Annotated in this window: 57 protein-coding genes and 1 tRNA gene (2 of these 58 cut by a window edge); 27 read left to right on the forward strand and 31 right to left on the reverse strand. The window is 69.1% G+C overall.

Annotated features, from left to right (window positions below):
- On the forward strand, window positions 1–575 hold the 3' end of the coding sequence (locus tag ABIB15_RS09210; protein WP_354477292.1) for a heavy metal translocating P-type ATPase. The gene continues 1,321 nt to the left of window position 1, outside the view; 575 of the gene's 1,896 nt are visible here — the last part of the coding sequence; its start codon lies beyond the left edge, outside the window; its stop codon occupies window positions 573–575.
- On the opposite strand, the gene ABIB15_RS09215 is transcribed toward ABIB15_RS09210, so the two are convergent.
- The 4 genes from ABIB15_RS09215 to ABIB15_RS09230 all read right to left on the reverse strand — a co-directional run bounded on the left by ABIB15_RS09215 (window position 529) and on the right by ABIB15_RS09230 (window position 3,545).
- Window positions 529–894, reverse strand: a complete 366-nt coding sequence (locus ABIB15_RS09215; protein ID WP_354477295.1) for a pyridoxamine 5'-phosphate oxidase family protein — start codon at window positions 892–894, stop codon at window positions 529–531. The two genes, ABIB15_RS09210 and ABIB15_RS09215, sit on opposite strands and share 47 nt — an antisense overlap.
- 139 nt (window positions 895–1,033) lie before the next feature.
- Window positions 1,034–2,659: a monocarboxylic acid transporter gene (locus tag ABIB15_RS09220; protein WP_502908934.1), complete on the reverse strand. Its 1,626-nt coding sequence runs from the start codon at window positions 2,657–2,659 to the stop codon at window positions 1,034–1,036.
- Window positions 2,656–3,003, reverse strand: coding sequence for a DUF485 domain-containing protein (locus ABIB15_RS09225; RefSeq protein WP_354477298.1), 348 nt, complete (start codon window positions 3,001–3,003; stop codon window positions 2,656–2,658). Before ABIB15_RS09225 ends, ABIB15_RS09220 begins: the two co-directional genes overlap by 4 nt.
- Window positions 3,004–3,188: 185 nt before the next feature.
- Window positions 3,189–3,545: a hypothetical protein gene (locus ABIB15_RS09230; protein WP_354477301.1), complete on the reverse strand. Its 357-nt coding sequence runs from the start codon at window positions 3,543–3,545 to the stop codon at window positions 3,189–3,191.
- A 115-nt stretch (window positions 3,546–3,660) separates the two neighbouring features.
- Here ABIB15_RS09230 and ABIB15_RS09235 point away from each other — a divergent pair, with 115 nt between their 5' ends.
- From ABIB15_RS09235 to ABIB15_RS09255, 5 genes are all read left to right on the forward strand, one after another.
- Window positions 3,661–4,686 carry a 6-phosphofructokinase gene (locus ABIB15_RS09235; RefSeq protein WP_354477304.1) on the forward strand — a complete coding sequence of 342 codons (1,026 nt, stop codon included), beginning with the start codon at window positions 3,661–3,663 and terminating at the stop codon, window positions 4,684–4,686.
- A 55-nt stretch (window positions 4,687–4,741) separates the two neighbouring features.
- Window positions 4,742–5,728, forward strand: coding sequence for an acrylyl-CoA reductase (NADPH) (gene acuI / locus ABIB15_RS09240; RefSeq protein WP_354477306.1), 987 nt, complete (start codon window positions 4,742–4,744; stop codon window positions 5,726–5,728).
- A 295-nt stretch (window positions 5,729–6,023) separates the two neighbouring features.
- Window positions 6,024–6,422: a DUF1304 domain-containing protein gene (locus ABIB15_RS09245; RefSeq protein WP_354477309.1), complete on the forward strand. Its 399-nt coding sequence runs from the start codon at window positions 6,024–6,026 to the stop codon at window positions 6,420–6,422.
- Window positions 6,423–6,468: 46 nt separating this feature from the next.
- A complete protein-coding gene (locus ABIB15_RS09250; protein WP_354477312.1) occupies window positions 6,469–7,347 on the forward strand; it encodes an ABC transporter ATP-binding protein in 879 nt (292 codons plus the stop codon).
- Window positions 7,344–8,207, forward strand: a complete 864-nt coding sequence (locus tag ABIB15_RS09255) for an ABC transporter permease (RefSeq protein WP_354477314.1) — start codon at window positions 7,344–7,346, stop codon at window positions 8,205–8,207. Before ABIB15_RS09250 ends, ABIB15_RS09255 begins: the two co-directional genes overlap by 4 nt.
- 31 nt (window positions 8,208–8,238) lie before the next feature.
- On the opposite strand, the gene hemL is transcribed toward ABIB15_RS09255, so the two are convergent.
- The 11 genes from hemL to hemE form a co-directional block, all read right to left on the reverse strand.
- On the reverse strand, window positions 8,239–9,591 hold the full coding sequence (gene hemL, locus ABIB15_RS09260; RefSeq protein ID WP_354477490.1) for a glutamate-1-semialdehyde 2,1-aminomutase: 1,353 nt from the start codon (window positions 9,589–9,591) through the stop codon (window positions 8,239–8,241).
- 29 nt (window positions 9,592–9,620) lie between these two features.
- Window positions 9,621–10,610 carry a porphobilinogen synthase gene (hemB, locus tag ABIB15_RS09265; RefSeq protein ID WP_354477317.1) on the reverse strand — a complete coding sequence of 330 codons (990 nt, stop codon included), beginning with the start codon at window positions 10,608–10,610 and terminating at the stop codon, window positions 9,621–9,623.
- The gene (locus ABIB15_RS09270) at window positions 10,603–11,394 is read right to left on the reverse strand and encodes a uroporphyrinogen-III synthase (protein WP_354477320.1); all 792 of its coding nucleotides are present in this window, start codon (window positions 11,392–11,394) and stop codon (window positions 10,603–10,605) included. The genes hemB and ABIB15_RS09270 overlap by 8 nt, the downstream gene beginning before the upstream one ends.
- Window positions 11,391–12,329, reverse strand: coding sequence for a hydroxymethylbilane synthase (hemC, locus tag ABIB15_RS09275; protein WP_502908935.1), 939 nt, complete (start codon window positions 12,327–12,329; stop codon window positions 11,391–11,393). Before hemC ends, ABIB15_RS09270 begins: the two co-directional genes overlap by 4 nt.
- A complete protein-coding gene (locus ABIB15_RS09280) occupies window positions 12,326–13,522 on the reverse strand; it encodes a ferrochelatase (protein ID WP_354477325.1) in 1,197 nt (398 codons plus the stop codon). The genes hemC and ABIB15_RS09280 overlap by 4 nt, the downstream gene beginning before the upstream one ends.
- Window positions 13,519–14,223, reverse strand: coding sequence for a hydrogen peroxide-dependent heme synthase (gene hemQ, locus ABIB15_RS09285; RefSeq protein WP_354477328.1), 705 nt, complete (start codon window positions 14,221–14,223; stop codon window positions 13,519–13,521). The genes ABIB15_RS09280 and hemQ overlap by 4 nt, the downstream gene beginning before the upstream one ends.
- Before the next feature lie 78 nt (window positions 14,224–14,301).
- Window positions 14,302–14,541 (reverse strand): DUF3618 domain-containing protein, encoded by a 240-nt coding sequence (locus tag ABIB15_RS09290; RefSeq protein ID WP_354477331.1) that lies wholly within the window; start codon window positions 14,539–14,541, stop codon window positions 14,302–14,304.
- Window positions 14,538–14,948, reverse strand: coding sequence for a phage holin family protein (locus tag ABIB15_RS09295; protein WP_354477334.1), 411 nt, complete (start codon window positions 14,946–14,948; stop codon window positions 14,538–14,540). The genes ABIB15_RS09290 and ABIB15_RS09295 overlap by 4 nt, the downstream gene beginning before the upstream one ends.
- A 26-nt stretch (window positions 14,949–14,974) precedes the next feature.
- Window positions 14,975–15,274 (reverse strand): hypothetical protein, encoded by a 300-nt coding sequence (locus tag ABIB15_RS09300; protein ID WP_354477337.1) that lies wholly within the window; start codon window positions 15,272–15,274, stop codon window positions 14,975–14,977.
- Window positions 15,275–15,320: 46 nt separating this feature from the next.
- A complete protein-coding gene (locus tag ABIB15_RS09305) occupies window positions 15,321–16,610 on the reverse strand; it encodes a protoporphyrinogen/coproporphyrinogen oxidase (RefSeq protein WP_354477338.1) in 1,290 nt (429 codons plus the stop codon).
- 276 nt (window positions 16,611–16,886) lie between these two features.
- Window positions 16,887–17,945: a uroporphyrinogen decarboxylase gene (gene hemE, locus ABIB15_RS09310; protein ID WP_354477341.1), complete on the reverse strand. Its 1,059-nt coding sequence runs from the start codon at window positions 17,943–17,945 to the stop codon at window positions 16,887–16,889.
- A 62-nt stretch (window positions 17,946–18,007) separates the two neighbouring features.
- Here hemE and ABIB15_RS09315 point away from each other — a divergent pair, with 62 nt between their 5' ends.
- From ABIB15_RS09315 to ABIB15_RS09325, 3 genes are read left to right on the forward strand one after another with little or no spacing between them, the layout of a single operon-like run.
- Window positions 18,008–19,288, forward strand: a complete 1,281-nt coding sequence (locus ABIB15_RS09315; protein WP_354477344.1) for a glutamyl-tRNA reductase — start codon at window positions 18,008–18,010, stop codon at window positions 19,286–19,288.
- Window positions 19,285–19,875, forward strand: coding sequence for a GNAT family N-acetyltransferase (locus tag ABIB15_RS09320; RefSeq protein ID WP_354477346.1), 591 nt, complete (start codon window positions 19,285–19,287; stop codon window positions 19,873–19,875). Before ABIB15_RS09315 ends, ABIB15_RS09320 begins: the two co-directional genes overlap by 4 nt.
- Before the next feature lie 10 nt (window positions 19,876–19,885).
- Window positions 19,886–20,254, forward strand: coding sequence for a TraR/DksA family transcriptional regulator (locus ABIB15_RS09325; RefSeq protein ID WP_354477349.1), 369 nt, complete (start codon window positions 19,886–19,888; stop codon window positions 20,252–20,254).
- A gap of 19 nt (window positions 20,255–20,273) precedes the next feature.
- On the opposite strand, the gene ABIB15_RS09330 is transcribed toward ABIB15_RS09325, so the two are convergent.
- From ABIB15_RS09330 to ABIB15_RS09340, 3 genes are read right to left on the reverse strand one after another with little or no spacing between them, the layout of a single operon-like run.
- Window positions 20,274–21,170 carry a serine hydrolase gene (locus tag ABIB15_RS09330; RefSeq protein ID WP_354477352.1) on the reverse strand — a complete coding sequence of 299 codons (897 nt, stop codon included), beginning with the start codon at window positions 21,168–21,170 and terminating at the stop codon, window positions 20,274–20,276.
- Window positions 21,170–23,155, reverse strand: a complete 1,986-nt coding sequence (locus ABIB15_RS09335; RefSeq protein WP_354477355.1) for a M13 family metallopeptidase — start codon at window positions 23,153–23,155, stop codon at window positions 21,170–21,172. Before ABIB15_RS09335 ends, ABIB15_RS09330 begins: the two co-directional genes overlap by 1 nt.
- Window positions 23,156–23,166: 11 nt before the next feature.
- Window positions 23,167–23,715: a hypothetical protein gene (locus tag ABIB15_RS09340; RefSeq protein WP_354477358.1), complete on the reverse strand. Its 549-nt coding sequence runs from the start codon at window positions 23,713–23,715 to the stop codon at window positions 23,167–23,169.
- Window positions 23,716–23,887: 172 nt separating this feature from the next.
- On the opposite strand from ABIB15_RS09340, the gene ABIB15_RS09345 reads away from it, so the two are divergent.
- The 5 genes from ABIB15_RS09345 to ABIB15_RS09365 all read left to right on the forward strand — a co-directional run bounded on the left by ABIB15_RS09345 (window position 23,888) and on the right by ABIB15_RS09365 (window position 30,080).
- Window positions 23,888–25,597, forward strand: a complete 1,710-nt coding sequence (locus ABIB15_RS09345; RefSeq protein ID WP_354477361.1) for an NAD(P)/FAD-dependent oxidoreductase — start codon at window positions 23,888–23,890, stop codon at window positions 25,595–25,597.
- A 152-nt stretch (window positions 25,598–25,749) separates the two neighbouring features.
- Complete coding sequence (locus ABIB15_RS09350; protein WP_354477364.1) at window positions 25,750–27,066, forward strand: MATE family efflux transporter; 1,317 nt, start codon at window positions 25,750–25,752, stop codon at window positions 27,064–27,066.
- Between the two features lie 193 nt (window positions 27,067–27,259).
- Window positions 27,260–28,486: an MFS transporter gene (locus tag ABIB15_RS09355; protein WP_354477367.1), complete on the forward strand. Its 1,227-nt coding sequence runs from the start codon at window positions 27,260–27,262 to the stop codon at window positions 28,484–28,486.
- Window positions 28,487–28,514: 28 nt separating this feature from the next.
- Window positions 28,515–29,210 carry an endonuclease NucS gene (gene nucS, locus ABIB15_RS09360; protein WP_354477370.1) on the forward strand — a complete coding sequence of 232 codons (696 nt, stop codon included), beginning with the start codon at window positions 28,515–28,517 and terminating at the stop codon, window positions 29,208–29,210.
- A gap of 186 nt (window positions 29,211–29,396) precedes the next feature.
- A complete protein-coding gene (locus tag ABIB15_RS09365; RefSeq protein ID WP_354477372.1) occupies window positions 29,397–30,080 on the forward strand; it encodes an HAD hydrolase-like protein in 684 nt (227 codons plus the stop codon).
- A gap of 236 nt (window positions 30,081–30,316) precedes the next feature.
- Here ABIB15_RS09365 and ABIB15_RS09370 read toward each other — a convergent pair whose 3' ends face one another.
- The 3 genes from ABIB15_RS09370 to ABIB15_RS09380 are packed head-to-tail and all read right to left on the reverse strand — an operon-like array spanning window position 30,317 to window position 32,984.
- Window positions 30,317–31,384, reverse strand: a complete 1,068-nt coding sequence (locus ABIB15_RS09370; protein WP_354477375.1) for an NAD(P)/FAD-dependent oxidoreductase — start codon at window positions 31,382–31,384, stop codon at window positions 30,317–30,319.
- Window positions 31,381–31,920, reverse strand: a complete 540-nt coding sequence (locus tag ABIB15_RS09375) for an isoprenylcysteine carboxyl methyltransferase family protein (protein WP_354477378.1) — start codon at window positions 31,918–31,920, stop codon at window positions 31,381–31,383. The genes ABIB15_RS09370 and ABIB15_RS09375 overlap by 4 nt, the downstream gene beginning before the upstream one ends.
- A complete protein-coding gene (locus tag ABIB15_RS09380; RefSeq protein ID WP_354477381.1) occupies window positions 31,917–32,984 on the reverse strand; it encodes a type III polyketide synthase in 1,068 nt (355 codons plus the stop codon). The genes ABIB15_RS09375 and ABIB15_RS09380 overlap by 4 nt, the downstream gene beginning before the upstream one ends.
- Before the next feature lie 467 nt (window positions 32,985–33,451).
- Between ABIB15_RS09380 and ABIB15_RS09385 the strand changes: the two genes are divergently transcribed.
- Window positions 33,452–34,525, forward strand: coding sequence for an alkene reductase (locus ABIB15_RS09385; protein WP_354477384.1), 1,074 nt, complete (start codon window positions 33,452–33,454; stop codon window positions 34,523–34,525).
- Window positions 34,526–34,688: 163 nt separating this feature from the next.
- Here ABIB15_RS09385 and ABIB15_RS09390 read toward each other — a convergent pair whose 3' ends face one another.
- Both ABIB15_RS09390 and ABIB15_RS09395 read right to left on the reverse strand, forming a co-directional pair.
- Window positions 34,689–35,960, reverse strand: coding sequence for a DUF4389 domain-containing protein (locus ABIB15_RS09390; RefSeq protein WP_354477387.1), 1,272 nt, complete (start codon window positions 35,958–35,960; stop codon window positions 34,689–34,691).
- Window positions 35,961–36,029: 69 nt separating this feature from the next.
- The gene (locus tag ABIB15_RS09395; RefSeq protein WP_354477390.1) at window positions 36,030–36,152 is read right to left on the reverse strand and encodes a hypothetical protein; all 123 of its coding nucleotides are present in this window, start codon (window positions 36,150–36,152) and stop codon (window positions 36,030–36,032) included.
- Between the two features lie 872 nt (window positions 36,153–37,024).
- Here ABIB15_RS09395 and ABIB15_RS09400 point away from each other — a divergent pair.
- The 3 genes from ABIB15_RS09400 (at window position 37,025) to ABIB15_RS09410 (ending at window position 39,055) form a co-directional block, all read left to right on the forward strand.
- A complete protein-coding gene (locus ABIB15_RS09400) occupies window positions 37,025–37,810 on the forward strand; it encodes a DUF222 domain-containing protein (protein ID WP_354477393.1) in 786 nt (261 codons plus the stop codon).
- Window positions 37,807–38,544, forward strand: a complete 738-nt coding sequence (locus tag ABIB15_RS09405; protein WP_354477396.1) for an HNH endonuclease signature motif containing protein — start codon at window positions 37,807–37,809, stop codon at window positions 38,542–38,544. Before ABIB15_RS09400 ends, ABIB15_RS09405 begins: the two co-directional genes overlap by 4 nt.
- A 148-nt stretch (window positions 38,545–38,692) precedes the next feature.
- Window positions 38,693–39,055 carry a hypothetical protein gene (locus ABIB15_RS09410; protein WP_354477399.1) on the forward strand — a complete coding sequence of 121 codons (363 nt, stop codon included), beginning with the start codon at window positions 38,693–38,695 and terminating at the stop codon, window positions 39,053–39,055.
- 34 nt (window positions 39,056–39,089) lie between these two features.
- Here the strand turns inward: ABIB15_RS09410 and ABIB15_RS09415 are convergent, their stop codons facing one another.
- Both ABIB15_RS09415 and ABIB15_RS09420 read right to left on the reverse strand, forming a co-directional pair.
- A complete protein-coding gene (locus ABIB15_RS09415; RefSeq protein ID WP_354477403.1) occupies window positions 39,090–39,902 on the reverse strand; it encodes an alpha/beta fold hydrolase in 813 nt (270 codons plus the stop codon).
- A gap of 196 nt (window positions 39,903–40,098) precedes the next feature.
- Window positions 40,099–40,797 carry an HAD-IA family hydrolase gene (locus tag ABIB15_RS09420; RefSeq protein ID WP_354477406.1) on the reverse strand — a complete coding sequence of 233 codons (699 nt, stop codon included), beginning with the start codon at window positions 40,795–40,797 and terminating at the stop codon, window positions 40,099–40,101.
- Window positions 40,798–40,936: 139 nt separating this feature from the next.
- On the opposite strand from ABIB15_RS09420, the gene ABIB15_RS09425 reads away from it, so the two are divergent.
- Both ABIB15_RS09425 and ABIB15_RS09430 read left to right on the forward strand, forming a co-directional pair.
- Window positions 40,937–41,509 (forward strand): hypothetical protein, encoded by a 573-nt coding sequence (locus ABIB15_RS09425; protein ID WP_354477409.1) that lies wholly within the window; start codon window positions 40,937–40,939, stop codon window positions 41,507–41,509.
- Between the two features lie 270 nt (window positions 41,510–41,779).
- Window positions 41,780–42,154, forward strand: coding sequence for a UBP-type zinc finger domain-containing protein (locus ABIB15_RS09430; RefSeq protein WP_354477412.1), 375 nt, complete (start codon window positions 41,780–41,782; stop codon window positions 42,152–42,154).
- Between the two features lie 9 nt (window positions 42,155–42,163).
- Here the strand turns inward: ABIB15_RS09430 and ABIB15_RS09435 are convergent, their stop codons facing one another.
- The 6 genes from ABIB15_RS09435 to ABIB15_RS09460 form a co-directional block, all read right to left on the reverse strand.
- Window positions 42,164–44,122: an APC family permease gene (locus ABIB15_RS09435; RefSeq protein ID WP_502908937.1), complete on the reverse strand. Its 1,959-nt coding sequence runs from the start codon at window positions 44,120–44,122 to the stop codon at window positions 42,164–42,166.
- Between the two features lie 63 nt (window positions 44,123–44,185).
- Window positions 44,186–44,821, reverse strand: a complete 636-nt coding sequence (locus ABIB15_RS09440) for a WD40/YVTN/BNR-like repeat-containing protein (RefSeq protein ID WP_354477417.1) — start codon at window positions 44,819–44,821, stop codon at window positions 44,186–44,188.
- Window positions 44,822–45,025: 204 nt separating this feature from the next.
- The gene (locus ABIB15_RS09445; protein ID WP_354477420.1) at window positions 45,026–45,178 is read right to left on the reverse strand and encodes a hypothetical protein; all 153 of its coding nucleotides are present in this window, start codon (window positions 45,176–45,178) and stop codon (window positions 45,026–45,028) included.
- 56 nt (window positions 45,179–45,234) lie between these two features.
- On the reverse strand, window positions 45,235–46,185 hold the full coding sequence (locus ABIB15_RS09450; RefSeq protein ID WP_354477423.1) for an NAD(P)-dependent alcohol dehydrogenase: 951 nt from the start codon (window positions 46,183–46,185) through the stop codon (window positions 45,235–45,237).
- Between the two features lie 133 nt (window positions 46,186–46,318).
- The gene (locus ABIB15_RS09455) at window positions 46,319–46,924 is read right to left on the reverse strand and encodes a hypothetical protein (protein ID WP_354477426.1); all 606 of its coding nucleotides are present in this window, start codon (window positions 46,922–46,924) and stop codon (window positions 46,319–46,321) included.
- Window positions 46,925–47,058: 134 nt separating this feature from the next.
- Window positions 47,059–47,145, reverse strand: a tRNA-Leu gene (locus ABIB15_RS09460).
- Between the two features lie 149 nt (window positions 47,146–47,294).
- Here ABIB15_RS09460 and ABIB15_RS09465 point away from each other — a divergent pair.
- The 7 genes in view from ABIB15_RS09465 to pknB are tightly spaced (at most 4 nt apart) and all read left to right on the forward strand, a layout consistent with a single transcriptional unit that may run on beyond the window.
- A complete protein-coding gene (locus ABIB15_RS09465; protein ID WP_354477429.1) occupies window positions 47,295–48,005 on the forward strand; it encodes an FHA domain-containing protein in 711 nt (236 codons plus the stop codon).
- Window positions 48,002–48,532, forward strand: coding sequence for an FHA domain-containing protein FhaB/FipA (locus tag ABIB15_RS09470; RefSeq protein WP_354477432.1), 531 nt, complete (start codon window positions 48,002–48,004; stop codon window positions 48,530–48,532). Before ABIB15_RS09465 ends, ABIB15_RS09470 begins: the two co-directional genes overlap by 4 nt.
- Window positions 48,533–48,536: 4 nt before the next feature.
- Entirely contained in the window at window positions 48,537–49,778 is a 1,242-nt protein-coding gene (locus ABIB15_RS09475) for a Stp1/IreP family PP2C-type Ser/Thr phosphatase (protein WP_354477435.1), read from the forward strand.
- A complete protein-coding gene (locus ABIB15_RS09480) occupies window positions 49,765–51,210 on the forward strand; it encodes an FtsW/RodA/SpoVE family cell cycle protein (protein WP_354477438.1) in 1,446 nt (481 codons plus the stop codon). The genes ABIB15_RS09475 and ABIB15_RS09480 overlap by 14 nt, the downstream gene beginning before the upstream one ends.
- Window positions 51,207–52,643: a peptidoglycan D,D-transpeptidase FtsI family protein gene (locus tag ABIB15_RS09485; RefSeq protein ID WP_354477441.1), complete on the forward strand. Its 1,437-nt coding sequence runs from the start codon at window positions 51,207–51,209 to the stop codon at window positions 52,641–52,643. The genes ABIB15_RS09480 and ABIB15_RS09485 overlap by 4 nt, the downstream gene beginning before the upstream one ends.
- Window positions 52,640–54,334 (forward strand): protein kinase domain-containing protein, encoded by a 1,695-nt coding sequence (locus ABIB15_RS09490; RefSeq protein WP_354477444.1) that lies wholly within the window; start codon window positions 52,640–52,642, stop codon window positions 54,332–54,334. Before ABIB15_RS09485 ends, ABIB15_RS09490 begins: the two co-directional genes overlap by 4 nt.
- Window positions 54,335–54,336: 2 nt before the next feature.
- Window positions 54,337–56,056, forward strand: the 5' portion of a protein-coding gene (gene pknB, locus ABIB15_RS09495) for a Stk1 family PASTA domain-containing Ser/Thr kinase (protein WP_354477447.1). Its footprint extends 38 nt past the window's final position; the window shows 1,720 of its 1,758 coding nt (coding positions 1–1,720); its start codon is at window positions 54,337–54,339; its stop codon lies beyond the right edge, outside the window.

Consider the following 56,056-nt stretch of genomic DNA (forward strand, 5'->3'; position numbering starts at 1 on the left):
CGACCCTCGACCAGCTCGAGGGGCTGGGCGTGCGGCACACCATCATGCTCACCGGCGATCTCGAGGCGACGGCGCGACACATCGCCGCCGACCTGGGCATCACCGAAGTGCGAGCGCAGTGCCTGCCGGAGGGCAAGGTGGATGCCGTCAAGGCCGTCACCGACCGGCCGGTGATGATGGTCGGCGACGGGGTCAACGACGCCCCGGTGCTCGCCGTCGCCGACATCGGCGTCGCGATGGGCGCGAAGGGATCGACGTCTGCAAGCGAATCGGCCGATGTCGTGATCATGCTCGACGACTTCTCCCGCATCCTGCGGGCCATCACGATCGGGCGGCAAACAACGACCGTGGCCCTGCAGGCGATCTGGCTGGGAATCGCGCTGAGCGTCGGCCTGATGATCGTTGCAACCTTCGGGCTGCTCCCCGCGATCGTCGGGGCCGCCCTGCAGGAGGTGGTCGACCTGTTCACGATCCTCTACGCGCTTCGGGCTCTCACCGAGAGACGGGGGCGTCGCGGCGGACCGAGCGTCAGTAGCGTTCCGGCTCCGGGGCACGCTCGAACCGTCGCCCGCTGATCCTCGTCGGGGCGATCCGCACGTAGATGTACTTGAGGGTCGGGATCCACGGCACGAGCGGTGCCTCGTCGGCCTCGTCGATCTCGGCCTGCCGCTCGATTCGGTGGGCGACTCCCTTCACGACGACGCTCCACGCCTCCTCGTCGGTGAACCCGTCGATCTCGACCGCGACTCGTGAGTTCACGGTGAGCTCGAGCAGCTTGGTGCCCGGCGCGGTCCGCAGCAGCAGGGTCTCACCGTCGGCGTAGTAGTTGACGGGGAAGATATCGATTTCACCCGACGCGCTGAGCGCCAGACGACCGAGCGAACTCTGGCGCAACAGCTGCCAGTTCTCATCCTCGCCGAGTTCGACGACGGATCCTTCGCCTTCCTACATGCTGTCCCCTTCCGCTCGCGGCCCGGCGCCGCATCCCCATCCGATCAGGGGCGGGGATGCGGCGCCAGAGACGAACGTCCCTTTAGTGCTCCGATGCCTTCTCAGCACCGTGCCCGGTGAGCGAGCGCACCTTCATCTCGGCGGCGATGCGCGGGTCTTCCTTGCGCGTCGACGTGATCGATCCGAGCCAGCCGAGCAGGAAGCCGGCCGGGATCGAGACGATGCCCGGGTTGTTCAGCGGGAACCAGGCGAAGTCGACCGCTTCACCGAACACCGAGGTCGGCGTGCCGGAGAAGACGGGCGAGAAGACGATCAGCAGCACGGTGAGGCCGAGGCCGCCGTACATGCTCCAGACCGCACCGCGGGTGGTGAATCCCTTCCAGTAAAGCGAGTACAGGATCGTCGGCAGGTTCGAGCTCGCCGCGACGGCGAACGCGAGCGCCACCAGGAAGGCGATGTTCTGCCCCTGCACGCCAATCCCGCCGGCGATCGCGAGGATGCCGATCACGATGACCGTGCGCCGGGCGACCTTGACCTCGGCGTCGGGGTTGACCTTGCCCTTCTTGATCACGTTCGCGTAGATGTCGTGGGCAAAGGACGCCGCCGCGGTGATGGTGAGGCCGGCGACGACCGCGAGGATCGTCGCAAACGCCACTGCCGAGATGATGCCCATGAGCACCGGTCCGCCGAGCGAGAGGGCCAGCAGCGGAGCCGCGGAGTTGACGCCGCCCGGGGCGGACTTGATTGTGTCCGGTCCGACGAGCGCCGCGGCGCCGTAGCCGAGGATGAGCGTGAACAGGTAGAAGACGCCGATGAGCCAGATCGCCCAGACGACCGAGCGACGCGCCTCGCGGGCCGTCGGCACCGTGTAGAAGCGCATGAGCACGTGAGGGAGCCCCGCGGTGCCGAGCACTAGGGCGATCGCGAGCGAGATGAAGTCGAGCGGGTTGCCACCGTACTGGAGCCCCGGGCTGAGGATCGCGTCGGCCGGGATGCTCGTCGACGCGGCGACCGCGGTGTCGAGCAGCTTCGACAGGTTGAACCCGTTGAGCACGAGAACCCAGATCGTCATGATCCCCGCACCCGTCATCAGCAGGAACGCCTTGACGATCTGCACCCAGGTGGTGCCCTTCATGCCGCCGACGAGCACGTAGACGATCATCAGCACGCCGACGACGGCGACGACGATCGACTGGCCGAGCTTGTCCTCGATTCCCAGCAGCAGCGCGACGAGCCCGCCGGCCCCAGCCATCTGCGCGAGCAGGTAGAAGAGGCAGACCGCGAGGGTCGTGGTCGCCGCGGCCATCCGCACCGGGCCCTGCTTGAGGCGGAACGACAGCACGTCGGCCATCGTGAACTTGCCCGTATTGCGCATGAGCTCGGCGACGAGCAGCAGCGCCACGAGCCAGGCGACGAGGAACCCGATGGAGTAGAGGAAACCGTCGTATCCGTTCACGGCAATCGCTCCGACGATCCCGAGGAAGGATGCCGCGGACAGGTAGTCCCCGGCGATCGCGAAGCCGTTCTGCGGCCCGGTGAAGGAGCGACCGCCGGCGTAGTAGTCATTGGCCGACTTGCTGTTGCGGCCCGACCGGATGACGATGATCATCGTGAGGACGACGAAGGCCAGGAAGATCGACATGTTGAGGAGGGGGTTGTTCCCCTCGAGCGCCACACTGGGCGCTGCGGCGACACTCAGCGTGTTCACTTGTTCTCCGCCCCTTCAAGCTGCTCGCGCAGTTCTGCACCGAGCGGGTCGAGGCGGCGGTTCGCGAACGAGACGTACCACATCGTGATTCCGAACGTCGTGACGAACTGCGACAGCCCGAGCACGATCCCCAGGTTGACGTTCCCGACGACCGGGGTCGACATGAACTCGGGGGCGAGCGCCGCGACGAGCACGAACGCGAAATACCAGATCATGAAGGCCGCCGCGATCGGCAGCACGAAGTTGTGGTGGCTGTGCTTGAGCTTGAGGAACTGCGGCGACTCCGCAATCGCCTCGTAGTCGATCGTGGACACCATCGGTGGACCAGGCTGGTCGGGGCTCATGAGGCTTCCTTGTCTCGGTTCGCGGGTGCGATGCGACTTCCTCGTCGAAGCCATCCCATCGCCTTCTGTATGCACAGAACGCGCCCAGCATGTCATAGGGAGTCGTTTAATCCTAAGAAATCACCGATATGTATACAGAATCGGTGCACAGCCTGTTCTACCTCACGGCGCCGGAGCCACGGAAACTACCGCCAGAACACCGCGATCACGGTGTTCACGAGGGCGAGTGCGCCGATCGCCGGCACGACCCAGGCCGCAGGTCGATCCTTCTTGCGGTTCAGGAACCCGACGACGACGATGACCACGACGACGACGAGCTTGACGGCGACCTTGGCGTTGTTCGACTCGTGGAGGTCGGCCATCTCGATCACCCCGACGAGCGCGATGCCCGTCACGAGCTGCGTCCACGCCCCGTGCATGATGGCGGGGAGCACCACCGCGCGGCCGGTCTTGAACGACCGGATCTGCACGAGCACGCCCCCGAGCAGTGAGGCCAGTCCGACGAAATGCAGCACGACGAGGACGTTCTTGAGGATCTCCACGGCGCCACCCTAGCAAGGGGTGACGGCCCCCAGCAGGCGGCGAACGGGTGTCGGCCGCATCCGCCGAGCGCCCGCGATTAGCACGCAGGGGCCGCCGACCACAAAGATAGGTGTCATGAGCATCGGCATCCTTACCAGCGGCGGCGATTGCCCCGGACTCAACGCGGTCATTCGCGGCGCGGTTCTGAAGGGCACCCAGATCTACAACCAGGAATTCGTCGGGTTCCGCGGCGGCTGGCGCGGCGTCGTCGAGGGTGACGTCATGCCCCTCGAGCGCAAGGACATTCAGGGCATCTCGAAGCAGGGCGGCACGATTCTCGGCACGTCGCGCACCAACCCGTTCGAGGGCGACGGCGGCGCTGACCGGGTGCGCGACAACATGGCCCGGCTCGGTGTCGACTCGCTCATCGCGATCGGCGGCGAGGGCACGCTCGCCGCCGCCAAGCGGCTCACGGATGCCGGCATCAAGATCGTCGGTGTTCCCAAGACCGTCGACAATGACCTCTCCGCGACGGACTACACCTTCGGCTTCGACACCGCGGTGCAGATCGCGACGGACGCGATGGACCGGCTGCGCACGACCGGCGACTCGCACGGGCGATGCATGGTCGCCGAGGTCATGGGCCGGCACGTCGGCTGGATCGCCCTGCACTCGGGCATGGCGGCCGGCGCCCACGTCATCCTGATCCCGGAGCAGAAGACGAGCCTGGACCAGATCTGCGCGTGGGTGCAGTCGGTCAAGGACCGCGGGCGCGCGCCGCTCGTCGTCGTCGCCGAGGGATTCCACCTCGACTCGATGGACGACCCGCACTCCGAACGCGGGCTCGACGCCTTCGGCCGCCCCCGCCTCGGCGGCATTGGCGAAATCCTCGCGCCGATCATCGAGGAGCGCACCGGCCTCGAGACGCGCGCCACCACGCTCGGCCACATCCAGCGCGGCGGAACCCCGAGCTCCTACGACCGGGTGCTCGCCACGCGCTACGGCATGGCGGCCGTCGACTCGGTCATGCACCAGCGGTGGGGACGGATGGTGTCGCTCAGCGGCACGACCATCACCCACGTCGCCTTCGAGGACGCCCTCGGCAAGCTCAACACTGTGCCGCAGGCCCGCTACGACGAGGCCGCGATCCTCTTCGGATAGCGAGGCTGGCGGCATCCGCCATTTCGGCGATCCGACGCCGGGGTAGCGTTGACGGATGTTCCGCGCCCTCAGAGTAGAGAAGTCCAACGGCGACCCCGCCGCCATCACCGCGAGCCTGGTCGAGCTCGACGACGCCGATTTGATGCCGGGCGACGTCACGGTGGACGTCGAGTACTCGAGCATCAACTTCAAGGACGGTCTGGCCCTCTGCGGGCGTCCCGGCGTGATCAAGAACTATCCGCTCGTTGCCGGGATCGATCTCGTGGGCGTCGTCGCGGCATCCGACAACGCGGAATGGATGCCGGGCGACCGGGTCATCCTCAACGGGTGGGGCATCGGCGAGAAGCATCATGGCGGGCTCGCGGAGCGCGCCCGGGTCAGTGGGGACTGGCTCGTGCGCCTGCCCGACGGCCTCGACCCGCACGACGCTGCGGCGATCGGCACGGCCGGGTACACCTCGATGCTCGCCGTGCTCGCGCTCGAGCGGCACGGGATCGGCGATGGCGACGTGCTCGTGACGGGCGCTGCTGGCGGCGTCGGATCGATCGCGATCGCCCTGCTCGCCGGACTCGGACACCGCGTGGTCGCGTCGACCGGGCGGCTCGACGAGAAGGAGTATCTTGCGAAGCTCGGGGCAAGCGAAGTCATCGACCGTGCGCTCCTCGGTCTGCCGGGTAAGCCGCTGCAGTCGCAGCGCTGGGCGGCCGCGGTGGACTCGGCCGGCAGTCACACCCTCGCCAACGTGCTCGCACAGACGAACTACGGCGGCATCGTCGCCAGCTGCGGGCTCGCCCAGGGCGCCGACCTCCCGATGACCGTGATGCCGTTCATCCTGCGGGCGGTCACGCTCGCCGGCATCAACTCGGTGCAGGCGCCTCGCGCTCTGCGGGAGGAGGCGTGGGGCCGCCTCGCGCGAGACCTCGACCGCGACCTGCTCGACTCGCTCAGCACGACGGTCGGGCTCGGCGAGGCCCCGGGCACCGCCGAGGACATCCTCGCGGGACGCATCCGTGGGCGCACGGTGGTCGACGTGCGCGCGTAGGCGCTTTCATTATTCAGGAGTTGCGGCCTCCGGCCCCTGTCATCATTCAGGAGATCGGGCACTCGGTCGCTTTCATTATTCAGGAGTTGCGGGTGGCGGTATCCGTAGGCCGGCAGTGTTCAGCCGCATTTGCGGCCATTTCGAGGCCGGATCACCGATTCTGAGCATCCGGCCCCTCAGCCACTCCTGAATGATGAAAGTCGCCCTGCCCGCCCACTCCTGAATGATGAAAGTCGACCTGCCCAGCCACTCCTGAATAATGAAAGTTCAGCAGCGGCGTGGGAGCATTGCGGCCATGGGCAGCTTCCTTCTCGTGACCGGCGCCGTGCTCGCTGCCGCCGCCGCCGCGCTGCACGTCTACATCTTCGTTCTCGAGAGCGTGCTCTGGACGCGCCCGTCGACCTGGCGGGTGTTCGGACTGCGAAGCCAGGCGGATGCCGAGACGACCCGGCCGCTCGCCTACAACCAGGGCTTCTACAACCTGTTCCTTGCGATCGGCGTCGTTGTCGGCATCGCGCTGCTCCCCGTGAATTCGTCCGCGGGCGTCACCCTCCTGCTGGCGTCGACTCTCAGCATGGTGCTCGCCGCCCTCGTTCTCGTCACGAGCAATCGGCCGATGCTGCGTGCCGCTGCCATGCAGGGGGTACTGCCGCTGCTCGCGGCGCTCAGCGTCGCCCTCTCCTTCGCATTCTGAAGTTTGGGGCTCCCACGCAGGGCGGTAGATAGACCAGCATGGACCCATGAAAAAATCCGACGTCGCCATCGTCGTGCGCGACCTGCGCAAGGCCTACGGATCGGTGACCGCGCTCGATGGGGTGAGCTTCGAGATCGAACACGGCGAGACGTTCGCGCTGCTCGGCCCGAATGGCGCAGGCAAGTCGACGACAATCGAGATTCTCGAGGGCTACCGCGACCGCACGAGCGGCACCGCGAGCGTGCTCGGGGTCGACCCGCAGCGGGGCGGTATCGCGTGGAAAGCCAGACTCGGCATCGTGCTGCAGAGCGCCGGCGAGAGCGGCAACGTGAGCGTGCGGGAGCAGCTCAGTCATTTCGCCGGCTACTACGACAATCCCCGCCCGATCGACGAGGTGATCGAGGCGGTCGGGCTCGCCGAGAAGCGGGCCACGCTCATCCGAAAGCTCTCCGGTGGCCAGCGCCGACGCGTGGACGTCGCCCTCGGCATCATCGGTCGTCCGGAGGTACTCTTCCTCGACGAGCCCACGACCGGGTTCGACCCGGAGGCGCGGCGCAGCTTCTGGGAGCTGATCCGCCTCCTCAAGAGCGAGGGAACCACGATCCTGCTCACCACGCATTACCTCGACGAGGCGGCTCAGCTCGGCGATCGCGCCGGGGTCATCGCGGGTGGGCGCCTCGTCGACATCGGCCGAATTGATGAGATCGGAGGCGCTCAGGCACGGGTGCCGATCGTGCGGTGGCGGGATGCCGACGGTGCCCACGAGCAGCGTACGTCCGAGCCCGGCACGGTCGTCGCCGAACTCGTCCGGCGCACCGGCCGCGAACCCGCCGGGCTCGAGATCGTACGTCCGAGCCTCGAAGACGTGTACCTGGACCTTGTCCACGCGCGAACGCCGGCAGTGCCCGTCGGAGCCGGCGAATGAGCAACCTGGCCGGCACACGCGCGGAAGCACTTGCCGCGCGCCGTCGCGGTGGCCCCCGCACCCTGCGCCTGGGCGCAAGCCGCATCGGATACGAGGTGCGCACCTACTTCCGCCAGGGCGACTCGGTGTTCTTCACGTTCCTGTTCCCGCTCGTGATGCTCACGATTTTCTCGGTCGCGTTCAGCGAAGGCACCTTCGGCACGCCCGGTGGCAAGGACGAAATCTCCGCCGCCGCGTTCTACCGGCCGGGGATGCTCGCGGCAGGCCTGCTGCTGAGTGGCCTGCAGAACATGTCTATCGACATTGCCACAGAGAAGGGCGACGGCACCCTCAAGCGCCTCGCGGGATCGCCGCTACCCGTGTTGAGCTATTTCATCGGCAAGATCGGCCAGGTCTTCGTGACCGGGGCGATGCAAGCCGCGCTGCTGCTGCTCGTGGCGGGCGTCGTTTTCCGTGTCGAGCTTCCCATCGATGCCGCCAGCTGGGTCACCTTTGCCTGGGTCTTCGTGCTCGGCGTCACGACCTGCGCGGTGCTCGGCATCGCGCTGAGCGGACTCCCTCGCAGCGGCAAGAGCGCAACCGCGGTGATCATCCCGATCACCCTCGTGCTGCAGTTCATCTCGGGGGTGTACCTGGGTTTCTCGATGCTGCCGGAGTGGCTGCAGAATGTTGCAAGCGTCTTCCCGCTCAAGTGGATGGCGCAGGGCATGCGGTCGGTGTTCCTGCCCGACAGCTTCGCCGCGCTCGAGAAGACCGGGGAGTGGGAGCTCGGGCTGGTTGCGATCGTCACCCTCACCTGGCTGGTGCTGGGCCTCATTGCGACCCGCCTCACCTTCCGCTGGATCCGCAAGGACAGCTGATCTCCACGACGTGCCGCCAGCGCGCTCGCCGTCAGGCCAAGGGCACCGCCGCGGCGGCCGCGCGCGCGGCAGCCGGCAGCGCCTCGAGGATGCGCCCGATGGCGGCCTCGTCGTGCGCGGCCGACACGAACCACGACTCGAACACCGACGGCGGCAGCGAGACGCCCGCGGAGAGCATCGCGTGGAAGAACGGCGGGTACCGGAAAGCCTGCTGCGTCTTGACCGCGGCATAGTCCCTCGGCGCCTCCGGGCTGAATACGAACGAGAACAGGTTGCCCGCGCGCTGCACCGAGTGCTCGACGCCCTCGGCGGCCAGCGCCGAGGAGACAGCCGCTGACAGGGTGTCGGCCACGGCGTCCAGTCGCGCGTAGACGGCGGGCTCGGCGAGCCGCAGCGTCGCGATGCCCGCGGCGACGGCCACCGGGTTTCCGCTGAGGGTGCCGGCCTGGTAGACCGGCCCGAGCGGGGCGAGGAAATCCATGACGTCGGCGCGACCGCCGAGGCCCGCGAGCGGCATGCCGCCGCCGATGACCTTGCCGAAGGCGATGAGGTCGGGCGTCCAGTCGGCGCCGTCCGGGACCACGCCCGCGGCCTCGAGCCCCCACCAGCCGGCGGGGCCGACCCGGAAGCCGGTGAGCACCTCGTCGAGGATGAGCAGCGCGCCGTGCTCGCGGGCGATGGCCGACAGGGCGCGGTTGAAGCCGCGATCGGGCGGCACGACCCCCATGTTCGCGGATGCTGCCTCGACGATCACGGCGGCGATGCGCGGCCCGTGCTCGGCGAACACCGCGTGCACGGCGTCGAGGTCGTTGTAGGGCAGCACCAGCGTCTGCGCGGCGGTCGCGGCCGTGACGCCGGCCGAACCGGGCATCGACAGTGTCGCAAGCCCGGATCCGGCCTCGGCGAGCAGCGCGTCGGAGTGACCGTGGTAGTGTCCGGCGAACTTCACGAGCAGCTCACGGCCGGTGAATCCGCGGGCGAGGCGGATGGCCGTCATCGTCGCCTCGGTGCCGGTCGAGACCAGGCGCAGCTTCTCGATCGGGGCGGCTGAGGAGCCGACGGCGTCGGTCACCGAGACGCGCTCGCGCACCAGCTCGGCGAGCTCGGTCTCGGCGGGCGTCGACGCGCCGAACGAGAGCCCGCGGGCCGCGGCGGCCTGCACCGCCTCGATGACCTGCGGATGCGCGTGGCCGAGGATCGCCGGACCCCAGGAGCAGACGAGGTCGACGTACTCGCGGCCCTCGGCATCCGTGATGTAGGGGCCCGTCGCCGAGACCATGAAGCGTGGCGTGCCCCCGACCGACCCGAAGGCGCGCACCGGCGAGTTGACCCCGCCGGGGATCGAGTTCTTGGCGCGCGTGAAGTAGAGCTCGTTGGTCTGCATTGCACCGGTTTCGTTTGTCGTGGTGGTCGTCATCGCTCGTCCAGCCAGTGCGCGAGCTCGACGGCCCAGTAGGTGAGCACGGCGTCCGCCCCGGCGCGGCGGATGCCGACGACCGACTCCTCGATCGCCCGTCGGCGGTCGATCCAGCCGTTCGCAGCGGCGGCCTCGATCATCGCGTACTCGCCGGACACCTGGTATGCCCAGACGGGAATATCACTGTGCGCGGCGGTGTCGGCGAGCACGTCGAGGTAGCTCATGGCCGGCTTCACCATGACGATGTCGGCCCCCTCCGCGGCATCGAGGATCGTCTCCCGCAGCCCCTCGCGCGCGTTGCCCGGGTCGAGCTGGTAGCTGCGGCGGTCGCCCGTCAGGGTCGACTGAACCGCCTCACGGAACGGCCCGTAGAACGCGGAGGCGTACTTCGCCGAGTAGGAGAGGATCGCCGTGTCGGTGTGCCCCTCGTCGTCGAGGATGTCCCGCACGGCGGCGACCTGCCCGTCCATCATCCCCGAGAGACCGAGCAGTTGTGATCCCGACTCCGCCTGCGCGATCGCCATGTCGCGATACCGCACGAGGGTCGCGTCGTTGTCGACTCTTCCGCGGTCGTCGACGACGCCGCAGTGGCCGTGGTCGGTGAACTCGTCGAGGCACAGGTCGGTCTGCACGACGAGCGCGTCGCCGATCTCGGCGACGGCGGCGCGGGTCGCGACGTTGAGGATGCCGTTGGGGTCGGTCGCTCCCGAGCCGGAGGCGTCGCGCTGCTCGGGCACGCCGAAGAGCATGACTCCCCCGATGCCCGCAGCCGCGGCATCCACCAGCGCACGCCGGAACGAGTCGAGCGAGTGCTGCTGCACGCCGGGCATCGACGAGATGGCGACGGCGTCGGATGCCCCCTCGCGCACGAACATCGGCAGTACGAGCTCCGCGGGGTGCAGCCGGGTCTCGGCGACGAGGCGGCGCATGGCGGGAGTGGCCCGCAGGCGCCGCGGCCGGTCACGCGGGGAGAAGTGGTCAGTCATTCGGGCCCTCCGGCTCGCCGCACAGCTCGAGCGCGTACTCAACGAGCGACTCGATAAGCGATTCTGCCGAGCGGTTCTCGGCGATGAGGTGCACGGCGAGACCGGCGGCGCGGGCGTCGAACGCGGTTCGAGGGCCGATGCAGGCGATCGTGGTCCCCTCCGGGATCGGTGCCAGCTGCTGCGACACCTGTCGCGCGATGCTGCCGGATGTGACCAGGATCGCGCGGATGCTGCCGGATGCCACGTCGGCCGCGATCCGCTCGCTGACGGGAACCCCGACGGTGCGGTAGGCGGCGACGAACTTGGTGTCGAAGCCGAGGCTGGTGAGGCCGGCGACAAGGGTCGGCTCGGCAATCTCGGACTGCGGGACGAGCACGCGCCCGCGTACCGAGGTGCGCGGCCACTCCTTGACGAGGCCCCTGGCGGAGTTGTCGCCCTCGGGAATGAAGTCGACCCGGTAGCCGGCGAGGGTCAGGGCAGCGGCGGTCGTCTCGCCGACGGCCGCGATCTTCGTCGACGCGGGAACCTTGGTGCGCTGGCTCATGAGAACGTCGACGGTCGTCGCGCTCGTGACGACGAGCCACTCGAATTCGCCGCCCTCGAGTTCCTCCAGCGCGCTCGCGAGCGCACGCGGGTCCTCCGTGCTCGCGAAGTTGATGAGCGGCGCGATGACGGGGATGCCCGCGTGGGCGCGCAGGGCCGCCGCGACGCTGTCGCCCCAGGCACCGCCGCGCGGCACGAGCACCCGCCAGCCCGCGAGCGCGGTTCCTCGCCGGGACGTCACGAGATCGACCCGGCCGGGACGAGCTCTGCGGCGCCCAGCGAGAGCAGCTCCCTCGCGACGTTCGCGGCGACCGTCTCGGCGGGCCGGGGGTCGTCGTCGAGGTAGAGGGCGTGCGCGCTCGTGATGTGCTCGGCTCCGTCGGGACTGTAGACGCGCGCCGAGAGGAAGATCAGGCCGTCGTCGATGAGGGCGTGCGCTCCGATCGGGGCGGCGCAGCCAGCCTCGAGGATGCGCAGCACCTCCCGCTCCGCGGTCACCGTGAGCCGGGTGGGCCGGTGCTCGATCGAGGCGACGGCGGAGCGCACGACACGGTCGGGCTTCGCCACCGTCTCAACGGCGAGCGCGCCCTGGCCCGGCGCGGTCGGCCAGCCGTCGAGGGTGCAGAACTCGGTGACGGCCTCAAGCCGGCCGAGCCTGGCGAGTCCCGCCGCGGCGAGCATCACGGCGTCGAGGTCGCCCGCTGCGACCTTGCCAAGGCGGGTGTCGACATTGCCGCGGATGTCCACGACTTCGAGGTCGGGGCGGCGCCGGCGCAGCTGCGCCGCTCGGCGCGGCGACCCGGTTCCGATCCTCGCCCCGGGCGGGAGGGTGTCGAGGGTCATGCCGTCCCTCGCGCACACGGCGTCGCGCGGGTCGGCGCGCTTCGGGATCGCGGCGATGATGAGACCCTCGGCTGGGGCCGTCGGGAGGTCCTTCAGCGAATGCACGACGACATCGCAGCGGCCGTCACGCAGTGCCTCACGCAGGCCGACCGCGAAGACGCCCGTACCGCCGAGGGTCGACAGCGACTGCTTCGAGCGGTCGCCCTCGGTCGTGATCGGGACGAGTTCGACGGGCAGGCCGGATGCCTTCGCGAGCGAGTCGGCCACGGTCTGGCTCTGCGCCATCGCGAGCGCACTCGCGCGGGTGCCGAGCCGGATGAGCTCGACCGTCACGGCTGCAGCCCCGCGACGGTTGGTTTGAAGCCGAGTCGCACGTTCTCGCAGCATCCGGGACGGCACACGTCGTACCACGGCCCGAGGGCGGTGACCGAGGGGCGCTGCGCGACGGGCAGCGCGTCGCGCCGCTCGATCACGAGGTCGATGAGGCCACTCACGTACGCCGCGTGCACGCCGGGCGTCGGCACGCGCACCGCCAGGATGCCGTGCTTCGCCGACGTCTCCATGGCCTCGGTGTCGAGGTCCCACTTCACCTCCATGTGGTCGCTCACGAAGCCCAGCGGCACGATGACGACGGCGCGGATGCCGGCGGCCGCGAGGTCGTCGATCGCGTCGTTGATGTCGGGCTCGAGCCACGGCTGGGTGGGCGGGCCGGAGCGGGACTGGTAGACGAGCGACCAGTTCAGGGGCGCCTCCGCCTCCTGGGCGGTGATGACGACCTCGGCGACCGCGAGGTGCTGGGCCGCATAGGCCCCGCCCTCACCGAAGCCGCGACTGGCCGGGCCGCTCTTCGCGGCATCCGTCGACGGGATCGAGTGGGTCGTGAACAGCACGTGCGTCTGCTCGCGCGGGATGCCGGCGGCGTCGACCTTGGCGAGTCCGCCGGCGAGCGCCTCGATGAACGGGGTGACGAAGCCGGGGTGGTCGAAGAACTGGCGCACCTTGTCGATCTGGATGACCCCGTCGAGCCCGGTGTCGGCGAGCGCCTGCGCGTAGTCCTCGCGGTACTGCCGGCAGCTCGAGTAGGAGCTGTAGGCGCTCGTGCCGATCGCGATGAGCTTGGTGAAGCCGCGCTCATGCGCCTCGACGAGAGCCTCGCGCAGGTAGGGGTCCCAGTTGCGGTTGCCCCAGAGCACGGGAAGGTCGATGCCGCGGCGCTCGAGCTCGGCCTCGAGGGCGGCCTTGAGCTCCCGGTTCTGGTCGTTGATCGGGCTGACCCCGCCGAAATGGCGGTAGTGGTGGGCGACCTCTTCGAGACGCTCGTCCGGGATGCCGCGACCGCGTGTGACGTTGCGCAGGAACGGGATCACGTCGTCCTGGCCCTCCGGACCGCCGAAGCTCGCAAGCAGGATCGCGTCGTACGCGGTGGGCTCGGTGACGTGCTCGGGGCCGGATGCTGCGGCGGGGGTCGCGGCGCGAACGAACTGTTCGGCCTGCTCGGCGGGCCCGGTCTGCTCGGCCACGCTCATGCGAGCACCTCCGGAAGTGCGCTGGTCGGAATGCGGCGGCCCGTGTAGAACGGGACCTCCTCGCGCACGTGCATCCGGGCCTCCGTCTGGCGGAGGTGGCGCATGAGGTCGACGAGGTCGACGAGCTCCGGCGCCTCGAGGGCGAGGATCCATTCGTAGTCGCCGAGGGCGAAGGAGGCGACGGTGTTCGCGAGCACCTGCGGGTACTGGCTGCCCTTGCGGCCGTGGTCGCCGAGCATCGCCCGACGCTCGTCCTCCGGGAGCAGGTACCACTCGTAGGAGCGCACGAACGGGTACACGGTGAGCCAGGTCTCCGGCTCCTTGCCCTTCATGAAAGCGGGAAGGTGGCTGGCGGTGAACTCCGCGTCGCGGTGCACGCCCATCGCGTTCCAGACCGGGCGCAGGTGGTAGAGAAGCGAGGTGCGGCGGAGGATGCGCAGCGCGGCCTGGATGTCTTCGGGGGTCGGACCGTGCAGCCAGATCATCAAGTCGGCGTCGGCGCGGATCGACGACACATCGTAGAAGCCCCGAACGGTGACGCCGGTCGCCTCGACCTTGGCCACGGCGGTGTCGAGCTTGCCGACGAGGGCGTCCTCGTCCGCCTCCGGGAGCCTCGTCGCCGTATCGGCGCGGCGAAACACCGCCCAGAGGGTGTAACCGAGAGTGGTGTCTGGTTGGGGCGCATCAGCGCTGCTTGTCATGACTCCATTGTCCCCCGCCGACCTGCATGCTCAAAAACGGGCTGGGAATCAGCCGAGCGCGCACAGGAGAGTCGCGAATCAGTCGCGCGATAGCACCGCCCAGGCGACGAGCCCGCCGACGATCGCGACGGCCGCGGTCACTCCCGCGACCCACGGCACCGGGTTGTCCTCGTAGCTGGCCTGAGCCTTGTGCGCGAAGATCCCGACCTGCTTGGGAACGTTGAGCTTGTCCTCGATCTCGTCGAGTGTGCTCTCGAGCTGGGCGCGGGTCTGAGCGACCTTGCTCTGGATGTCGGCGGTGCTCCTGGAATCTGTCACTTTGCCATCCCCTTGATGGTCTCGATGTCGCGCTTGACGCTCTCGATGGTTGCGGTGGGCTGCGGCGGCAGGCCCTCCTTGAGCTTGCGGTAGCCGACCAGCGCGAAGATCGCCGCGATCACGAGCAGCACGAAGGCGACGACGAGGGCGGCGAGCCAGCCGGGCATCAGGTAGGACAGCCCCAGCACGGCGGCAGTCAGCAGCACGCCGAGCATGTACAGCACAAAGACAAGGGCCACGGCGATGAGTGCGCCGCCGATTCCCCACGCCTTGAACTTGCCGATCATCTCGGCCTTGAGCTGCTGGATCTCGCCCGTGACGAGCTCGCGGACGAGCGTCGGCACGTCGGCGATCAACTCGAACAGCGACCGCTTCTTCTTCGTTTCCTGGCCGATGGGAACACTCATGACCTGTCCTCTCCGCGCACGAATGGTTAGTTTGTCGCCGACTGGGGCGAGACGCCGTTTGACGGAGCCCGGCGCGACCGCGCCGCACGCTTCTTGGCCTGCGACTTGCGCATCGCCCGCTTGACGTTGTCGCTCACGAAGTCGACGACATCCGGCGCCTTGTCCCTGGCCAGGTCGCCGGCCTGGTGCATCTGACGCTGCACGGGGCGGGAGTGCCAGAAGCTGTCCGCGGCCCTGGCGATCTGGTTATACCGCTCGCGGCCAGCCCGGCTGCCGAGCACGTACCCAACGGCCAGTCCCGAAACGAGCATCAGCTTTCCGCGCATGTTGACTCCACTTCCGTCGTTGCCCGTTTTCGAGGCTGTCAAATATTCAGTGATCGATCAACCCTAGCCCGGGTTCCCGGGCGAGGTCGGAGAGAAGATCGGCTGCGGCTTGTCGCGCCTGGCCGATGACGGCCGCGAGTCCCGCCCCCGAGACACGCTCGCCCACCCGCACGACACCCTCGGAAGCCTCCTCGGCAGCGCCAGGTCCGGTCCAGTCCACCCGGTCGTAGGCGAGCACCTCCTCGGCGGCGATGTCGACGCCGAGAAGTCGCGCGGCATCCGCCCTCGCCTGTTCGCGCAGGTCGCGTCCTGCCGGCATTCCCTCGTAGGAGAGCCGCACCACGTGGGCGCCGCCAGCGCGGTCCTCGAGCCAGGCCCACTTGGCGGTGGCGTGAGTGAGGGCCTTCGCGCCGACCCCGGGGGCGCCGGCGGCGACGAGCACGCCGGTGCCGCGCGGAGCGGCGTCGAGCCCGGGGGCGCGAAGGACGAGCGTCGCGAGGGTGATGGGGGTGCCACTCTGGGCTCCCAGTTCGGCGGCGACGACGACCCGGTCGGCGGTGAGGCGTCGGCCGTCGGCGAGGCTGACGCTCCCGGCATCCACTTCCGCGACAGGGGCGGACAGAAGGATCTGGGCGCGCCCGTCGAGGTGGCGGGCGAGGGCGTCGACGATCTGGAAAAGCCCACCGGCGAGGCCCTGCACCGCAGAGCCGGCCGGCGCGGCCTCGCGCAGGGTCAGCACAGCCTTCGCGAGGGAGCCCTCGCTCAGCATCGCGGTGCGCAGGCGCGGTGCGACGACGTCGACATCGAGGTCGTCGGGGTGGGCCGAGTGGATGGCGCCGGCGACGGGGGTGACGAGCCGGTCGAGCACCGCGCGGCCCATCCGTTTGCGGACCACGGCGCCGAGGCTGCGCTCCCGGGAGCCGACGAAGCCCGACAGCAGGGCGTCGAGCTGAGCGCGCAGCGCGCCGCCGAGGCCCACGATCCGGATGACGTCGCTCGCGAGCGGCACGGACGGAATGCCGAGCAGACCGGCCTTCGGAAGCGGCACGGCGGCGCCGGTACGCGGCTGGAGCCACGCCCCGCCGGTGTTCGGAAGCACGAGCGCGGCGGCGAGGCCCAGCTCGGTGACGAGATCGGCGACGGTGCCACGCCGGGTCGCGAAGCTCTCCGCTCCGGCATCCGTCTCGATGCCGCCCAGGGTATGGGGCGCCACCTTGCCGCCGAGGCGGGCGCTCGCCTCGACGACCGTGACGCGCGCGCCTGCGTCGACGAGGTCGCGGGCGACGACGAGTCCCGCGATGCCGCCACCGACGACGATGATACGAGAGTCGGTCACGGCGGTCACCCTCTCATTATTCAGGAGTCTGGCGGGCGGGGGCGTCGCCGGCCTCACCGCGACGGAACGTGATCAGTTGGCCCAGCCGAGGAGATTCGGGCGACACACCGCATTCTGCGGCGCCGGGAGGCGGCGTGTCGCAGGATCTCCTGCGTTACGGTGCGGGGAGCCCAGCCTTCCGCGCCCAGCCGGCGCCGCCGCCGGCCCCCCACTCCTGAATAATGAAAGCGGAAGCCGGGTTACTTGGGGTTCTGGGGCTAGGGGCGGTACAGGGGGCTACGGGGCCGAATGCACGAGCCGCACGATGCGGGTCAGCACGTCGGGGTCGGTCTCCGGCGGGACCCCGTGGCCGAGGTTCACCACGTGGGCAGGCGCGGCCTTGCCTCGCTCGATAACGTCGAGCACGTGGGCCTCGAGAACGGGCCAGGGGGCCGCGAGCAGGGCCGGGTTGATGTTGCCCTGAACCGGGACCGTGCCGCCGAGGCGACGGATGCCCTCGTCGAGCGGGATCCGGTCGTCGATGCCCACGACATCCGCGCCGATGTCGCGCATGGCGCCGAGGAGCTCTCCGGTCCCGACGCCGAAGTGCACGATCGGCATGCCGAGATCCTGAACGTGGGAGATCGCGCGGCGCGAGTACGGCGCGACGTGCGCGGTGTAATCGGCGAGCGAGAGCGACCCGGCCCACGAGTCGAACAGCTGCGCCGCGCTCGCGCCGGCGAGGATCTGCGCGCGCAGGAACGCGCCGGTCACGTCCGCCGCCCAGGTCATGAGCGCCGCCCACGTGTCGGGGTCGGCGTGCATGAGCGTGCGGGCCCGGAGGTGGTCCTTCGACGGCCCTCCCTCGACGAGGTAGGCGGCGAGGGTGAACGGCGCCCCGGCGAAGCCGATGAGCGGGGTCGAGCCGAGCTGCTCGACCGTGCGGGCGACCCCCGCGGTGATCGGGGAGAGGGACGCGGGATCGAGCGGCGCGAGGGCGGCGACATCCGCCGCCGTGCGGATGGGAGCACCGAGCACCGGGCCGCGCCCCGGCACGATGTCGACGTCGACGCCCGCGAGCTTGAGCGGCACGACGATGTCACTGAAGAAGATGGCGGCGTCGACCCCGTGCCGGCGCCACGGTTGCAAGGTGATCTCGCTCGACAGCTCGGGGTCGAGGCACGCGTCGAGCATCGCGGTGCCGACGCGCAGCGCCCGGTACTCGGGCAGCGACCGCCCGGCCTGGCGCATGAACCAGACGGGGGTCGTCTCGGGCCGGTCCCCCCGGTAGGCGCGGATGACGGCGGATGCGGCGGTGCGACCGTCGACGAGGGGGTGATCAGCTGGCAGGTTCACAGCGATCAGTCTGCCATCAGGCTCCGTCCCCTGCTCCCAGCGGCGAGCGTTACGATGGACGGGTGCTTCTCTGTCTGACCGCCAACCACCGGAATGCGAGCTTCGACATCCTCGAGAAGCTCTCCGTTGGCGCACCGTCGGCAGCGGGCGACCTCGTCGCGGGAACCACGGCCGTCTCCGGCGCCGTCGTGCTCGCGACCTGCAACCGCTTCGAGGCCTACCTCGAGGTCGACGAGCCAGAGGCCTCCGCCGATTCCTCCGCTGTCGACGCGACCGTCGACGCGATGAGCGCGGCGAGCGGCGTGAGCGCCGCCGAGCTGCGCGACTCGGTCACCGTGATCACCGGTGACGCCGTCGTCGAGCACCTCTTCTCGGTGTCGGCCGGGCTCGAGTCGGTCGTCATCGGCGAGGACGAGATCTCCGGCCAGGTTCGCCGGGCACTCGAACAGGCCCGCGCCGCCGGAACGACGTCGTCGGGGCTCGAGCAGCTCTTCCAGCGCGCGTCCACCACCTCGCGCACCGTCAAGACCACCACCGCCGTGGGCACCGCCGGACGCTCGCTCGTCCGGCTCGCCCTCGAGCTCGCCTCGAGCCGGGTGACGGACTGGAGCCAGGCCCGCGTGCTCATGATCGGCACCGGCTCCTACGCCGGCGCATCCCACGCCGCCCTGCGAGACCGCGGCGCCGACGACATCACCGTCTACTCCCCGTCCGGGCGCGCGGCGAAATTCGCCCTCTCCCGCGGCATCCGCCCGACCACCGACCTCGCCGCCGCGATCGCCGCCGCCGATGTCATCGTGAGCTGCACGATCGTCGAGGGCCACATCCTCACCGCCGAGCTGCTCGCCGGCTCGCAGCGCACGCTCGTGATCGACCTCGGACTCCCCCGCAACGTCGACCCCGCCGTCGCCGAGCTCGAGGGGATCGAGCTCCTCGACCTCGAGACGATCAGCCTGCACGCCCCGCTCGAGGAGCTCAACGCGACGACCGAGGCCCGCAGCGTCGTCGGGCAGGCCGCCGCCGCCTTCGCCGCCGCCGAGGCCGAGCAGTCCCTCGCCCCCGCCGTCGTCGCCCTGCGCCGGCATATCTTCGACCTGCTCGACGCCGAGATCGACCGTGCCCGCGGCCGCGGTGACTCGTCCCCGCAGACCGAGGCGGCGCTGCGTCACCTCGCGAGCGTGCTGCTGCACACCCCGTCGGTGAGGGCCCGCGAGCACGCCCGCGTCGGCGAGGCGCAGGCCTTCACCGACGGCCTCGCCGCGCTCTTCGGCATCGACGCCGGCACGACCGCGACCGTCGTCTCCCTCGACGCGATCGCCGGGGAGCGCCAAGGGCTCGCATGATCCCCGCCCCGTTCGGTCCCCCGGTCCGAGCTGGTCGCGTGCTGCTGCGGATGATGTCGGCGGCCGACATCGACGACGTCTACGCCTACCAGGGGCGCGACGATGTGTGCCGCTACCTCTTATTCGAGGCGCGGACGCGGGAGCAGGTCGCCGAGCAGGTCGCCCGCCACGCGGCTTCGACCGTGCTGGCCGCCGACGGCGACTACTGGCAGATCGCTGTGGTCCTGCCAGCGGGCAGTGAGGGTACCGAGCGGGTCATCGGCGACATCTACTTCACGCTCAAGAGCCGCGAGAACCTGGCCGGGGAGATCGGCTGGACCTTCCACCCCGACTTCCGGGGCCGGGGCTACGCGACCGAGGCGGCATCCGCGGTGCTCCGTCGCGCCTTCGCCGAGCTCGGCCTGCACCGCGTGATCGCCGAGCTCGACCCGCGCAACGACGCGTCGATCGCGCTCTGCCGCCGGCTGGGCATGCGTGAGGAGGCCTACTTCGTGAAGGATCTCATGTTCAGGGGCGACTGGGCCGACACCGGGATCTATGCGATTCTCGACGTCGAGTGGGCGGCGCGATCCGCGATCGCGGGCTGAGAATCGTGCGATGACGCCGGAGGACCTGGCCCGGTTCCGCGGGATGCTGCAGCTCCAGCGCACCGGAACCCTGGCGGCGATCGCGGAGCTCGGCTCCTCGCTCGTCGAGTTGCGCGCGGCCCGCAGCGATGGCACGGCCGACGACGAACACGATCCCGACGGCTCGACCCTGTCCGGGGAGTGGTCGAGGGTATCGGGCCTCGACGCCGACTTCACGGCAGCCCTCGCCGCGATTGACCGTGCGCTCGGGCGGATCGACACCGCAGGCTACGGCCGGTGCCGGAGTTGCGGCGGCCCGATCGGCGCCGCGCGACTCGAGGCGCGGCCCGCGGCCGAGCTCTGCATCGAGTGCGCGAGAGCCGCGGAGGACCGCCGCTGACGGCATCCGTCCCTCGGGCTCAGGCCACGTACTCGAGCAGGTCGAGACCGAACACGCGCATCGCGTCGTGCACCGCGAGGCGGGTCGCGAGCGAGGTGTCGGCGAACTGCACCGTCAGCGCGTAGGCGATGCCCGCGCGGGGACCGTTGAGCAGGCCAACCTCGCTGCGCACCCCCTGGTCGCTCCCGGTCTTGTTGATGAGCCGGATGCCGTGGTCGGCAGCCCGGTGTGCGAGCGGGTCGAGGCCGAACCCGGCGGCGACCATCGACAGGTCGGTGTTGTTGCTCATCCAGTCGAGCACGCGCTGGCTCGTGACGTGGTCGATGATCTGCCCGCGGCACAGCGCGGTGACGAGCCAGGTGAGTTCGGAGGTCGACCCGACCGACAGGTGCGGGGCGTCGTCCGGCCCCCTCGAGTCGCGCACCACGTCGAGCAGCGCCGTCTTGCTGAGACCGAGCGACTCGGCGCGCGCCCGCACCGAATCGAGCCCGACCTGGCGCAGGAGCGCGTTCGTGGCGAGATTGTCGCTCACCGCGCCGACCAGCGCGGCCAGGTCGATCACGGGGAGCACCGGCGCCTGCATGTGCTGCCAGAGGCCGGAGCCGGCGACGCGGTCGTCCGGCGACTTGTCGACGATGCCGAATCCGGCAGCATCCTTCGCGGTCATTCTTGCCGACACCTCGATGAGGAGCAGGATCTTGCCGACGCTCGCCGTCGGCAGCACGATGCGGTCATCGACCGAGAGCAGCGACTGGCCGTTTTGCAAGTCGATGACATTGACCGACACCTTGGCGCCCGCGTACGCGAGCTCGCCGAGCGCCTCGAATCCGGCCACGAAATTGCCGGCGGCCTCGTCTCCGCGGTGGCGACCGACCCTGGGCGTGCGGATGCGTTCGCGGCGGTCCTTCGTCGGCATCACCAAATCGTCACGCGCTCGTCCGGGGCGAGCCAGAGCTCGTCGGATTCGCCGAGCCCGAAGCTCTCGTAGAACTCGTCGATGTTGCGCACGATCTGGTTGCAGCGGAACTCGTTCGGGGAGTGCGGGTCGATCGTGAGCAGGCGCACGACCTCCTCGTCACGGGCCTTCATCTGCCAGGCCTGGGCCCAGGAGATGAAGAAGCGCTGGGCGCCGGAGATCCCGTCGATCACGGGCGGAGTCTCGCCGTCGAGCGAGAGCACGTAGGCCTTCCAGGCGATGCCGAGCCCCCCAAGGTCGCCGATGTTCTCACCGATGGTCAGCGCGCCATTGACGCGGTTGTCGGGCACCTGCGCCGGGGCGAGCGCGTTGTACTGGCCGATGAGCGAGGCTGTGAGCTCTTCGAAGGCAACACGGTCGGCCGCGGTCCACCAGTCGGTCAGCAGCCCGTCGCCGTCGTACCTCGAGCCCTGGTCGTCGAAGCCGTGCCCGATCTCGTGACCGATGACCGCGCCGATCGCACCGAAGTTGGCCGCGGCGTCGCGGGTCTCGTCGAAGAACGGGTACTGCAGGATCGCGGCAGGGAACACGATTTCGTTGAAGCCGGGGTTGTAGTACGCGTTGATCGTCTGCGGGGTCATGAACCACTCGTCGCGGTCGAGGGGCTTGCCGATCTTGCCGAGTTCACGCTGGAACTCGAACTCGTTCGTCGCACGCACATTGCCGAGCAGGTCACGCGGGGCGATCGCGAGCGCGGAATAGTCGCGCCACTTGGAGGGGAAGCCGATCTTGGGGGTGAATTTCTCGAGCTTCTCGAGGGCCCGGCCCCGCGTCTCCTCCGTCATCCAGGCGAGCGAGGCGATGCTTTGGCGGTAGGCCTCGATGAGGTGCTGGACGAGCACGTCCATGCTCGCCTTCGCGGCCTGGGGGAAGTGCCGGGCGACGTAGGTGCGTCCGACGGCCTCGCCGAGCGAGCCCTCGACGAGCGAGACTCCGCGCTTCCAGCGCGCGCGCATCTCCGGGGTTCCGGTGAGCGTGCGGCCGTAGAAGTCGAAGTTCGCCGCGACGAAGGGGTCGGAGAGGTAGGCGGCATTGGAGCGGATGACCTGCCAGGCGAGCCAGTCGGTCCACGCCTCGAGCCGGTCGGGGGTGAGCAGGGCGGCGACGCCCTCAACGAAGCTCGGCTCGCGCACGACGACCTCGGCGAGCGCGCCGGATGGGGCATCGACGCCGTCGAGCCACGTGTTGAGGTCGATGCCCGCCGCGAGCGCCGCCGCCGCGCTCCACTGCATGGGGTTGTAGGTGGCCTCGCTGTCGCGCGTTCGCACGTTGTCCCAGTGGGCGGCGGCGATCGCGGTCTCGAGGTCCACCACGCGGGCGGCGCGCTCGGCGGCATCCGTCCCCGTCCGCTCGTCGGCGGGTGAGGCGAGGGCGAACATCGTCTCGACGAACTGGCGGTACTTGGCGCGCACCGCCGCGAACGACTCCTCGCGGTAGTACGACTCGTCGGGCAGGCCGAGCCCGCCCTGCTCGACGAACACGAGGTAGCGGTCGGGGCGGCCGGGATCGTTGTCGACGAACAGCTGGAGGAAGCCCGAGGTGCCCTTGCGCTCGAGGCGCCCGAGAGTGCCGAGCAGGGAGTCGATGTCGGTCACCGCCGCGACCTCGGCGAGCAGCGGGCGCAGCGGCTCCGCGCCGAGCTCGTTGACGCGCGCTTCATCCATGAAGCTCGCGTAGAGGTCGCCGAACTTGCGCTCCTCGGTTCCGGGCTCGGCCGACTGCGCCTCGATGATGATGTCCTGCACCGCCTTCTCGGCCGCCTCGGCGAGCACGTAGAACGAGCCGTAGCGCGCCTTGTCGGAGGGGATCTCGGTGCGGGCGATCCACTTACCGTTCACATGGCGGAACAGGTCATCTTGCGGGCGCACCAGCGGGTCGAGTTCTGAGGTGTCGATTCCGGACGAGAGGGGATTTTCGGCGCTCATGGAGATTAAGCTTAAGCCTTGCCGCCGACACTCCCGCTGGGGGCCGGCGTCGGCGCCGCAGTGTGGTCGTGGGAGTTCCTCGCCGAGGCGCGCGTGAACAACGGACGGCAGGTCGTGCAGGCCTCGCCGGACGCCTCCGCATCGGCATCCGTCACCCGCCGTTCGCTCTCGAGGCGCTCACGGAGCGCCCAGAGCAGCAGGGCGATCGTGGCGATGGCGACAACGGGGCGGACTGCTCCCACGAGGAACGGCTCGGCAGAGCGGAGGTCGGTCGCAGCGTGCAGCGCCAGGAGCCCGAGCACGGGCCAGCGGAGGTCGCAGAGGGTCGCGTCGGCGCCGATCGGGGTGCGGAGGTAGCTCGCGATGACGAGCCCGATGAGCGCGGATCCCGCGGCCACCGCGGCGATCGACCAGAGGGTTGCGGCATCCGCTCCCGCCAGGGGGAGGGCGGAGGCCAGCACGAGCAGCCCGGCAGAGAGCACGGCGCCGACCAACGCGGTGCCCCAGCGCGCGGCCGGCCAGCGGCGCAACCCGGCGGTCAGGCGACGCAACGGCTGCACGGGACTCCTCACGCTGGGGCACCTCGAAACAAGGTCTGGTTATACCCTACGGGGTATAACCGGATGTCGGCGCGACAGCCCGGGCGCGAGGGCATTTCGACCGTGGCATCGGGCCCCGCCCCCGAGTACCATCGCCGCGAGGCGGCCGCCCCGCCCCGGGCAGGAGGACGCAATGGACACCGTCGTGAGGCTCGCGCAACGCCCAATCATCCTCGTGGCGATGAGTTCGCCCGATTCGCGGCGCGACGTGTCGCGCGAGCTCGAGCGGCGGTACTCAAGCGACTACCGGCTGCTCGAGGCGTCCGTGCCCGAGAACGCGCGGGAACAGCTGCGTCTCGCCTTCGACCGCGGTATCCAGGTGGCGCTCGTGCTCGCCGAGGACCCCTCGCCGGCCAGCGCCGAGAGCGTATTCGCCGAGGCGAAGCGGCTGTTCCCCGACGTGCGGCGCTGCCTCGTGATCGAGTGGGGCTCGTGGGCGGAGCGCTCGACGACGGATGCCGTGATCGACCTCATGGCGCGGCTGGAGATCGACTACTACGTGATCCGGCCCTGGCGCTCGCCCGACGAGCGCTTCCACCGCATCGTGACCGAGTTCCTGCTCGACTGGCGGCGCGCCATCGGCGAGCGCCCGAGCGACGTGACGGTCATCGGCGACCCCTCGCTCCCGCGCACGCACGAGCTGCGCGGCCTGCTCGCCCGGCGCGGGGTGTCGCCGCGGCTCGTGCCGGCCGAGTCGCCCGAGGGCCACGAGCTGATCCGCACCGCCGGGGTCGAGTACGACGGTCGGCCGCTCGTGCGCCTGCTCGACGGACGGATGCTGGAGGACCCCGACAACGCCCAGCTCGCGCGCGCCTATGGGCTCGCGACCCACGTGCCGACCGAGCCCGTCGACCTCGCCATCGTCGGCGCAGGGCCGGGAGGTCTCGCGGCCGCCGTGTATGCGGCGTCCGAGGGGCTGCGGGTGCTTGTCGTCGAGCGGGAGGCGGTGGGCGGGCAGGCCGGATCGAGCTCGCTCATCCGCAACTACCTCGGCTTCTCCCGCGGCGTCTCCGGCGCGGAACTCGCCCAGCGCGCGTACCAGCAGGCCTGGGCGTTCGGCGCCGAGTTCGCCCATGCCAGGGAAGTGGTCGGCAGGTCGATCGACCACGACGGCTTCCGGCTCGCGGTCGCCCCGGACGAGCACGTGCTCGCCCGCTCCGTCATCCTCGCGTCGGGGGTGTCCTACCGTCGGCTCGAGCTCGGCGACCTCAAGGCCTACGTCGGCGCGGCCGTGTTCTACGGAGCATCCACGGCCGAGGCGAGGGCACAGGCCGGGCGCATCGTGCATGTCGTCGGAGGCGGCAACTCCGCCGGGCAGGCCGCGCTGCACCTCGCCCGCTATGCGATGTCGGTGTCGCTCATCGTGCGCGGCAGGCTGGCCGACAGCATGTCGCAGTATCTGATCGATCAGCTGGACACGGCGGGGGTGGCCGTGCTGACCGGCTTCCGGGTCGTCGGCGGGGGCGGGATCCCGGGCGGGGACGGCGACCGGCTCGACCACATCGTGCTGCGGCAGCGCGAGACCGGCGAGGAGACGACCGTGCGCAGCGACGCGCTGTTCATCACGATCGGCGCGGCCCCGCACACCGGCTGGCTGCCCGCCGCGGTGCTCCGGGACAACTGGGGGTTCGTGTTCACCGGAGCCGCCGTGGTCGCCGCGACCGGGTCGAACGAGGCCAACCGGGAGGACCCGCCTGGGGCGCTCGAATCGTCCGTGCCCGGTTTCTTCGCCGTCGGCGACGTGCGTCGCGGCTCGATCAAGCGCGTGGCCTCCGCTGTCGGCGAGGGCTCGGTGGTCGTCTCGGCCGTGCACACGTTCCTCGCTCGGGCGGAGCAGGGGTGACGGCCCGGCATCCGCCCGCCCGCACCGAGCGCCGAGCGTGCCCGGTCGCCCCCAGTGTGCTCGCTCCTGCAGGCACTCTCGGCGCGAACAGGCACTGTCGACGGCGAAGACCCCGCACCCGAGCGGATGCCCGCCGCCGGTAGCGTGGAGGGGTGCGCGCCCCGACTCCCCGCCCCCTCGACCGGGAGATCTTCCGGCTCGCGGTCCCGGCGCTTGGCGCTCTCGTCGCGGAACCGCTCTTCCTGCTCACCGACACCGCGCTCGTCGGCCATCTCGGCGAGATTCCGCTCGGCGGGCTGAGCATCGCGAGCGCGATCCTGCAGACCGCGGTCGGCCTGCTGGTGTTCCTCGCCTACGCGACGACCCCGACGGTCGCCAGGCGGCTCGGAGCCGGAGACCGGCCCGGCGCGATCCGCGCGGGCATCGATGGGCTCTGGCTCGCCGTCGCGGCGGGCGCGCTGCTCCTCGCCGGCGGGCTGCTCGGCGGCGAGGGGCTCGTGCGCCTTTTCGGCGCGCCGGATGCCGTGTCGGACGCGGCCACGACCTACCTGCTCATCTCGCTCTGGGGCCTCCCCGCGATGCTGCTCGTGCTCGCCGCGACGGGCCTGCTGCGCGGCCTGCAGGACACCACAACCCCCCTCGTCGTCGCCGGCCTCGGCTTTCTCGCGAACGCCGTGCTCAACGCCGTGTTCATCTACGGCTTCGGCTGGGGGATCGCCGGCTCCGCCATCGGAACCGTGATTGCCCAGTGGGGCATGGCCGCCGTCTACCTCGTCATCGCGGTGCGCGCGGCGCGGCGGACGGGGTCGACCCTGCGGCCGGGGCTCTCCGGGGTGTCGGGAGCGGCAGCATCCGGGGGGTGGCTGCTGCTGCGCACGCTGTCGTTGCGGATCGCACTGCTCGCGACGGTCGTCGTGGCGACCCGGCAGGGGGTCACCGAGCTCGCCACGATGCAGATCGCCCTCACGATCTTCTCGACGCTGGCTTTCGCGCTCGACTCCCTCGCGATCGCGGGGCAGGCGATGATCGGACGCGGACTCGGGGCATCCGACCGCGCCCGGGTCGCGGCGATCACGCGGCGGCTGATCACCCTCGGGATTCTCGCGGGCGTCGGGCTGGGGATGCTCGTGGCCCTGCTCGCGCCGCTACTCGGCCCGGTCTTCACCGGCGATCCGGCGATCCACGCGGCGCTCGCGAGCGTCGCCCTCGTGATGGCGGTGGGAGTGCCGCTGGCCGGCTACGTCTTCGTGCTCGACGGGGTGCTGATCGGCGCCGGCGACGCGCGCTACCTCGCGGTGACCGGTATCGCCAACCTCGCCGTCTACGCGCCGCTGCTCTGGCTCGCGGCCGGAACGGGCGGCGTCGTCTGGATCTGGGCGTCGTTCGGCCTCGGATACATCGGGGCGAGGGCGCTCACCCTCGGCCTGCGCGCCCGCGGCGAGCGCTGGATGGTTACGGGGGCTGGCTGAGCGCCGAGCACTTCGGCGTCGCACCCACCCGTGCTAGTTTCGCCAGAACCGCGAGGCGCCTAAAATTGTCGCCTCCAAGGGCCTCAGGGGACTGCGCCCGAAGGGGACTGGGCCCCCGAGGGGACACAAGTCGGCAACTCGCGGGGCAGGCCCACCGTGTGAGCCGCGCCACCGCTCGGATAGCCTGTTCACCATGTCGAAAACCTCCCCCGTCGCGCTCGCGCGCCCCGAGTTGACAGCGTGGCGCAATTCGCTGTTCGTGCTCTTCGCGCTCTGCGGGATCGGGCTCGCGAGCTGGGCTGCGCGCATCCCCACCGTGAGCGCGTCGCTCGGCCTCACCACGGGCGACGTCGGGGTGCTCCTCTTCGGCATCGCCGCCGGCTCGATCGGCGGACTGCTCGTCTCGAGCCACCTCATCGCCGCCTTCGGCACTCGCACCGTCATCACCTGGGCGCTCATCGTCGGCCCGCTTGGCCTCACTCTCGCCGCCGTAGGAGCGACCGTGCTGGTCAGCTTCCCTGTCGCGATCGCCGGCCTCGCTGTGTTCGGCGCCGCGCTGGGTGCCTGCGACGTCTCGATCAACGTTTCCGGTGCCGCGAACGAGCGGGCTATCGGCCGCAACATCATGCCGATCTACCACGCCTTCTTCAGCATCGGCACGATCGCCGGCGCCCTGGTCGCGGCACTCGCCGAGCGCCTCCGCGTGCCGCTCGAGGTGCACATCGGCGGGATCGCCGTCGTGTCGATCATCGCCATGCTGGCGAGCGTGCGCTTTCTGCTCCCCGAGCCGGTCTCGGAGCCCGAGGCGGGGACGGATGCCGAGAGCGCGCCCGGCGACGGCTGGCGTGGCCGGCTCAGCATCTGGCGCAACCCGCGCACGATCTTCATCGGCCTCATCGTGCTCGGGATGGCGTTCACCGAGGGCTCGGCGAACGACTGGCTCGCGTATGCGATGGTCGAGGGGCACGGCACCGACAAGCCGACCGGCGCGCTCGTCTTCGGCGTCTTCGTCACGGCCATGACCGTCGGACGCCTCGGCGGCGTGAAGCTGCTCGACCGCTTCGGCCGCGTGCCGGTGCTCCGTGTCTCGGCCGTGCTTGCCGCGATCGGCCTGCTCATGCTCATCTTCGTTCCGGTCGTCTGGATCGCCGTCATCGGGGTCGTACTCTGGGGCCTCGGCGCCTCGCTCGGTTTCCCGGTCGGCATGTCGGCGGCGGCGGACGACCCGCGAACGGCCGCCGCGAGCGTGAGCGCGGTTGCGACGATCGGCTACGTCGCGTTCCTCGTCGGCCCGCCCGTGATCGGATTCCTGGGCGAGCAGGTCGGCATCCTGAACGGGCTTCTGCTCGTGCTCGTGCTCGTCGCCCTCGCGGGGGTGTTCTCCCACAAAGCCCGCGAACTGACCCCATTGGCGAAGTGAGCCGCGCAGGCTGGATAGGGTTCTAGGCGTGCGTCTTGTCATTGCCCGTTGCTCCGTCGACTACGCAGGACGTCTCAGTGCGCACCTGCCGCTCGCGACCCGCCTCCTCCTGCTCAAGGCCGACGGGAGCGTGCTCGTGCACAGCGACTCCCTCAGCTACAAGCCGCTCAACTGGATGAGCCCGCCCTGCAGCATCAGCTTTCCCGAGGTCGCAGACGACGCACGGGAGGTCGGCGTCACCGAGACCTGGAAGGTCACGCAGGCGAAGACATCAGACCTGCTCGTGATCTCGATCCACGAGATCGTCCACGACTCGGCTCACGAGCTCGGCATCGACCCCGGCCTGCAGAAGGACGGCGTCGAGGCCCACCTGCAGAAGCTGCTCGCCGAGCAGATCGACCTGCTCGGCGAGGGCTACCGGCTTGTTCGGCGCGAGTACATGACCGCGATCGGCCCTGTCGACATCCTCGCGACCGACCATGCCGGGGCATCCGTCGCGATCGAGATCAAGCGCCGCGGCGACATCGACGGCGTCGAGCAGCTCACCCGATACCTCGAGCTCATGAACCGCGACCCGCGGCTGGCCCCGGTGGCCGGCGTCTTCGCCGCCCAAGAGATCAAGCCGCAGGCACGCACACTCGCGCTGGACCGCGGCATCCGCTGCGTCACGCTCGACTACGACGCGATGCGCGGGCTGGACGACAGCGACTCCCGCCTCTTCTAGGCACATTCGCTTTCATTATTCAGGACTGGTGGGCGGGCACACTCACTCGCGCCGCCGACATACGGCGCGAATCCGCCAGAATCGCCGCAAATGCGGCCGTCTATGGCGGGTGGGCGTTACGCCTGCAACTCCACCCGCCGTCCACTCCTGAATAATGAAAGGATGCGCGCGGCTTAGGCTGTGACGGTGAAGCCCGACTGGACCTGCATCCTCATCGACCTCGATGGGACGATCACCGATTCCGCGCCCGGAATCACGTCGAGCCTCGCGTGGATGTTCGAGCAGCTCGGCCGCCCGATCCCGACGCCGGCCGAACTGCTCCGCTATGTCGGACCGCCGCTGCTCGACTCGTTCCGGGACTTCGCCGGCTTCAGCCCCGCGCAGTCCGCGCACGCGCTCGAGGTGTACCGCAGCCACTACCTCGTACAGGGCCTCTACGACAGCTCGGTCTACCACGGCATTCCCGAGGTCCTCGCGGCGATCGGCGCGAGTGACGTCCCGCTCTCCCTGGCGACCTCGAAGCCCGAGACGCCGGCCAATCTGATCCTCAACCACTTCGAGCTCGCGCGGCACTTCGACATCATCGCCGGGGCATCCGACGACGAGGTTCGCAGCTCCAAGGCGGATGTCGTCGCGGTCGCCCTCGAGCGCCTCGCGGCGGCGGGCGCCGACGTCTCGAACCCGATCATGGTGGGCGACCGCGAGCACGACATCGAGGGAGCCGCGGCGCACGGCATTCCGACGATCTTCGTCGAGTGGGGCTACGGCTCGGTCGCCGAGCGGGTCGGATCGCACTCCAGCGCGAAGCATCCGGGCGAGCTGCCGGGGCTGCTGCTCGGCGGGGTCGACCTGCAGGGCCTCACGGCCTGACCAGCCCGGCCCCGCTCCGCCCGCCCCTGCTCGGTCACGGCGGCCCGAGTTTGCCGAGAGTACGCGAAATGGTGCCTCCGCGCGCCGTCCAACAACCGAAACGCGTACTCTCGGCGCTGAACTACAGGCAACCCCTCCGCCTGGGCCCGCCACCGGGCTCAGGCCAGGCCCGAAGTTCGCCGAAAGTACGCGAAATGGTGCTTCCGCGCACCGTCGAAGAACCGCAACACGTACTCTCAGCGCGCTAGGCGCTCCACGACGACGCCGAACACCCGCGGCAGCGCCACCGCGGTCGGCACGATCGCGCCGCGGAATGGCGACGTGGCCGCGGCGACGAGGCCGGCCGTGAGTACCCGGAAGTCGCGTGTGCGCAGCATCCACTCCCTCTCGTAGTAGCCAGGGCGCCCGGCCGCGATGCATTCGATCGCCGCGCGCGCCTGGGCGAGACCCACCCTGATGCCCTCGCCGGTGATCGCGTCGACGTAGCCGGACGCGTCGCCGACGAGCATCACGCGGCCGAACGACCGCCGCGTCGCGCGTTGGTCGAACGGGCCGGCACCGCGAAGTGAGCTCGCCGGTGGGACGCCCGCGAGGCGCGATGCGAGCGCGGGGACGGATGCGATGGCCTCGTCGAAGTCGGTGCGGGCGGGGCCCAGCAGGGCGATACCGACGAGGTCGTGCGAGACCGGGGTGACGTAGGCCTCGGCGCGCGGGGTCCAGTGCACCTCGATGAGGTCGCTCCACGGAGCAATCGCGTAGTGCCGGCGCAGGCCGAAGCGCCGCCCCTGCTGGGGCACCGTGATCTCGAGGCCGCAGAGGCGCCGCACGGTCGAGTGCAGACCGTCGGCGCCGAGCAGGTAGCGGGCGGTGACGCCCGCGGCGGTAACACCGGTGCCGTCCTGCTCGATCGCGTCGACGCGACCGCTGACCCGGCCGACGCCGAGCTCGTCCGCGCGCTGGGCCAGCGCCCGGCTCAGCTCGGTGCGCCGCACTCCCAGTCCGCTGCCGGAGCGAAACCGGTGGTCGACGCGGTGCCCAGCGGACTGGTAGCTGACCCCCCGGAGCGGATGCCCGTGCGGTGCCACCCCGAGACGCGCGAGCGCCGGGACGGCACCGGGCATGATGCCCTCGCCGCACGCCTTGTCGATCGAGCCCGATCCGCCGCCGGTCGAGTCCGGCCCACCCTGCCCGCGCGGCTCGATGATCGTGGCGCTGAGCCCGACCAGACGCGCTTCGATCGCGGCGGCCAGACCGACCGGTCCGCCGCCCACGATGAGGACATCGACATCGGGAGCCGCCATCATGACGCGGGAGCGGCTCGCGCGTCGAGGGCCGCGAGTGCCCGGTTCTCGGTCGGGATGCGGAACGCGAGAAGCAGCACGGCGTTGAGAACGGTGAACACGATCGCGGTGCCCCAGGCGGAGTACACGAGCGGCAGCGCGATCCCCTCGATCGCGACGACTATATAGTTCGGGTGCCGCATCCACGAGAAGCGGTACGGGCCGCGCTCGACCCGGCCGAGTCCGGGCACGACGATCACCCGGGTGTTCCACTGGTGGCCCAGGGAAGAGATGATCCAGTACCGGCCGGCCTGGCAGAGCACGACGAGCGCCAGCATCGGCCAGCCGAGCCACGGGATGAACGGCCGGTCGAGGAGATACACCTCGGCGACGCAGGCGATGAGAAGCCCCGTGTGCAGGGCCACCATCGCGGGAAAGTGCCCCCGGCCGTACTCGATTCCGCCGCGATCGAAGGCCCAGCGGGCGTTCCGCTTCGAGATGACGAGCTCGACGAGCCGCTCGACCCCCGTCGCGAGGATCAACGCGAGATAGCCGATCACGACGGCCACCGCAGCAGCACGAGCTCGCCCGAGATACCGGGGCCGAGGGCGAACAGCAGGGTGCGGTCGCCGGCGTCGTGGCCGGCGGCGAGCGAGTCGGCCAGGATGTGCAGCACCGACACAGAGGACAGGTTGCCGACCCGGGCGAGCGACGCCCAACTGATGTCGAGTTCGCCGTCGTCCAGCTCGAGGCTCTGCGCGAAGGCCTCGAGCACCCGTGGACCGCCCGGATGCGCGACCCAGCGGTCGATCGAGGCGATGGAGCACTCGTTCGCCTCGAGGAACGAATCAACGTCGTCGCCGAAGTGCCGCTCGACGATCTCGCCCACCCTGGCCGTGAGCACGATGCGGAAGCCGGTCTCGCTCGCGTTGAAGCCGATGACATCCTCGGTGTCGGGGTAGAGCTGGCTGCGGGTGTCGACGACGTCGGGCCCGGTCACCGGCATCCGCTTCGCCCGCTCGTCGCCGACCATGATGACGGCCGCAGCCCCATCGCCGAACAGCCCGGTCGCGACCAGGTTGGCCATCGAGTCGTCGTCGCGCTGGAAGGTCAGCGAGCAGAGCTCGACGGCGATCAGCGCCGCGACGCCCTCCGGGTGACCCGTGAGGTAGTCGTTGACCCGCGCGATCCCCGCCGCGCCCGCCACGCAGCCGAGCCCGTACATCGGCACGCGCTTCACGTCGGGGCGCAGGCCGAGCCGGGCCACGAGCAGGCCGTCGATCGAGGGGGCGGAGATTCCGGTGACGGAGGTGAACATGAGGTAGTCGATGTCGGCGGGTTCGAGGCCGGATGCGTCGAGCGCCGCGCGCAGGGACTCCTCGGCCAGGTCCGCGGCGACCTCGATGAACATGCCGTTCGACTCGGAGAAGGTCTGCGGGTCGAGGTACTTCTCGATCGGCATCACGAGGTGGCGGGTGTCGACGCTGCTAGCACCGTGCAGCCGGGCCAGAACGGCGCGCTTCGACGGGTCCCGGGTGACCAGCGGACCGATCATCGCGGTGATCTCGGATTGGGAGTAGACGAAAGCGGGGAGGGCGGGCGCGACCGCCGCGATTCGAACCATTGCAGACGGTAACACGCGAGGGTGTGCTCGCCCAACGGAGTCTGGTCCCCCAAAAATACGACACCCCTCCCCAGCGGGGTACAAACGCTTCCCCCACTTCGGGGTGAAGCGCGGCATGTCGCCTTTCGTCGGTGCAGCTGCGCGCCCTAGGTTCGAAATCACCACCCGAGTCGGGGCCCAGACCCAGTGCCGACAGCCCGCCTCAACGCTTCCCAGAGACTTCGACAATGACCTATTTCGCCCTGATCGCCTTCGTCGCCGGCGCGATTCTCGCGCTCGTCTTCGTCGTCGCTGTTCTCGCGTCGAGTGCACGCAAGTCCCACATCTCCTGACCCCGCGAACCTGACATTCGCCCGAGTGGCGGAATACCTCATTGGAACGCCTCGTTGGCACGAGTGTGGCGCGCGATTGGCGGGCGCCGGATCCTCTCTCGGAGGATGACGACAGCTCCCAACGAAAGAAGCACTGTGCCGCTCTTCTCCCCGACCACCCTCGGCTCCCTCTCGCTCAGCAACCGGGTCGTGATGGCGCCGCTCACCCGCGTGCGCTCCGGACACACCGGCGTGCCGAACGATCTCGTGGTGGAGTACTACGCCCAGCGCACGAGCACCGGCCTGATCGTCTCCGAGGGCACCTACACGAGCGCCGAGAGCCAGGCCTACCCCGGCCAGCCCGGAATCGTCAGCCCGGAGCAGGTCGAAGGCTGGCGCCGGGTCGCCGACGCCGTGCACGCGAAGGGCGGGCTGATCGTGATGCAGCTCATGCACGGCGGCCGCGTTACACACCCGTCGATCAACGGCGGCCACGAGCCGATCGCGCCGAGCGCCATTGCCATCGCGGGCGATGTTCGCACCCCCGACGGAAAGCTCCCCTACCCCGTTCCGCACTCGCCGTCCGAGACCGAGATCAGCGGGCTCATCGCCGAACATGTGCTCGCTGCCCGCAACGCCATCAATGCCGGATTCGACGGGGTCGAGGTACACTCCGCGAACGGCTACCTGCTGCACGAGTTCCTCTCGCCGGTCTCCAACGTGCGCGACGACTCCTACGGCGGCTCGCCCGCGAACCGTGCCCGCTTCGGCATCGAGGTCATCACCGCCGTCGCCGGCGAGATCGGGGCCGACCGCGTCGGCGTGCGCATCTCTCCGGCGCACAACATCCAGGACGTCGCCGAGACGGATGCGGACGAGACGCGCGCAACCTATGAGGCCCTCGTCGACGGCATCGCGCCCCTCGGACTGGCCTACCTGAGCGTGCTGCACGCGGAGCCGGCCGGCGATCTGGTGCAGCGCCTGCGCGCGCGCTTTGGCGGCCCGCTGATGGCCAACAGCGGCTTCGGTGTCGTGACCACGCGCGATGAGGCGGCGCGGCTCATCGCGGACGACTCGGCCGACGTGATCGCGGTCGGCCGCATGATCATCGCGAACCCCGACCTGGTGCGCCGGTGGAGCGACGAGACCGAACTCAACGAGATCGACGCGAGCACCTTCTACGGCCCCGACGAGCGTGGCTACACCGACTACCCCGCGCTCGCGAGCTGACCCGGCGCGTCACCCCCGCCTCCGCTGCGCTTCCCCCGATCCCGCCGAGGGAAGATACGCCTATCAGCGCGAGACTCGTCGCGAACAGCACAGCGAACGGCACTCCCATTGCGACGGCGGCCCGTGGTGACGTGGCGAGCAACGCTCTCGGTCGGCGAATCGGTCACGGGCGGATGTTCGGGGCAGGATCACCAGGCGGCGCAGGGGCCGGTTCGCCGGCTGGCTCGACTGCGGGCTCCGGGGCAGGCTCGACGGGCGGGAGCCCGGCGGGCTCCTCCTGGCCCTGATCGAGCCGGAACGGCGGGTACTCGTCGCGCATGAGCGCGGCGTAGGCGATCACCCGGTACACCCAGCGGTTGATGCCCATGATGAAGTCGAACATGCCCCTTCGGTACCGGCCGGTGAACAGCAGGATGAGCGCCGCGATCAGCACGAGGATCCCGATGAGTGAGATGTCGCCGGTGGCCTCGACCCCCGGCCTCCGGTCATTCCAGTCCCAGACCTGGCCGGCGGTGCCCGTGAGAACGCCCAGGATGAGCAGGTGCGGCAGCACGAGCAGCCACCACTTGACGAGCACGAGGCCATGGGAGAGCTTCTCCGGGTACTCGACGTCGAAGTCGGCGGGGTAATCGGTGCGGCTGAGCGAGAACGGCGGATACCGGTCGGTGCCGAGCGCGGAGTAGGCGTAGAAGCCCACGCGCCAGCTCCACCGCAGCACGCCGACATTGAAGTTGAACAGGCCGCGCGAGTATCGGCCAGTGAAGAGGATCGCGAATCCGGCGACGCTGGTCGTCACGAGGAACGCGACCCAGAGCACGATGAGCACCACGAAGTGCGGGATCGAGAGCAACCACTTCACGAGCCACAGCCAGCGCGAGAGCTGAGGGTCGAGTTCTCCGCGAAGCCGCGCGGGGTAGACCAGGTGGCGGTCATCGTGGGGCGCCCCCAGCGATTTCCCGCCGCCCAGCCCCGAGGCCCCCAGCACGATGAGCGGGATGCCGAGCAGGAGCAGCGGCAGCCCGATGAACAGCAGGGCGACCGCGGCGGGCCCGATCAGGCTCGACCGCACGCCGGCGCGCAGGCCGACGTCGACCGGCGCCGATGCATCCGCGTTCATGACGACGATCGTCCTGTCGCCCGAGGCGAGTTCCCACTCGAGCTCCCGGGCTCCGGAACCCTCGACCGACTCGACCCAGAAGTCCTGCTCACCCGGAGGCTCTGGCGAGCCTGTTCCCGGGACTTCACGGTAGCGGGGCTGGAATGGAGTGGTTCCCACGGCCGTCACGACCGAGTGCTCGACGCCGTCGAGATAGTCTGCGACCTCGTCGGCCGGTCCGATGCCGAGAAAGACGTCGCTGTCGGGGCCGGCGGTGCCTTGCAGTGCGAGGCCGAGCACATCCGACGGCAGCACGGCGTCGCCGACGCCGCGATCCATGTAGATCCTGAAGTCTTCAGAGACGACGGCGTGCCCGTCTGACGAGTACGGCGCCGTGCCGGTGGCGAGTTAGCTGCCATCCTGCTGTTGCAGCGCCACCACGCCGGCGGCGAGGCCGATGGATGTGAGTGCGAGGCCGATGGTGACGAACAGAACGCCGATCACGAGCATCGCGGCGTACACAAATTTCATGGGAGGCTCTTCTCGTCAGGCGCCGATTGGTCCCCTGGATGACTCAGAATTTCCCGGGTACACAGCGGGTGTCAACCCCCTGTCGGCTGCCATGCCTGTGGCGGAACGTGGTCGCATCAGGGCCGACCACGTTATGCGGCGCTGGATCGTCTGGGTGAGCGCGGGGGAGGCAGTCGGCTTCCTCGCGCCCACCCTCGCGTTCGTGATCTCGATTCGGTTCACCCTTCCCGCACTCCCACTGCTCGTCATTGGCGGAGCGATTGAGGGCGCCGTGCTCGGGACGGCCCAGGCCGCCATGCTGCGCGGCGTGCTCCCCGGGCTCCGGTCGGGGCGCTTTATCGGGGGCACTGCGATCGCCGCGGCAGTGGCGTGGCTGATCGGGCAGTGGGTCGGCGAGACGGCACCGGATCTCGCGGAGTTCTCGCTCCCGCTTCTGGTCGTGCTCGCCGGCCTCGGTCCGCCCGTGCTGCTGGTGTCGATCGGCTTTGCACAGTGGATCGAGCTTCGTCACCACGTCGAGCGAGCCGGCCGGTGGATTGTCGGCAGCGCGGTGGCGTGGCTGGTGGGCCTCGCTATCTTCTTTGCTGTTGCCTCGCCGCTCTGGCGCGCGGGTCAGAGCATGGCGCTAGTCGTCGCAATCGGAGTGCTCGCCGGAGTGCTGATGGCGGTGGGCATGGCGGCCGTGACAGGCGGCGTGATGCGGATGCTGCTGCGGACGCGACTGCCCGTTACTGCCGGTCGACACCCCGCCGGCAGCCGCAACTCCTCCTCCACAGGCCAACGTCGGAGAGCGTTGTCCACAGGTATTATCCCAGATCAGGCTGCAGTTTGCCGTTCGCAGGAATGTCGGTGGCCTCTGTCATTGTGTGGGTATGTCCACAGCAACCGATCCCCTCATCGACAGCGCTGTTGCGCTCGCGTCGGTGTGGGCCGGCGCGCTGACCGGGTTCGGCGATCACGTCGGCGAGCATTCCCTCTCTGGTGCGACACCCGGCGCATCATTCGGGGCGATCACCGTTGCCCCAGCCCAACTTGATGTGGAGACCATGTCCGATGCCGGCCTGCTGCGGGCGATCCGGTCCGGCTACGACCTGAAACGACAGGTCGATGCCCTCCTGGTCCGTGCGGCCGGGGAACTCAGCGTACGGTCTCGTCCGTCGCTCGGGCAGGGCGGGTTGGCGAAGTCGTCCGGGCACACCTCCCCGGCGGCGCTGCTCACCGAGCTCGGTCGGATCACCATGGCCGAGGCGGGTAAGACAGTCCGGCTGGGCGAATCCACCACCGCCCCCGTGTCCCTGCTCGGGGAACGACTCCCCGCACCGTTCCCTCTCGTCGCCGACGCCGTCAACACCGGTGCGGTGCAGGTGGATGCGGCGCAGGCGATCATCACCAACCTGACCCAGGCCGCCCCACGCGCCCTGCCCGAGCATCTGGTCGCGGCAGAGGAGGAGCTCGTCGACTTCGCGGCGTCCCATCCGGCGGACACGGTGCGCAAGCTCGCGATCCACTGGCGCGATGCGCTCGACACTGACGGGGTCGCACCACGGGAGGAGGCGCTGATCGCGCTGAGGTCGTTGCGCTGGTCCAAGCAGGGCAACGGGTTGGAGCGGTGCACCATCGACCTCGACCCCCTCGGTGCGGATATGTACGCACCATGATCGACGCGATGGTCGGCGACGCCCTGCGCACGGTGCGCTTCGAGGCCGAGCCAGCAGGAGCGGCAGGAACCGACGGCGGCCACAACCACAGCCCCAGCACCGGCGGCGACGATTCTCTGGACCGGGACGCGTGCTCGGCCGATCATGTCGAGCTTGCCGACCTGCGCACCATCCCGCGGATCGCCGCCGACGCCCTGATCGATGTCGCCCGGCACATGATGGGCTGCACCACCGCACCCGGAACCCTCCCGCACACCACCCTGGTGATCCGGATGACGTTGGAGCAGCTCGAGTCAGGACTCGGCGCGGCGCAGTTGGACGGCGTCGAGGAACCCATCACCGCCGGTGCCGCCCGGATCCTCGCCGCGGACGCAGAACTGATCCCAGCGGTCCTCGGCGGGAACAGCCAGGTCCTCGACCTCGGCATCGGCAAACGACTGTTCACCCGCGCACAGCGGATCGCCTTCGCCGAACGCGACGGCGGCTGCGCCATCACCGGCTGCGGAAAACCGCCGTCCTATACGGAGGCGCACCACATCCACTGGTGGTCGAACGGCGGGAAAACGGACCTCACCAACGGGATCCTGCTGTGCACCGGCCACCACCATGTGATCCACAACGGCTGGACGGTGCAGGTCATCGACAACGTGCCCTGGTTCATCCCACCCGCCAGAATCGACCCGACCCGCACCCCGCGCCGCGGCGGAAGACTGCCCACCCCCGTGCTGCCCTGACCCGGGCGACACGGTCCCGGTCTCCCGACGGTCGCCACACCACTAACGCAACCGGCGGAAGGCGCTTCGCCCGCACCAAGAAAACACATGTCCCTGCCCATGGCATTATGTTCACGAATTTAGTCCAACCCGCGAACGGAATCCCCGTGTGATCTACGCACCTATCGGGGCGACGGGTGCAGGCTTGCACGTGGTTGCCTACGTGATCGACGGAACGACCGGCATTGGCACGCTCGGCGCGATCCTCTGGGTTGCCGTGCCCGTGCTGATCTCCACTTCCGTGCGGTTCTTGCTCTACACCTGCCTCCCGCGCGAGGCGGACGCATTCCACGTTCTCCTATTTGTCGTCACGGTCGCGCTGCTCGCCCTCGCGATCATCCTCGCCGCTGTAGGAGCTTCGATCGGGGTCTGCCTGATGATCGTGACTCTTGCCCCCGCCGCCCGCGTCGTCGGCTTCGAGGGGGTTGGCCGTCGGCACCACGAGGCTGCCCTCCAACGCACGCTCGCGTGACGCGGAATCCAGCTCGCCGGCGCCGCGGTCGTGGTCAGCGAAGCGCGGACATGTCCCGCTCGCTCAAATGGGACCTCAGGAACTGCAGCAGCAGGGCCGCGACGGTCTCCGGCCGCTCGAGCGCCGGGAGGTGGGCGACGCCCGCGATCGTGACGTGCCGGGCCTCCGGAATCCGCGACGCGAGGTGCTGGAGTTGCGCCGTTGGAGTCGGGAGGTCGTACTCGCCCGACACGCACAGGGTCCTCGAGCGGATGCCGTGCACCTCGCCCGTCACATCGAAGGCGGCGAGCGCGTCGCAGCACAGAGCATACGACTCATCATCCACCTGTCCGAGGCGGGCAAGAGTCGCCGCGGCGACCTCGGGGCTGCGCTCGACGAAGCCGGGAGCGAACCATCGCTCGGCGCTCCCGGCGATGACATCGTCCGTGCCATTCGCGCGGATATGGGCGGCACGCTCCAGCCATCCCTCCGCCGCGCCGATCTTCGCACCGGAGCAGATGACAGCAAGGTTCAGCAGCCGCTCCGGGTGCCGGAGCGCAAGCTCAAGGCCGACCGCGCCCGCAATCGAGATCCCCGCGTAGTGGAACGGGCCACCGCCCGCATCGTCTACGAAGGCAATCACCCCGTCGGCGAGCTCCGCGATGCTGAACCGGTCGCCCGCTGCCGGGCTCAGGGCATGCCCGGGCAGGTCGAACCGCAGCACCCGGTAGTACTCGGCGAGCGCGGGGACGACCCCGTCCCAGAGCGCGCCTGTGGTTCCGAGCGACGATCCGAGGACGATCGTCTGCGGGTCGCCGCCCTCTCCGGTGAACTCCTGGATTGTTCCGCGGATGATGGGCACACTCATGCGACCGTGGTCCCTTCGTCGTGGATCAATCGGCCGTCATCGGGCATCGGGCGGGCACGGGTAATTCTACCGGGAACCGCCCCGTAAGCCCTCTGCACGGGTCCGTCAGCCGGCCCTCTCGCGCGCCTCGCGCAGCCAGCCGACCGCCAGACGAACGCGAACGGCGAGCAGGACCGGAAGGCATCATTCCTCGAGGTTAGGGCGCGGGGCGCCCCGGGGGTATGGCTGAGCCCGCGCGGGTCACGGTGACACCCGCACCGGTGCTCGTGAACACCAGTTCCGCGAGGCTGTCGACGACGAGGTCGGCGTCGAGCTCGTCCCGCGAATGCGTGCCGACCACGCCGATGGTGGCGCACCCTGCCGCACGCCCGGACGCGAGCCCGGCCGGGGCATCCTCGATCACGAGGCAGCGGGCGGGATCGAAGCCGAGTCCCGCGGCGCCCGCGAGGAACGGATGCGGGTGGGGCTTTCCGAACTCGACGTCATCGACCGTGACGACGAGGTCGGGCGCGATGATTCCGGCCGCCCCGATCCGCGCCGCGGCGAGCTCCCGCGTGCAGGAGGTGACAATCGCCTGGCGGTGGGCGTCGATCGCGAGGAGGGTGGCCTCGACGCCCGGCAACACCGTGATCCCGTCGGTGTCGTCGGTTTCGATCTGCTGGATGCGGGCGTACGCCGCCGCGAACTGCTGCTCGCTCACAAGAGAGGCGACGAGATCGCGCGCGGGCTGCCCGTGACCGCCGTCCCGGAACGACTGCTCGACGCCGTACTCGCTGGCCCACTTCAGCCACGAGCGCTCCACCGCCGGGGTCGAGTCGATGAGGGTGCCGTCCATATCGAAGAGAACACCGTCGAAGGCGGTGCCGAGGATGCCGTGGGGAGAGAGAAGAGTCACCCCATAAGTGTGCCAGCCGTGCGCGGCCGCGCTGGATAGGCTGCAACCGACCGCCCAACGCCCGCCAACCGGAGCCACCGTGACCCACTCACATCCCCTGCACGTCGATGTTGAAGCGCAGTGCCTGTGCTGCCGATCGATGCAGCCGTTCCGGTTCGCCTCGCCGACCGACCAGGTCGTCTGCCCGTTCTGCGCGAAGCACCTCGGCTCGGACAAGGCGGAGCGGCGCGACCGGGACCACGTCGAGCTCTGGCTCGACCTCTACACCGAGCTGCAGGATGCCCACGTGAACGCCGTCTCGTCGGCGCAGGTTACTGGCGCCCAGGTCGAGGCTACGCTCTCGGAGCTGCGCGCCGAGGTCGCACAGCTGACGGAGGCGATCGCGACCGATTTCGAGAGCGCCCCCGCCGCCGGCATCCGCGATGCGCTCGGCAGCGAGGTTCTCACGCGGTCCGAACGCCGCACCGAGCTGCTCTACCGCAGGCTCGACCGCCTGATGGCCGCGATCTGGCACATCGACGTTCTTCACCACGATGCCGACGCGCCGGGCCTGTGCGTCTGCGGACGTCCGGTCGCGAGCTGCCCGGAGAGCCGCGCGATCGACGGCGAGCGCCAGGAACTGCGCACCTGGGAGGCCAAGAACCTCCAGCTGCTGCGGGAGGGAGCCAGACACGCCCTGCCCTCCGAGCATCCAGGGGTAGCGGGCGCGTAATCGTCATGCCGAAGCAGAAGGGCCCCGAGCCGGACTCCCGCGGGTGGTTTCGGCCGACCTGGCCGGGGTCACCGGCATCGTCACGAGCCTCTACGGGCTCGTCAGTGGTCGCCGTTCGTGGGCGGGGAGCTCAGCGGAGTTGCTCGCCAGAGAGCGTTCGGGTCACACCCCGAGCTTTAGCTGTACTGCTCAGGGACGCTGGCGCCAGAGGCTGGGCCTGGGACGGCGCACATGAGAAAATCGGTGCGGATCCACCCGTGAGGAGCCACCGTGAGCCCGACCGATCCGGCCATCGATCCGGCTATCGACCCCGCCGCCGAACCGAGCGGGGCCGGGTGCGCCGAGTGCCTGGCCGGCTCGATTCCCGGCTGGTGGGTTCACCTGCGGCGGTGCGCGACCTGTGGGCACATCGGATGCTGCGACACGTCGCCCTCCCGGCACGCCAGCAGCCACGCGGCGATCGCGGGGCATCCGGTGCTCAGGTCATTCGAGCCTGGCGAGAGCTGGTTCTACAACGTGCTGACCGAGAAGTACTTCGTCGGCCCCACCCTCGCCGACCCCCAGTCTCGGCCTTCCGACCAGCCCGTGCCGGCGCCGGCCGACAAGGTTCCCGAGAACTGGAGGGATTACATCCACCCGGGCTGAGGCAACGTTTCAGCCACCAACGTGGATCCCGGGGCGCCGGGCAGGATCCTTCTCGGCCTCTCGAAGGATCTCCCGCACGAGCGGTGCGGTGTCGCCCCGACCCAACAGCAGGTAGCGGAACATATAGGCGATGGGGTGGCCCTCTGCCCACTCGAAGTGGCACTGCGGGCGCACTCCGGTCGCATCGCGGAGAGCCAGAAGGATCCCCGCAATCGCGTTCGGGACTGCAGAGCTTTGGACCTGGAGGATATGGTAGCCGTAGTTGGTGTGGCCCCGCACGTTAAGGGTCTCGCTGAACGAGGATGGATCGACGATGTCGACCTCGAGGAACAGGATCGTTGCGCTGGCAGGCACGGGATTCATCGCCCGCTGCGTCGCATCCTTCTCCGTATATTCGGCCTGGTCCCCCTTGTCACGACGATTAGCGATGACATTGAGCTCGCCATCCTGTGCGAGCACCTCGGCAATGATGCGGCGTGCACCGGCATCGAATGTCACCGTGTCGACCCGGAGCTCGGTGGCGCGGTAGACGCGGGAGATGACGGACACCGCGACGATCCCGCCGATGAACAACCCCGAGATCGCGATCCCGTCCGGTTTCTCAATGATGTTCTCAATGAGGGCATAGAGCAGGACGAGGGTAAGGATGCCGAAGCCGATCCGAGCCGCGCGCTGCCTCTTGCGGATTGCGGAGATTGTCACGGCGACCGATGCGGACACCATCATTGCGAGGATCCCTGTTGCGTAAGCACCCGCCTGGGCGTTCACGTCTGCCGCGAAGGCGATCGTGATGATGACACTCAAACCGGTGTAGACGAGTACGACCGGCCTGACCGCTCTGCTCCACTCAGGCGCCATGCCGTAGGAGGGGAGGTAGCGGGGCACGATGTTGATGAGTCCCGCCATTGCGGATGCGCCGGCGAACCAGAGGATGAGCACGCTGCTGATGTCGTAGACGGTTCCGAATGTCTCGCCGAGGTACTCGTGGGCGAGGTAGGCGAGCGCGCGGCCGTTGGCCTCGCCGCCCTCCTCGAACTCCTCGGCGGGGATGAGGACGGTCGTGACGAAGGTTGTCGCGATCAGGTACACACTCATGATCAGCGCCGCCGTGGTCAACAGCTTTCGCGTGTTGCGCACCCTCGAGGCGAGCACCTGAAACTCCGTGAAGCCCTCCGACTTGACCAGCGGCATCATGCTGACGCCCGTCTCGAATCCCGAGAGTCCGAGCACGAGCAGGGGGAAGGCGAGCACCGCGGTCCTCGCGACGTCACTGGCGCTGCCACTGGCGGCGACACGGCTCAGCCAGTCGTCGAAGGTGCCCGGGTCGGCGACGATGGCCGCGACCGCGACGGCCACCACGACGGCGTTGAGGACGAGGAAGATGACGACCAGTGGGATCGCCACGTTCACGGCCTCGTTGAATCCGAGCAGGAACACCCCGCCGAGGATGAGCAGCAGCACGATCGTCACGGTGACCGCCTGACCCTCGAGGAACGCGGGGGCGCGCGGGTTCTCGATCACGTGAACCGTCGCGTCGGCGCTCGACAGGGTGATGGTGATGATCCACGACGTCACCACGAACCCGAGCAGCACGAGCACGAAGATCTTGCCGCGCCAGAAGGGCAGCAGCTTCTCGAGCATCGCCACCGACCCCTGCCCGTGCGGGCTCTCCTTGGCCACCCGGCGGTACATCGGAAGCATGCCGCCGAGGGTCAGGATGACGATGAGCAGTGTCGCGATAGGCGAGAGCGCCCCTGCTGCGAGCACCGCGATCGCCGGCAGGTAGGAGAGGGTGGAGAAATAGTCGACGCCAGTCAGCGCGGTCACCTTCCACCAGGCATGGCTCTCCCCCTTCCCGCCGACCGACTCGGGGCCGGCGGGGGCAACACGCTTCGCCAATAGCCATCGAGAAAGTCGATTCCCGGAGTTGGGGTCCCTGGTGTCGAAAACTATCCGCTCGGGGACCATGCTGCCTGCCACTGATTCGGTCACGAGCGTTGACACTACTCTCGAATCGGGAGCGTGCCCGTATTACCGGGCGACCAGTGTTCGCCAGGTGGCTCCGAAGTCGCTGCTCACGCTGACGCCCCGATCGTCGGCGACGACGAGCACCGATGTCGGCGCCGCGGCGAAGGTCATTGCCTCGACCTCACCCGCCGTCGATCCGCTCTGCCGCCACGTCCCCCCGCTGCGCACCCACACGTTTCCGGTCAGATCGATACCGACGAGCCCGGCATCGGCCCCATACACAGCCTCGAAAAGGTATACCGGCGGCGCGCCCTCGACGAAAGCGAACGTGGCGCCACGATCGCCGCTGACCATGAGGCCGTCCTCGGTCGTCGCGTAGACGGTGTCCGCGGAACCGGCATCCACCGTCAGATCCCGGGCAATCAGGGTCGCTCCGAGACTCCAGGTCGTGCCCGAATCGCCGCTCGCCATGACGACGCCGTCTGCAGCGCGGTAGCCATAGAAGTTCAGCTCGCCGTCCGCCGCAGGCGCAACAGCGATGTCATGGAAGTCGACCTCTCCACTCAGCGAGACGTTCTGCCAGGTCTGCGCGGTGTCGGTGCTGGTGATCAGGCCGAGGTTCGCCGGCGAGGTGTCGAGGTCGCGAGGATCGGGGTGCCCCGAGAAGGATATCTGGCCATCGAGCATGGCGAAGGCCATGGGATCAAGGTCGCGACCGGCGATCGGGCCCGCGAACTGCTCCCAACCGATTGTCTCGTCGGAGCCCGAGACCGGCACCTCATAGACGCCGCCGTGGGCGGCGAGGTAGATCGTGCCGGTGACGGAGTCGACCCCGAGCCCGTGAACGTGCCCGATGCCGCCGGTCGGATCGACCGCTGCGGGACGCCCGGCGTCGCCCCAAGGTCAGCGGCGCAGCCGGATGCAGCCATCGCAGCGGCGGCCACGAGCGCCAGCACAGCGACGGCTCGCCGCGCGGATCGTGATACGGATGCGGATGCGGATGCGGATGCGGGGAGCACGCAGCTCCTTGTCGGTGCGGAGTGCGGCGGTCGGCATAGGTGTTCTCGCCGGATGTCAGCGCAGGCGAGCCGACTGGCAATGACGGCCTGGCCTCACGGCATGACGACGACCTTGCCGAGCGCGCGCCCCTCGCCGACGTGAGCGAGCGCCTCCGGCACCTGATCGAGCGTGAAGGTGCGGTCGATGTGGATGCGGAGGTCGCCCGCGAGGCACCGCGTCGCAACAGGCTCGAACTGCGAAGGACCCTGGCGGACCGCGAGGACGCCCATCCGGCGCCCGGTGAGCAGTCCGAGCGCGGCGCCGACCGCCGCGACCCCCAGCAGGGTCGGCACGGCGCCGCCGACGCACCGGTAGCGGCCGCCGGGAGCGAGCGCGCGCCGGTAAGCGAACACCGACCGGCTGGCAACGAGATCGAGCACGAGGTCGAATGGTCCGAGCCGGGTGAAGTCCGAGACTCGATAGTCGACCACTTCGTCGGCGCCCAGGGAACGCAGGTAGTCGAGCTTGCCGGCGTTGTCGACGCCGGTCACGTGCGCCGCGGCGAGCGCGGCGAGCTGGATCGCGAAGGTGCCCGCCCCGCCGCCGGCGCCGTTGATCAGCACCCGCTGCCCGGGGCGTGCGCTGGCGGTGCCCTGGAGTGCGATCGAACCCGCCTGAGGCACCGTGGAGGCCTCGGCGAACGTCAATCCCTCGGGCTTGAGCGCAAGCATCGCCTCCGGCGCGACGGCGAACTCGGCGAATCCGCCCAGGAGGCCCAGATTGTCGCCATAGACGTCGTCACCGACGCGGAACCGGGTGACGCCCGCGCCGACCGCCGCGACACGTCCGGCGATGTCGGAGCCGAGAACGCGGCGCGCCGGCGCGCGCAGTCCGCCGATCCGGGCGTACAGCGGCGACCCGCGCAGTCCCTCCCAGTCCGAGAGGTTGACGGATGTCGCGGCGACCTCGACCAGCACCTGCGTCGGGCCCGGCGCCGGCACGGGAATCTCTTCGACCCTCAGCACGTCGGGCGGGCCGTACCGGTCGTAGACGACGGCCCTCATGCCGGACGACCGGTGGCCGCGCGACGCGGAGAGCTGGACATGCGAGCCAGTGTAGGCGGGAGGGGGCTCCACGGCGACGGGCGGGCTGCCGAAGCAAGCACGGCGCGCAAGCGGATGGACCTGGTCGCGTGGTTCAGACGCGCAGGCGGATCCCCGACGACTCCAATTCGAGCGCGGCGAGCTTTCGCATGACGGCGCCGTCCCCGCGACGCCACGCGCCCATCGCGTCGACGTTGACCTTCGCGATAGTCGTGACCTTTTGATTGGTGAGAGCGCGCAGGGCCAGTAGATCGATGCCGGCACCGGCGCGGACAAGGGCTTTCGCACGGCCGGCCCGGCGAACGAAACGGGCTCGAGGTACGAGCCAGAGCACCAGGATCATGACGATCGGCAGCGCGGCAATCCCCACGCCGAGCGTGAGCGCGAGCTGCTGAATCAGCTCCTGCTGACTCTGGCCGGCTTCCTCGAGCGCACCACCCGCACCACTCGCACTGTCGAAGGGCACGCCGACCGTCGACCCGATGAACGGGACGCCCTCGAGGTTGTCCCCCACCTCGGTCATGGCCACGCGAAAGCCCGCTCCCGCGTCTTCCATCTGCTTGCCGTAGGTGGCCAACTCGGTGATGAGCCTGTGGATCGTTACTCCGAGCCAAACCCATCCCGTGATGAACGCGAGAGAGATAACGTCGGCGAAGACCTGCCGCGCTCTGCGCGGCCCGAAGTCTGAGTACAGTTTCATGGCCTCACCCTTGCACGCAGCGAGCATAATTCTGGTCAACGAACGGCGCGACCGTAACGGCCGCTGTGGACGACGACCGCGAAACGACGAAGGCCGACCCGGATCTTCTCCGAATCGGCCTTCACTGTTCGTAGTGGTGCGCGAGGGGGGACTTGAACCCCCATGCCCTCTCGGGCACACGGACCTGAACCGTGCGCGTCTGCCAATTTCGCCACTCGCGCAGACTCAGCGAGATTATCACAGCGCGAAGCCCGTCCGCGGCGCTGGGCGGCCCGTCCCACCGTTCCGCTGCGTCATCGTGCCGCAATCACCACTGCAGAGGTACCGGCTAACATACGAGAAGTCACGAATTGACTGGAACGAGGATCCCGTGGGCCTGTTAGACAACTTCGAGCGAGGACTCGAGCGCGCCGTCAACGGCGTGTTCGCGAAGACGTTCAAGAGTGGTCTCGCTCCGATCGAGATCACGAGCGCACTGCGCCGGGAGCTCGACACGAAGGCCGCCGTCGTCTCGCGTGAGCGCATTCTCGTGCCCAACAAGTTCGTCGTCCGCCTCGGGCGCACCGATTACCAGCGAATGACCGCGATCGGCCCGACGCTCATCGACGAGCTCACCCAACTCGTGCAGAATCACGCGACGGCGCAGGGGTACCAGTTCGCCGGCGGCATCTCCATCCGCCTCACCGAAGACACCGGCCTGAGCGAGGGGATGATCCGTGTGGACTCCCAGAATGCCAAGGGCGAGGTCTCCTGGACCCCGGTGCTCGATGTTGCGGGCAAGCGATATCCAATCGTGAAGTCGCGCACCATCATCGGCCGCGGACACGACGCCGACATCACGGTCGACGACACCGGAATCTCCCGCAAGCACGTGGAGGTCCTGTGGGATGGCAAGCGGGCACAGGTCAATGACCTCGGCTCGACAAACGGCTCCCAACTCAACGGCGAACCTGTCTCGAAGGCACCGCTGGCACCCGAATCAGTGATCCAGATCGGTCGAACCCGTATTGTTTTCCGAGTGCTTGCCCAATCCTCCGACGTCGACCAGCGCGGCGACCGCGATCGAGGCACCCAGAAGTGAGTGATCTGACACTCCTCATTCTGAGGCTTGCCTTCCTGCTTGTGCTCTGGGGCTTCGTCTTCGCGGTCGTCTACGCCCTGCGGACCGACCTGTTTGGCCAGCGAGTGCGTCGCCAGAGTGTGCCGGATGCCGTCGCTGTCGCCCCGTCCGCGCCGCCATCAGTCGCCCCCGTGCAGAGGCCGCCGACGCCCGCGAACTCGCTTCCCCACAGCACGGCACCACCGGCAACCTCGACCTCCGCGAACCGCCTCGTCATCACGTCCGGCCCGCGCTCCGGAGTCGAGATGCCGCTCAGCAACCAGCCGCTCACGATCGGGCGGTCGAGCGAGAGCGGCCTCGTGATCAGGGACGACTACACCTCGACCCACCACGCCAGGCTCATGCTTCTCAACGACTCCTGGGTCATCCAGGACCTCGATTCGACGAACGGAACCTTCCTCGCCGGGTCGCGGGTCGTCGTCCCCACCCAAATTCCCTTGAACACCCCGGTCAAGATCGGCACAACCAGCTTCGAACTCCGGCGGTAGCCCCGTGGCGTCTGGTGGCAAGAGCACGGCGGTTTCCCATGTCGGAAAGATCCGGGCGAACAACCAGGACTCCGGGTACGCCGGGGCCCACCTGTTCGTGGTTGCCGACGGCATGGGCGGCCACGCGGGCGGCGACGTCGCCTCGGCGATGGCCATCAAGCGCATCACCGAGACGGACAAGCCATATGCCTCGGCGACGGACGCCCAATTCGCCCTGCAGTCCGCGCTGCTCGCCGCCAACTCCCTGCTGGCCGACACCGTGTTCGAGCACCAGGAGCTCACCGGCATGGGCACCACCGTCAGCGCCATGCTGCGGGTCGGCAACGACATCGCGATTGCCCACATCGGCGATTCCCGCATCTACCTGCTCCGCGACGGCCAGCTGACCCAGATCACCGCTGACCACACCTTCGTGCAGCGCCTCGTCGACTCGGGCCGCATCACGCCCGAGGAGGCGGCAGTGCACCCGCGCCGCTCGGTTCTCATGCGGGTACTCGGCGACGTCGATGCATCGCCGGAGATTGACACGACCGTGCATGACCTCCGTGCGGGCGACCGCTGGCTGCTCTGCTCCGACGGCCTCAGCGGCTATGTCACCGACGACAAGATGCTCGCGGTGCTGACCTCGATGCCGGATGCCGACGAGGCCGCCCATCGGCTCGTCAAGGAGAGCCTCGACCAGGGCGCGCCCGACAACGTCACCGTGGTGCTCGTCGACATCGACGAGTCGGGCGACTCCGGCAGCAACCCGCCGATGACCGTTGGGTCCGCGGCGGCGCCGCTGTCGTTCGAGCCCGAGCCGGCGCGTCGGCCGATGCGGCTCCCGACCCTCCTGCTGCACCCGCTGCGGGCGACCCCGCCCGCGGACGAGCACTTCGAGCCGGAGTCGGAGGAGTACCTCGACGAGCTCATCCTCGAAGACCGACGACGCGCCCGCAACCGCCGAATCGGCTGGCTCGTCACGATCAGCCTCGCGGCCATCGCCATTATCGTGGCACTCGTGCTCGCCTACCAGTGGACCCAGACGCGCTTCTTTGTCGGCGCGGACGGCGACCGGGTCGCGATCTTCCAAGGCGTCCAGGCCGACGTCGGCCCGATCTCACTCTCAACTGTCTACGAGGAGACCGACATCAGGCTCGGCAACCTGCCGAACTATACCCAGAAGACCGTCCGGCAGACCATCAACGCCGACTCCCTCGGCGACGCGCGGGACATCATCGAACGGCTGGTCAATGTCAGCGACTAACCAGGGGCCGACGGGCGGACGCGTCGCGGAGGCCGGCCAGAGGACCACCCTGACCGACACGATCCGCATCCGGCTGCGCGAGCCTGCGAGGCTGCGCAACCTCGAGTTGCTGATGCTCGTGTTCGCGCTCTCCATCAACGCCGCCGCGATCCTGCTCGTGCAGCTCGGCGCCCTCGGCGAGGTGCGCAAAGAGGTGTTCACCTACTCGGCCGCACTGGCTGTTCTCGCCCTTGCGATGCACGTGACACTGCGCATCGTCGCCTCCCAGGCCGACCCGTTCATCCTCCCTATCGCGACCATTCTCAACGGCGTCGGGATCGCGATGATCTATCGGCTCGACCTCGCCGGCGGCCGTGAGGGCTGGGCGGCATCCGGCATCCGGCAGATGGCCTGGACCGCGATCGCGATGCTCGCCGCGTTCGTGGTGCTCGTCGTCATCCGCAATCACCGAGTGCTGCAGCGCTACCGCTACATCGCAATGTTCGTCGGCGTTGCGCTGCTCCTGCTTCCCCTCGTGCCCGGCCTCGGCCGTGAGATCAACGGCTCGCAGGTGTGGATCGGCATCGGACCGCAGCGCGAGGACGGCAGCGTACCGCTCTCCTTCCAGCCGGGCGAACTCGCGAAAATCGCACTCGCGGTGTTCTTCGCCGGGTACCTCGTCACGGCACGGGACAGCCTCTCCCTCGTGGGCAAGAAGTTCCTCGGCATGCGCTTTCCCCGCGTGCGCGACCTCGGCCCGATCCTCATTATCTGGGTCGCCGCGATGGGCGTCCTCGTGCTGCAACGCGACCTCGGCACCTCGCTGCTCTATTTCGGCCTGTTCCTCATCATGATCTACGTCGCGACCGGTCGTGTCAGCTGGGTCATTCTCGGCATGACCCTGTTCATCGGCGGGGCCGTCGCCGCAAGCCAGCTCCTCGGGTACGTGAACAGCCGCTTCAATGGCTGGCTCGACGCCTTCAACAACGACATCTACGAGCAGGTCGGCGGCAGTTACCAGCTTGTTCAGGGCCTGTTCGGGATCGCGGATGGCGGGCTCGTCGGCACCGGGCTCGGGCAGGGCAGCCCAGACATCATCCCGTTCGCCGAGAGCGACTTCATCATTGCGAGCCTCGGCGAGGAACTCGGCCTCGCCGGGCTGTTCGCCCTGCTCGCGCTGTTCCTCCTCTTCGTCTCGCGGGGCTTCCGGATCGGCTTCGCCGGACAGGATGATTTCGGACGACTGCTCGGCATCGGCCTCGCCTTCGTGCTCGCGCTGCAGGTATTCATCGTGATCGGTGGCATCACGCGGGTCATCCCTCTCACCGGCCTCACCACCCCGTTCATGGCCGCGGGCGGATCCTCGCTCGTCGCCAACTGGATCATTGCCGCGCTTCTGCTGCGACTGTCCGACACCGTGCGCAACCAACCCAGATTGGTGGTGGACGCGTGAATAAAGAACTCAAGCGAGTGAGCGCGATCGTGCTCATCATGTTCCTGACCCTGTTTGCCTCCACCACCGTCATTGCGGTCTTCCAGACCGACAACCTCCGGGTTGACCCCCGCAACACCCGCACGCTCTACGCGAGCTACTCGGCCGAACGCGGGCCCATTCTCGTCGACGGCGGCGCCGTTGCGGAGTCGACCCCGGTCGATGACCAGTACAAGTTCCTGCGCACCTACAGCAACCCCGATCTCTACTCCGCCGTCACCGGCTACTTCACCCTCAACCAGGGCAACTCCGGCGTCGAAGGCGCTCTCAACGACTATCTGAGCGGCACCGCCAACGCCCAGTTCATCGATCAGCTCAATTCGATCATCACCGGCCAGAACCCGAAGGGCGCATCTGTCGAGCTGAGCATCGACCCCGTCGCCCAGCAGGCGGCTTGGGATGCCCTCGGCGACAACTCCGGGTCGGTCGTCGCGGTGAACCCGAAGACCGGAGCGATCATCGCAATGGTGTCGAAGCCCGCCTTCGACCCGAACCTGATGGCCATTCACGACACAACCGCCGTGATCGACAACTACAACGCGCTGCTGAACGCCCCGGAGCGACCACTGCTCAACCGTGCGATCGCCGGCGACCTCTATGCTCCGGGCTCCGTCTTCAAGCTCGTCACCGCCGCCGCCGCGATCGACAGCGGGCAATTCACCCCCGAAAGCGAATTCCCGAACCCGCCCACCCTCCAGCTGCCACAGTCATCGAACACCATTAGCAACGCTGCCGACGGCAATTGCGGCGGCGCCGAGAACGTCGACCTCGCGACCGCGCTCAGGCTGAGCTGCAATATTCCGTTTGCGCAGCTCGGTGCCGCCCTCGGCGAGGACACGATCTCGCAGTATGCCGAAGCCTTCGGCTTCGAGCAGCCCCTCACAATCCCGCAGGACGTCACGCCGAGCGTGTTCCCGAAGACCGAGAGCGAGGCAGAGCTGATGCTCGCCTCCTTCGGCCAGGCCAGCGTGAGGGTGACGCCGCTTCAGATCGCGATGGTCTCCGCTGCCATTGCCAACGGGGGCCGGCTCATGGAACCGACGCTCGTCGAATCAATCAAGGCCCCGGACCTCACGGTCCTCCAGCCGCCGCAGGAGGTCGTGCTCAACACGCCCATCTCCGAGGCCACCGCAGCCACGCTCACCCAGCTGATGGTCGCCAACGTGAACAACGGGGCGGCGAGCAATGCAAGAATAAACGGAGTCGATGTGGCTGGTAAAACCGGAACAGCAGAGAACGACGGGGCCGAAAACACCCTGTGGTTCACCGGATTCGCCCCCGCCGAAGACCCGGAGATTGCAGTGGCTGTCGTTGTCGAAAACGGCCAGGGGTTCGGCAACGCGGTGGCAGCCCCAATTGCAAGGAAGGTCATAGAGGCGGTGCTGAGCAAATGAGACCAACAAGTGGCCTCACCTTCGGTGGTCGATACCAGTTGTCGAGCCGTGTCGCCATCGGCGGCATGGGCGAGGTCTGGCAGGCAACGGACCTCGTAATCGGACGCACGGTGGCGATCAAGATCCTCAAGGATGAGTACCTGGGCGATCCGGGCTTCCTGGAGCGGTTCCGCGCCGAGGCCAGGCACGCCGCCCTCGTGAACCATGAGGGCATCGCGAACGTGTTCGACTACGGCGAGGAAGAGGGCAGCGCGTACCTCGTCATGGAACTCGTTCCCGGTGAGGCTCTCTCCACGATTCTCGAGCGCGAGAGGGTGCTGTCGACCGATCGCGTTCTCGACATCGTCGCCCAGACCGCCTCGGCGCTCCATGCCGCCCACGCCGCCGGCCTCGTTCACCGAGACATCAAGCCGGGAAACCTGCTCATCACGCCCGACGGCCGGGTCAAGATCACCGACTTCGGCATTGCCAGGATCGCCGACCAGGTGCCGCTCACCGCCACCGGGCAGGTCATGGGCACGGTGCAGTACCTGTCGCCCGAACAGGCGAGCGGGCACTCCGCATCGCCGACCACCGACATCTACTCGCTCGGCATCGTGGCCTACGAGTCCCTCGCCGGCCGCCGACCGTTCACCGGCGAGTCGCAGGTCGCGATCGCGATGGCCCAGATCAATGAGACACCGCCCGATCTTCCGGTCACGGTGTCCGAGCCGGTACGCAACCTCGTCTACTCCTGTATCGCGAAAAAGCCGAGCGACCGTCCAACCTCGGCCGAACACCTCGCCAGGGCTGCGCGATCTCTCCGGCGAGGCGATGTGAACCAAGCGGCTGCCGCCGTTCCGGCGATCATCGCCGGCGGGGTGGCTGCCGCGGCGATGGCTCCCGCCGGGCGCAACGCGGACGGCACCCAGTCGACCCAGATCCTCGCTGCCCCGGTGACGGCCTCCCCTCCCACCGGCCCGATCGAGTCGAAGGCCCGCAATCCGTGGACCTGGCCGCTCATCGCGCTGCTCGGAGTGGTCGCGCTGGCGATCGTCGGGATACTCATCGCCCTCCTGCTGTCCGACGACTCCACGCCCGTAGCATCCGCAAGCCCCTCGCCGAGCGCGAGCCCATCACCGTCACCGTCACCGTCACCCACGCCCTCACCGACGCCGTCGCCCACCGAAAGCGACACCGTCAACATCGACCCGGCCGAATTCATCGGGGCGAGCGAGGCGGACGCGACCGCCCGTCTTCGCGAGCTCGGTCTCGAGGTCACCGTCGTCACCGGCAACGCCGCGAACTCGCCCGAGCAGGTGTCGACGGTCTACGCGATCAGCCCGCGCGGCAATGTGCGCAAGGGAACGCTTGTCACCCTCGACGTCTACGGCGATGTCGCGGCGCCCGCCAAGCCGGCGACGCCGACCGCACCAGCTGGCCCCTACGCCCCGGGCGACGAGATCACGGTCACCATTCCGTCATACGCCGGGTGCGCCTCCGGCACCCAACTCACCGCCTTCCGTGCAAACGTGGAGGGCGGGAGCTTCACTCCGGCCAACCCACTTCCCCCCTCCACAACGTCGATCACCGTCACCCTCACCGACAACGAGTCCGGCTCAACGAGCGTCAGCTATCTGGCCGAGTGCTCCGGGATCCAGTCGGCGCCCTCAGACCCACTGGTCCTGGAACACGAGACGGCCGCGGGGTAACCATGGTGAACACCTACCCCGGCAGCACCAGCGGCCCCGGATCCCCGCGCACCGGCGACGAATCGGCGGACGACGCGCCCCGCGTGCTCGCCGGGCGCTACCAGGTCGGGAATCTCATTGGGCGTGGGGGCATGGCGGACGTGCACGTCGGCATCGACAACCGGCTCGGTCGGCGTGTGGCGATCAAGCTGCTCAAGCCCGACCTCGCGACCGACCCCAAGTTCCGGCTGCTGTTCCGTGAAGAGGCGCAGAAGGCCGCGCGAATGGCGCATCCGACGATCGTGCGGGTCTTCGACGCGGGCGAGGAGACCTCGACCGACTCGAGCGGCACCGAGCACCAGGTGCCGTACATCGTCATGGAGTACGTCGACGGGCGCCTGCTGAAGGACATCATCGCAGAGGGGCCCCTCGAGCCGAGCGAGGCCGTGCGGATCATCTCCCAGGTACTCACGGCGCTCGAGTACAGCCACCGCGCGCTCCTCGTGCACCGCGACATCAAGCCGGGCAACATCATGATCACCCAGAACGGCCAGGTGAAGGTGATGGACTTCGGCATCGCCCGGGCCGTCTCCGACAACTCCGCCACGGTCGCCGAGACCGGGGCCGTGCTCGGCACGGCGCAGTACTTCTCGCCAGAGCAGGCGCGCGGCGAAACCGTCGACGCCCGCACCGACCTGTACTCAACCGGCGTCATCCTCTTCGAACTGCTCACGGGACGCGCGCCGTTCCGCGGCGATCGGGCGGCCGCGGTCGCCTACCAGCACATCAGCGAACCTGCCGCGGCGCCGTCCAGTCTCAACCCGAAGGTGTCGCCGGCGCTCGACTCCGTCGTGCTGCACGCGCTCAACAAGGACAAGTTCAACCGGTACCAGACCGCGTCGGAGTTCCGTGCGGATGTCGAGGCTGCCGGCGCGGGCCAGGTTCCGCACCGCAGGCTGCCCGCGGTCTCCGACGTGAACGCCACGCTCTTTGGCGCGAGCCCCGTCACGGGGCCCGAGGCAACTCTCCGGCACCTCTCGGCGCACGACGACGAACGGGTGGTGCGCACCCAGTCGCGTCCGCCCGTCGCTTGGATCTGGGCGGGCGTCACCCTCATGGCGGCAATCCTCATTGCGGTCGTGCTCTGGGTGGCCAACCTGCCCGACAGCCCGAGGGATCTCGGCACCAATCTCTCCGTCTCGGTGCCGAACATCGTCGGCGCGACCTACGAGGACGGCGCAGAGACACTCACGAGCGTCGACCTCGTCGCCACGCCGATCGGACAGGCGAGCGACTCCGTTCCTGAGGGCACGATCATCAGCACCGACCCGCCAGCCGGCCAGAAGGTCGAGCTGAAGTTCGTGGTTCGGGTCTACGTGTCGCTGGGCAAAAACCCGACGACCGTCCCGCGGCTCGAACAGCTGTCAGAAGAGGCAGCAAAGGCGGCGATCGACGCACGCAACCTCACCTACGGCATCACCACCCCCGAGTACTCCGTCTCAGTTCCGGCCGGCACCGTCATCTCGAGCACCCCTGCGTCCGGGGCGGATGTGCGCGAGGGCGACACCGTGGACCTCGTCGTGAGCAACGGGCTTGTCGAGGTTCCCATGGTGGTCGGGCAACCGATCAACACCGCCAATACGACTCTCAGTGCGCTTGGGCTATCCATCGAGGCGAGGCCCGACTACTCGTGCTCCGGCGGGGCTGTGACCGCACAGGATCTGCCCTCCGGCGACCACCCGC

The sequence above is a fragment of the Marisediminicola sp. UYEF4 genome (assembly GCF_040546025.1).
In the GTDB taxonomy this organism is placed as follows: Bacteria; Actinomycetota; Actinomycetes; order Actinomycetales; family Microbacteriaceae; genus Marisediminicola.

Excerpts from the sequence above, each read along its gene's own strand:
- ABIB15_RS09225 (WP_354477298.1), bottom strand. The coding sequence starts at position 3,003 with ATGAGCCCCGACCAGCCTGGTCCACCGATGGTGTCCACGATCGACTAC.
- ABIB15_RS09235 (WP_354477304.1), top strand. The coding sequence starts at position 3,661 with ATGAGCATCGGCATCCTTACCAGCGGCGGCGATTGCCCCGGACTCAAC.
- acuI (WP_354477306.1), top strand. The coding sequence starts at position 4,742 with ATGTTCCGCGCCCTCAGAGTAGAGAAGTCCAACGGCGACCCCGCCGCC.
- ABIB15_RS09245 (WP_354477309.1), top strand. The coding sequence starts at position 6,024 with ATGGGCAGCTTCCTTCTCGTGACCGGCGCCGTGCTCGCTGCCGCCGCC.
- ABIB15_RS09250 (WP_354477312.1), top strand. The coding sequence starts at position 6,469 with ATGAAAAAATCCGACGTCGCCATCGTCGTGCGCGACCTGCGCAAGGCC.
- ABIB15_RS09255 (WP_354477314.1), top strand. The coding sequence starts at position 7,344 with ATGAGCAACCTGGCCGGCACACGCGCGGAAGCACTTGCCGCGCGCCGT.
- hemL (WP_354477490.1), bottom strand. The coding sequence starts at position 9,591 with ATGCAGACCAACGAGCTCTACTTCACGCGCGCCAAGAACTCGATCCCC.
- hemB (WP_354477317.1), bottom strand. The coding sequence starts at position 10,610 with ATGACTGACCACTTCTCCCCGCGTGACCGGCCGCGGCGCCTGCGGGCC.
- ABIB15_RS09280 (WP_354477325.1), bottom strand. The coding sequence starts at position 13,522 with ATGAGCGTGGCCGAGCAGACCGGGCCCGCCGAGCAGGCCGAACAGTTC.
- hemQ (WP_354477328.1), bottom strand. The coding sequence starts at position 14,223 with ATGACAAGCAGCGCTGATGCGCCCCAACCAGACACCACTCTCGGTTAC.
- ABIB15_RS09295 (WP_354477334.1), bottom strand. The coding sequence starts at position 14,948 with ATGAGTGTTCCCATCGGCCAGGAAACGAAGAAGAAGCGGTCGCTGTTC.
- ABIB15_RS09300 (WP_354477337.1), bottom strand. The coding sequence starts at position 15,274 with ATGCGCGGAAAGCTGATGCTCGTTTCGGGACTGGCCGTTGGGTACGTG.
- ABIB15_RS09320 (WP_354477346.1), top strand. The coding sequence starts at position 19,285 with ATGATCCCCGCCCCGTTCGGTCCCCCGGTCCGAGCTGGTCGCGTGCTG.
- ABIB15_RS09325 (WP_354477349.1), top strand. The coding sequence starts at position 19,886 with ATGACGCCGGAGGACCTGGCCCGGTTCCGCGGGATGCTGCAGCTCCAG.
- ABIB15_RS09330 (WP_354477352.1), bottom strand. The coding sequence starts at position 21,170 with ATGCCGACGAAGGACCGCCGCGAACGCATCCGCACGCCCAGGGTCGGT.
- ABIB15_RS09335 (WP_354477355.1), bottom strand. The coding sequence starts at position 23,155 with ATGAGCGCCGAAAATCCCCTCTCGTCCGGAATCGACACCTCAGAACTC.
- ABIB15_RS09345 (WP_354477361.1), top strand. The coding sequence starts at position 23,888 with ATGGACACCGTCGTGAGGCTCGCGCAACGCCCAATCATCCTCGTGGCG.
- ABIB15_RS09355 (WP_354477367.1), top strand. The coding sequence starts at position 27,260 with ATGTCGAAAACCTCCCCCGTCGCGCTCGCGCGCCCCGAGTTGACAGCG.
- ABIB15_RS09370 (WP_354477375.1), bottom strand. The coding sequence starts at position 31,384 with ATGATGGCGGCTCCCGATGTCGATGTCCTCATCGTGGGCGGCGGACCG.
- ABIB15_RS09380 (WP_354477381.1), bottom strand. The coding sequence starts at position 32,984 with ATGGTTCGAATCGCGGCGGTCGCGCCCGCCCTCCCCGCTTTCGTCTAC.
- ABIB15_RS09390 (WP_354477387.1), bottom strand. The coding sequence starts at position 35,960 with ATGGATCGCGGCGTCGGCGACGCCGTGCTGCCGTCGGATGTGCTCGGC.
- ABIB15_RS09395 (WP_354477390.1), bottom strand. The coding sequence starts at position 36,152 with ATGAAATTTGTGTACGCCGCGATGCTCGTGATCGGCGTTCTGTTCGTC.
- ABIB15_RS09400 (WP_354477393.1), top strand. The coding sequence starts at position 37,025 with ATGTCCACAGCAACCGATCCCCTCATCGACAGCGCTGTTGCGCTCGCG.
- ABIB15_RS09405 (WP_354477396.1), top strand. The coding sequence starts at position 37,807 with ATGATCGACGCGATGGTCGGCGACGCCCTGCGCACGGTGCGCTTCGAG.
- ABIB15_RS09415 (WP_354477403.1), bottom strand. The coding sequence starts at position 39,902 with ATGAGTGTGCCCATCATCCGCGGAACAATCCAGGAGTTCACCGGAGAG.
- ABIB15_RS09425 (WP_354477409.1), top strand. The coding sequence starts at position 40,937 with ATGCAGCCGTTCCGGTTCGCCTCGCCGACCGACCAGGTCGTCTGCCCG.
- ABIB15_RS09435 (WP_502908937.1), bottom strand. The coding sequence starts at position 44,122 with ATGGTCCCCGAGCGGATAGTTTTCGACACCAGGGACCCCAACTCCGGG.
- ABIB15_RS09440 (WP_354477417.1), bottom strand. The coding sequence starts at position 44,821 with ATGGCCTTCGCCATGCTCGATGGCCAGATATCCTTCTCGGGGCACCCC.
- ABIB15_RS09445 (WP_354477420.1), bottom strand. The coding sequence starts at position 45,178 with ATGCCGACCGCCGCACTCCGCACCGACAAGGAGCTGCGTGCTCCCCGC.
- ABIB15_RS09450 (WP_354477423.1), bottom strand. The coding sequence starts at position 46,185 with ATGAGGGCCGTCGTCTACGACCGGTACGGCCCGCCCGACGTGCTGAGG.
- ABIB15_RS09455 (WP_354477426.1), bottom strand. The coding sequence starts at position 46,924 with ATGAAACTGTACTCAGACTTCGGGCCGCGCAGAGCGCGGCAGGTCTTC.
- ABIB15_RS09480 (WP_354477438.1), top strand. The coding sequence starts at position 49,765 with ATGTCAGCGACTAACCAGGGGCCGACGGGCGGACGCGTCGCGGAGGCC.
- ABIB15_RS09490 (WP_354477444.1), top strand. The coding sequence starts at position 52,640 with ATGAGACCAACAAGTGGCCTCACCTTCGGTGGTCGATACCAGTTGTCG.